General features: G+C 55.7%; 48 protein-coding genes and 2 pseudogenes (2 of these 50 cut by a window edge). 25 read left to right on the top strand and 25 right to left on the bottom strand.

Annotated features, from left to right (window positions below; genetic code table 11):
• The 10 genes and pseudogenes from TU76_RS12400 to bglX all read right to left on the bottom strand — a co-directional run.
• A protein-coding gene (locus tag TU76_RS12400; protein ID WP_048351745.1) for an HNH endonuclease crosses the window boundary here: on the bottom strand, window positions 1–441 show its beginning. It extends 453 nt beyond the left edge of the window; the window shows 441 of its 894 coding nt (coding positions 1–441); its start codon is at window positions 439–441; its stop codon lies beyond the left edge, outside the window.
• Window positions 438–2,153, bottom strand: a complete 1,716-nt coding sequence (locus TU76_RS12395; RefSeq protein ID WP_197678349.1) for an AAA family ATPase — start codon at window positions 2,151–2,153, stop codon at window positions 438–440. Before TU76_RS12395 ends, TU76_RS12400 begins: the two co-directional genes overlap by 4 nt.
• A gap of 438 nt (window positions 2,154–2,591) precedes the next feature.
• The gene (locus TU76_RS12390) at window positions 2,592–3,266 is read right to left on the bottom strand and encodes a COG5 family protein (RefSeq protein ID WP_048351744.1); all 675 of its coding nucleotides are present in this window, start codon (window positions 3,264–3,266) and stop codon (window positions 2,592–2,594) included.
• A 479-nt stretch (window positions 3,267–3,745) separates the two neighbouring features.
• Window positions 3,746–3,880 (bottom strand): annotated as a pseudogene (locus TU76_RS25865) (IS5/IS1182 family transposase); the annotation flags it as partial.
• Between the two features lie 3 nt (window positions 3,881–3,883).
• A complete protein-coding gene (locus tag TU76_RS12385; protein ID WP_047295392.1) occupies window positions 3,884–4,297 on the bottom strand; it encodes a hypothetical protein in 414 nt (137 codons plus the stop codon).
• Window positions 4,298–6,436 (bottom strand): hypothetical protein, encoded by a 2,139-nt coding sequence (locus TU76_RS12380; RefSeq protein ID WP_048351743.1) that lies wholly within the window; start codon window positions 6,434–6,436, stop codon window positions 4,298–4,300.
• Window positions 6,437–7,900, bottom strand: coding sequence for a tyrosine-type recombinase/integrase (locus TU76_RS12375; protein ID WP_048351742.1), 1,464 nt, complete (start codon window positions 7,898–7,900; stop codon window positions 6,437–6,439).
• Window positions 7,897–9,078, bottom strand: coding sequence for a tyrosine-type recombinase/integrase (locus TU76_RS12370; RefSeq protein WP_048654688.1), 1,182 nt, complete (start codon window positions 9,076–9,078; stop codon window positions 7,897–7,899). Before TU76_RS12370 ends, TU76_RS12375 begins: the two co-directional genes overlap by 4 nt.
• 191 nt (window positions 9,079–9,269) lie before the next feature.
• Window positions 9,270–12,143: a ribonucleoside-diphosphate reductase subunit alpha gene (locus tag TU76_RS12365; RefSeq protein ID WP_019823332.1), complete on the bottom strand. Its 2,874-nt coding sequence runs from the start codon at window positions 12,141–12,143 to the stop codon at window positions 9,270–9,272.
• Between the two features lie 693 nt (window positions 12,144–12,836).
• On the bottom strand, window positions 12,837–15,128 hold the full coding sequence (gene bglX / locus TU76_RS12360) for a beta-glucosidase BglX (protein WP_048351740.1): 2,292 nt from the start codon (window positions 15,126–15,128) through the stop codon (window positions 12,837–12,839).
• Window positions 15,129–15,371: 243 nt separating this feature from the next.
• On the opposite strand from bglX, the gene TU76_RS12355 reads away from it, so the two are divergent.
• The 6 genes from TU76_RS12355 (at window position 15,372) to TU76_RS12330 (ending at window position 19,847) form a co-directional block, all read left to right on the top strand.
• Entirely contained in the window at window positions 15,372–15,980 is a 609-nt protein-coding gene (locus TU76_RS12355; RefSeq protein WP_037031882.1) for a LemA family protein, read from the top strand.
• Window positions 15,981–16,106: 126 nt separating this feature from the next.
• Entirely contained in the window at window positions 16,107–16,847 is a 741-nt protein-coding gene (locus tag TU76_RS25770) for a TPM domain-containing protein (protein WP_048351739.1), read from the top strand.
• 27 nt (window positions 16,848–16,874) lie between these two features.
• Window positions 16,875–17,489: a TPM domain-containing protein gene (locus tag TU76_RS12345; RefSeq protein WP_046809014.1), complete on the top strand. Its 615-nt coding sequence runs from the start codon at window positions 16,875–16,877 to the stop codon at window positions 17,487–17,489.
• A 106-nt stretch (window positions 17,490–17,595) separates the two neighbouring features.
• A complete protein-coding gene (locus tag TU76_RS12340; RefSeq protein ID WP_046809013.1) occupies window positions 17,596–18,813 on the top strand; it encodes a class I SAM-dependent methyltransferase in 1,218 nt (405 codons plus the stop codon).
• Between the two features lie 116 nt (window positions 18,814–18,929).
• Complete coding sequence (locus TU76_RS12335) at window positions 18,930–19,511, top strand: DJ-1/PfpI family protein (protein WP_019823320.1); 582 nt, start codon at window positions 18,930–18,932, stop codon at window positions 19,509–19,511.
• Window positions 19,512–19,526: 15 nt separating this feature from the next.
• On the top strand, window positions 19,527–19,847 hold the full coding sequence (locus TU76_RS12330; RefSeq protein WP_019823318.1) for a ribbon-helix-helix domain-containing protein: 321 nt from the start codon (window positions 19,527–19,529) through the stop codon (window positions 19,845–19,847).
• A gap of 138 nt (window positions 19,848–19,985) precedes the next feature.
• Here the strand turns inward: TU76_RS12330 and TU76_RS12325 are convergent, their stop codons facing one another.
• From TU76_RS12325 to TU76_RS12315, 3 genes are all read right to left on the bottom strand, one after another.
• The gene (locus TU76_RS12325) at window positions 19,986–22,532 is read right to left on the bottom strand and encodes a TonB-dependent receptor (protein ID WP_048351738.1); all 2,547 of its coding nucleotides are present in this window, start codon (window positions 22,530–22,532) and stop codon (window positions 19,986–19,988) included.
• A gap of 120 nt (window positions 22,533–22,652) precedes the next feature.
• The gene (locus TU76_RS12320) at window positions 22,653–23,594 is read right to left on the bottom strand and encodes a FecR family protein (protein WP_048351737.1); all 942 of its coding nucleotides are present in this window, start codon (window positions 23,592–23,594) and stop codon (window positions 22,653–22,655) included.
• Entirely contained in the window at window positions 23,591–24,130 is a 540-nt protein-coding gene (locus TU76_RS12315; RefSeq protein WP_019823312.1) for an RNA polymerase sigma factor, read from the bottom strand. Before TU76_RS12315 ends, TU76_RS12320 begins: the two co-directional genes overlap by 4 nt.
• A 172-nt stretch (window positions 24,131–24,302) precedes the next feature.
• Between TU76_RS12315 and TU76_RS12310 the strand changes: the two genes are divergently transcribed.
• The gene (locus tag TU76_RS12310) at window positions 24,303–24,635 is read left to right on the top strand and encodes a YegP family protein (RefSeq protein ID WP_019823310.1); all 333 of its coding nucleotides are present in this window, start codon (window positions 24,303–24,305) and stop codon (window positions 24,633–24,635) included.
• Window positions 24,636–24,650: 15 nt separating this feature from the next.
• On the opposite strand, the gene TU76_RS12305 is transcribed toward TU76_RS12310, so the two are convergent.
• Window positions 24,651–25,676, bottom strand: a complete 1,026-nt coding sequence (locus TU76_RS12305) for a DUF4917 family protein (protein WP_019823309.1) — start codon at window positions 25,674–25,676, stop codon at window positions 24,651–24,653.
• A gap of 138 nt (window positions 25,677–25,814) precedes the next feature.
• On the opposite strand from TU76_RS12305, the gene yiaY reads away from it, so the two are divergent.
• Entirely contained in the window at window positions 25,815–26,963 is a 1,149-nt protein-coding gene (yiaY, locus tag TU76_RS12300; RefSeq protein WP_019823307.1) for an L-threonine dehydrogenase, read from the top strand.
• Window positions 26,964–27,038: 75 nt separating this feature from the next.
• On the opposite strand, the gene TU76_RS12295 is transcribed toward yiaY, so the two are convergent.
• Entirely contained in the window at window positions 27,039–28,562 is a 1,524-nt protein-coding gene (locus TU76_RS12295; protein ID WP_019823305.1) for a fumarate hydratase, read from the bottom strand.
• A 333-nt stretch (window positions 28,563–28,895) separates the two neighbouring features.
• On the opposite strand from TU76_RS12295, the gene TU76_RS12290 reads away from it, so the two are divergent.
• Window positions 28,896–29,834: an iron-sulfur-binding ferredoxin reductase gene (locus TU76_RS12290; protein WP_048351736.1), complete on the top strand. Its 939-nt coding sequence runs from the start codon at window positions 28,896–28,898 to the stop codon at window positions 29,832–29,834.
• Window positions 29,835–29,903: 69 nt separating this feature from the next.
• Here TU76_RS12290 and pyk read toward each other — a convergent pair whose 3' ends face one another.
• Window positions 29,904–31,355: a pyruvate kinase gene (gene pyk / locus TU76_RS12285; protein ID WP_019823302.1), complete on the bottom strand. Its 1,452-nt coding sequence runs from the start codon at window positions 31,353–31,355 to the stop codon at window positions 29,904–29,906.
• Between the two features lie 161 nt (window positions 31,356–31,516).
• On the opposite strand from pyk, the gene TU76_RS12280 reads away from it, so the two are divergent.
• The 3 genes from TU76_RS12280 (at window position 31,517) to sbcB (ending at window position 34,009) form a co-directional block, all read left to right on the top strand.
• Window positions 31,517–31,897, top strand: a complete 381-nt coding sequence (locus TU76_RS12280; protein WP_019823300.1) for a tetratricopeptide repeat protein — start codon at window positions 31,517–31,519, stop codon at window positions 31,895–31,897.
• Between the two features lie 239 nt (window positions 31,898–32,136).
• Window positions 32,137–32,496: a PilZ domain-containing protein gene (locus TU76_RS12275; RefSeq protein WP_019823297.1), complete on the top strand. Its 360-nt coding sequence runs from the start codon at window positions 32,137–32,139 to the stop codon at window positions 32,494–32,496.
• A gap of 61 nt (window positions 32,497–32,557) precedes the next feature.
• Window positions 32,558–34,009, top strand: a complete 1,452-nt coding sequence (sbcB, locus tag TU76_RS12270) for an exodeoxyribonuclease I (RefSeq protein WP_048351735.1) — start codon at window positions 32,558–32,560, stop codon at window positions 34,007–34,009.
• A 76-nt stretch (window positions 34,010–34,085) separates the two neighbouring features.
• Here sbcB and mvaT read toward each other — a convergent pair whose 3' ends face one another.
• Window positions 34,086–34,463: a histone-like nucleoid-structuring protein MvaT gene (gene mvaT / locus TU76_RS12265; protein WP_016782206.1), complete on the bottom strand. Its 378-nt coding sequence runs from the start codon at window positions 34,461–34,463 to the stop codon at window positions 34,086–34,088.
• A gap of 350 nt (window positions 34,464–34,813) precedes the next feature.
• Here mvaT and purU point away from each other — a divergent pair, with 350 nt between their 5' ends.
• Window positions 34,814–35,662 carry a formyltetrahydrofolate deformylase gene (gene purU / locus TU76_RS12260; protein WP_019823293.1) on the top strand — a complete coding sequence of 283 codons (849 nt, stop codon included), beginning with the start codon at window positions 34,814–34,816 and terminating at the stop codon, window positions 35,660–35,662.
• A gap of 307 nt (window positions 35,663–35,969) precedes the next feature.
• Here purU and TU76_RS25860 read toward each other — a convergent pair whose 3' ends face one another.
• Window positions 35,970–36,734, bottom strand: a complete 765-nt coding sequence (locus TU76_RS25860; RefSeq protein WP_401014841.1) for a methyl-accepting chemotaxis protein — start codon at window positions 36,732–36,734, stop codon at window positions 35,970–35,972.
• A gap of 93 nt (window positions 36,735–36,827) precedes the next feature.
• Window positions 36,828–37,859 (bottom strand): annotated as a pseudogene (locus TU76_RS25855) (HAMP domain-containing protein); the annotation flags it as partial.
• Window positions 37,860–38,054: 195 nt separating this feature from the next.
• Between TU76_RS25855 and TU76_RS12250 the strand changes: the two are divergent.
• The gene (locus TU76_RS12250; protein WP_048351734.1) at window positions 38,055–39,545 is read left to right on the top strand and encodes a helicase HerA-like domain-containing protein; all 1,491 of its coding nucleotides are present in this window, start codon (window positions 38,055–38,057) and stop codon (window positions 39,543–39,545) included.
• A gap of 20 nt (window positions 39,546–39,565) precedes the next feature.
• Here the strand turns inward: TU76_RS12250 and TU76_RS12245 are convergent, their stop codons facing one another.
• On the bottom strand, window positions 39,566–40,021 hold the full coding sequence (locus TU76_RS12245; protein WP_019823287.1) for a DUF721 domain-containing protein: 456 nt from the start codon (window positions 40,019–40,021) through the stop codon (window positions 39,566–39,568).
• Between the two features lie 308 nt (window positions 40,022–40,329).
• On the opposite strand from TU76_RS12245, the gene secA reads away from it, so the two are divergent.
• From secA to TU76_RS12225, 4 genes are all read left to right on the top strand, one after another.
• Complete coding sequence (gene secA / locus TU76_RS12240; protein WP_019823286.1) at window positions 40,330–43,077, top strand: preprotein translocase subunit SecA; 2,748 nt, start codon at window positions 40,330–40,332, stop codon at window positions 43,075–43,077.
• Window positions 43,078–43,193: 116 nt separating this feature from the next.
• Window positions 43,194–44,411 (top strand): bifunctional glutamate N-acetyltransferase/amino-acid acetyltransferase ArgJ, encoded by a 1,218-nt coding sequence (gene argJ / locus TU76_RS12235; protein ID WP_019823285.1) that lies wholly within the window; start codon window positions 43,194–43,196, stop codon window positions 44,409–44,411.
• Between the two features lie 96 nt (window positions 44,412–44,507).
• A complete protein-coding gene (locus TU76_RS12230) occupies window positions 44,508–45,140 on the top strand; it encodes a glutathione S-transferase (protein ID WP_046809004.1) in 633 nt (210 codons plus the stop codon).
• Window positions 45,137–46,081 carry a Nudix family hydrolase gene (locus TU76_RS12225; RefSeq protein ID WP_048351733.1) on the top strand — a complete coding sequence of 315 codons (945 nt, stop codon included), beginning with the start codon at window positions 45,137–45,139 and terminating at the stop codon, window positions 46,079–46,081. Before TU76_RS12230 ends, TU76_RS12225 begins: the two co-directional genes overlap by 4 nt.
• Before the next feature lie 54 nt (window positions 46,082–46,135).
• Here TU76_RS12225 and TU76_RS12220 read toward each other — a convergent pair whose 3' ends face one another.
• From TU76_RS12220 to TU76_RS12210, 3 genes are read right to left on the bottom strand one after another with little or no spacing between them, the layout of a single operon-like run.
• A complete protein-coding gene (locus TU76_RS12220) occupies window positions 46,136–46,717 on the bottom strand; it encodes a cob(I)yrinic acid a,c-diamide adenosyltransferase (protein ID WP_019823282.1) in 582 nt (193 codons plus the stop codon).
• A gap of 2 nt (window positions 46,718–46,719) precedes the next feature.
• Window positions 46,720–48,756 carry a sensor histidine kinase gene (locus TU76_RS12215; RefSeq protein ID WP_019823281.1) on the bottom strand — a complete coding sequence of 679 codons (2,037 nt, stop codon included), beginning with the start codon at window positions 48,754–48,756 and terminating at the stop codon, window positions 46,720–46,722.
• Window positions 48,757–48,802: 46 nt separating this feature from the next.
• Window positions 48,803–49,678: a putative 2-dehydropantoate 2-reductase gene (locus TU76_RS12210; protein WP_048351732.1), complete on the bottom strand. Its 876-nt coding sequence runs from the start codon at window positions 49,676–49,678 to the stop codon at window positions 48,803–48,805.
• A gap of 206 nt (window positions 49,679–49,884) precedes the next feature.
• Between TU76_RS12210 and TU76_RS12205 the strand changes: the two genes are divergently transcribed.
• On the top strand, window positions 49,885–50,370 hold the full coding sequence (locus tag TU76_RS12205; RefSeq protein ID WP_019823277.1) for a YajQ family cyclic di-GMP-binding protein: 486 nt from the start codon (window positions 49,885–49,887) through the stop codon (window positions 50,368–50,370).
• A 137-nt stretch (window positions 50,371–50,507) separates the two neighbouring features.
• Window positions 50,508–51,350 carry a mechanosensitive ion channel family protein gene (locus TU76_RS12200; RefSeq protein WP_019823275.1) on the top strand — a complete coding sequence of 281 codons (843 nt, stop codon included), beginning with the start codon at window positions 50,508–50,510 and terminating at the stop codon, window positions 51,348–51,350.
• Window positions 51,351–51,617: 267 nt separating this feature from the next.
• Here the strand turns inward: TU76_RS12200 and TU76_RS12195 are convergent, their stop codons facing one another.
• Window positions 51,618–52,901: an OprD family porin gene (locus TU76_RS12195; RefSeq protein ID WP_019823273.1), complete on the bottom strand. Its 1,284-nt coding sequence runs from the start codon at window positions 52,899–52,901 to the stop codon at window positions 51,618–51,620.
• 777 nt (window positions 52,902–53,678) lie between these two features.
• Here TU76_RS12195 and TU76_RS12190 point away from each other — a divergent pair.
• Together TU76_RS12190 and TU76_RS12185 are read left to right on the top strand one after the other, a co-directional pair.
• The gene (locus tag TU76_RS12190; RefSeq protein ID WP_048351731.1) at window positions 53,679–54,104 is read left to right on the top strand and encodes an HIT family protein; all 426 of its coding nucleotides are present in this window, start codon (window positions 53,679–53,681) and stop codon (window positions 54,102–54,104) included.
• Between the two features lie 2 nt (window positions 54,105–54,106).
• On the top strand, window positions 54,107–54,313 hold the full coding sequence (locus TU76_RS12185) for a SlyX family protein (RefSeq protein WP_003441212.1): 207 nt from the start codon (window positions 54,107–54,109) through the stop codon (window positions 54,311–54,313).
• A 68-nt stretch (window positions 54,314–54,381) separates the two neighbouring features.
• Here TU76_RS12185 and TU76_RS25765 read toward each other — a convergent pair whose 3' ends face one another.
• On the bottom strand, window positions 54,382–54,984 hold the full coding sequence (locus TU76_RS25765; protein ID WP_019823267.1) for a cold-shock protein: 603 nt from the start codon (window positions 54,982–54,984) through the stop codon (window positions 54,382–54,384).
• Between the two features lie 855 nt (window positions 54,985–55,839).
• Between TU76_RS25765 and TU76_RS12175 the strand changes: the two genes are divergently transcribed.
• From TU76_RS12175 to aspS, 3 genes are all read left to right on the top strand, one after another.
• Window positions 55,840–56,202: a ribbon-helix-helix domain-containing protein gene (locus TU76_RS12175; protein WP_046809001.1), complete on the top strand. Its 363-nt coding sequence runs from the start codon at window positions 55,840–55,842 to the stop codon at window positions 56,200–56,202.
• A 181-nt stretch (window positions 56,203–56,383) separates the two neighbouring features.
• Window positions 56,384–56,605 carry an FmdB family zinc ribbon protein gene (locus TU76_RS12170; RefSeq protein ID WP_048351730.1) on the top strand — a complete coding sequence of 74 codons (222 nt, stop codon included), beginning with the start codon at window positions 56,384–56,386 and terminating at the stop codon, window positions 56,603–56,605.
• Window positions 56,606–56,714: 109 nt separating this feature from the next.
• On the top strand, window positions 56,715–57,671 hold the 5' portion of the coding sequence (gene aspS, locus TU76_RS12165) for an aspartate--tRNA ligase (protein WP_019823262.1). Its footprint extends 819 nt past the window's final position; 957 of the gene's 1,776 nt are visible here — the first part of the coding sequence; the start codon lies at window positions 56,715–56,717; the stop codon falls past the right edge of the window.

The raw sequence follows: 57,671 nt of genomic DNA, 5'->3' as shown, positions 1-57,671 counted from the left end.
TTGCCCCCCGAAACCGGCGAGTTTGATGTGGTTGCAGTCGTGGCAACTCGGTACGAGGTTTCGAGCATAGATCGCGAGCGGTGCGAAATGAGAGCGAGGGAGAAAGTGATCGAGCTCGGCGACCGGATCAATTCCACAGATAGGGCATAAGCCTATTCCCTTGAAGAGTCGTTCGCGCAGCGGATATAGCGATCGAGTCTCGTAGGTTTTCTCATAGGCCGCGTCCAGTGCGTCAATCAGTGTTTGAGGGAAGTTGGAGCCTTTGAGCAACTGGCTCGCTGCCCCCCTGTCTTGATCGTATTGGTCGTACAGGGCAAGCAGGTCTGATATTTCGATTTCAGACAGCGCATGCCCTTGCGGGCCGCGATAGTTGTACTGGCGGATGGATGCAATCAGATCTGCCCTGGAGGTTTCGCGATGAGGGAGGGGAAGGTTTCTCATCGTGCCAACCTGCGTTTCGCCATCTTGGACAACACATAGGCACGAGCCTGAGCGCTGAGCCCGAACTCAAATATGGTGTCGATCTCTTTAAGTGTATCGTACTCCGCAGCCAGCAGATCTAGGGCAGCATGATAGTCAGTGCTGGCCGCCGTCAGGCCGAAGCTGTCGTATGTCAGGATGCCGATGTTCTCCCCGTAAGTTTCGAGCGTCGGTGGAGTAATCGTTAGAGTCGAACCATTTCGTTCGACGTAGCGGACATGGCGGGCCAGTGTCTCTTGCAGAAGAACAGGCGAATGCGTTGCAACCACGCAATACGCGTTCACCTCGGTCAAGATCAAACGTACGGAATGCATCAGAGCCGCCATCAATGGTGGATGTAGGTGCGTTTCCGGTTCGTCAAAGAGTACAAGTGATTGTGGGCGTGTATGAGCTACCAAGGATGCGATTACGTGCAACGCGATTTTGTGGCCGGTACTCCATTGCATGAAGTATTTGCGCGCCAGTCGGGTACTGCTTAGAAGCGCATCAAGTTCAACGGTGAAATCCCGGAATGACGGATCTGTCATTAGCGGCTCAATTGCTGCTTTGAACAGGTTTTCATCCTTGTTCTCTCTGATGGCCTTTAGGAGTTTGATGAATTCATCTGCAAGGGCGTCAATAGGCTTAAGCTCAGTGGAACTCCGGCGATCCATCGATACACTTGATCGGGCACTTTCTGGCTTACTCTCAGCTCTTGCCAAGTCTTTACTCACCTCTCGAACGATGTCTCGAAGCCCGCAGAACACGAAGCGGCTGTCACCGTTGTCGATGTCCTCAATGATCTGCTTCAAGTCCTTTTCGGCAAGTCCGGGTACGACGAAGCTATCAAACGCGCTGTAGGATATGGTGACCACTCGCATGAAACCAATACTCGCTGGCGTAATCTCACCCATTGCTAAAAGTTCTTTCTTATTCCGTTCTTGAGGAGAGGCGTAGGCCAGGTGAGCTAGCCTCGAAAGGATAGTGCTCTTGCCTGATCCATTGCGTCCGACCAATACAACAATGCGCTCTGGCAGCAGTACCTTAGTGCGACTAGGCCCGATTTTTCGATATGAACCACCGTAGTCAGGTGGGACGGGGGCTTCAAAGTTGAAATCAATGGACTCTGTGGCCCCTTTCGGGCGAAATGAAAAATCCTCCATTCCAACCAGGGCGCTGAAATTCCCCTCGTAGAGAACACGGGCGTCGGAGAGAAACTTATTCCAGTTGGACGTGTTTCGAAAGATCGACGTCTTCCATCCCGTTTCATTCTGGAACTCCTCGATCAGATCTGGGATCGCCACAGCGTCCTGCAAGGCAGACATGATCTTCTCGCGGTGCTTGATTGGTAGCTCATTCAGCCGTTTGTAATAATCAAGTGATGTGCCTACTGACACCCATCCGTGACCAAGACGGGAAAAAGGCTTCTGAATGAGCTGGGGGCCTGTTTCTTGGTCTCGCTTGAGAATTTTCACACCGCCGATGTATTTAACTTTGTCCGGTTTACTGGCGCTCGGGCGGTAGTAAAGGTGGTAGAGGGTTTTGTAACTGTAGTCGTTCCAATCGTCCTGCTGGAGAGCAAATTGGGTGTCTATGCTTTTGAGGTTTCTGCTCGAAGGTGGGTAGATACTGATAGGCATAACGATTGAGAGTCCGTTCAGGGCCAGTGGCAATCCATTGATTTGAATTGGCATTCAAGCTTTCGCAACCAAGTTTGCCAAGAGTCTGTTGATTTATGCGAGAGCATCCACGCATCAGGCTATGAACTTATAATTCTCCCTGGATAGAGAGGGCAAATTTGACGCAAGATACAACTTCATGTGGACGCAGCGTAAATCAAGGGTGTTGTCTTTTCATATACGACGAAAACCATGCGGGGGCATGGCCTTTGGCTGATGCTGTACTACTTGGTCAATTGCTGTTCGATGGTTTTCTTGAAGAGCTTTGGCTTTCCAAGGTCATGACCTAAATGCAGGATTTCAAACTGGCCGTTGAGTTCTAGGGCTAGTGTCGGAACACCCCTCGCTTGGATCAGGGCCACCCATGCGGCAGCTACTCAGGCTCCGACTAAGTCGGAAAGCTTTATACCCACGTTCGGCATGATTCGTACTTGATACCGCAGGCGCTAGTCGTCAAGCGGAAAAGTACGTCCCTAATCCATCTTTCAGGAATGACCAGTTACTGATTGCCAGCGAGATCGCTGTCGAAATTAGAATGCTGAAAATGGCCCATCTCACCGTGGCCCTGACGCCAGACTTACCTTCATCTTGAACAGGGCGAATGATGTTTTTGTAGATGTGCTCGTAGCCTTCGGACACGATGCTGATGCTGTCGAAGTGGCTCTGGATCTCGCGTAAAGGGCCCGCCATAGGCTTGAGGAGGTCGTTTGATGCCACGAGTTTTTTGACATCTTCAATCTGACGCTTAGTGTCGGTGATTCGATTAGTCAGCGCGCTGGGATTGAAGGTAAGGATATCGGTGATGCGCTTGTCTAAGTCAACGTAGTCCGACTCAGTTTTCTCAGCCAACCCGGCTACGTACTGATGCGTGTCATCGTTGACGAAGCAAAGAATGATTGGCTTGAAGCCGTCCTCACCGATTTCGGAATAATCGATCACACCAGCCTCATCGAGCTTATAGAGCAGATAATCCGCGGCGTTCCAGTTCCTCACCAGGCTACTAAGGGTGGCCGTGACGTCGGGGTTGTTGAAATCTACGCTTCCTTTTGCGTCTGCATGACGGATCAAACAGAGAAGGATTCTGAGCTCCTGAAGCGGTGAAATTTGATCGTCTATTGTAGTTTTCATGCTTAACCGTAACTCAGCTGTCCAAAAATAGTCATAAGCGCCCTAAATGCTGCGGCGAACGCTTCCCAGCACCGCGACAAACTTCCAGGTCAGCAAGCCTATCTCTCGCTTACGGTCTATGCTTGGGAGGTAAGACGGGTGACTGCTATGGCTATCGATACAGTGGCCAGTCGCTGTGCCGCGTTTATCGCACATCCCAATCGAAACGCCTAGATGGCTAAGCACTTTAGGTAGAGCTGCATCCGTTTGGACAGAACAGGATTATCAGTTGGCGCACCGAGGAGCACCTCTACATAGTTGTTTCCCACAGCATCCTGAAGCCCGAAACTATGGAGTAATGCCCCCGATGCGGAGCGTTAAGTCCCCTTTGGCCCGTTATGTGCCCAAATGGGGGGACTACAGGGCTCACAGTCCTGTTTCTAGAAGTGGGCGGTCGACATCACCGCCAGGCGTCAAAGAGACTTAGGCTGGCCGTCATACCTAGATGACTTGGCCAGACGCTTACTTTCAAGCAGTACTCGCGTTAGCTGATGGGTTTCTAGCAAGCGGCGAAATCGCAGCAAGATAGTGGCATCCGGTGCAGACTCACTGGCGAACACACCTTCCCGTCCACGAGGCTACCGGATTTCTTTTGGCTTGGCATATGGCAGAGGCCGGTCGAGGTCATCCAGGGTGAGGCCTCCCCGTACTGCGTTGTGGCTCCACCGCACAAATTGCTCCAAGAGAGCGTTGTTTTCACGAGTTAAGCGTTCGACCCGTGCCTCTAGGAGCTTGACGCGCTCCAAAGCCTTATCTGTCTCAACTGCTCTTCGAGAAACGCTTACTCCGTTGTCATCCTTTGCATGCTCCTTAGCGTGATCCCAGGCCGATTTGATGCGTGGGCGCCGGAGCATTGCCGCCTTGGTGTACTTGTGCCCAATCTCGACCTCTAGCATGGCGAGGTAGCGATCCCAAGTCAGTTTTCCGGCCCAGCCATCCAGCAGGCGGACTGCCTTTTCGATTCCGGTATCGTTTAGCTTTGGCGCGCCCATTTAGAAAAACCCCATGTCTAGTAGCAACTTCTCGTCGGCGTCCAAATCGTCATCGACTTTCGCCTTAGGTTTCTTCGGCACTTTTGCGTCTAGGTTAACGATTCTCACGGCTTGAGCTAGCCCAGCCTTTGACTGCGGGTTTTCAGGGGGGGGCAATGTGATAAGCGTTCCATCAGCAATTGTTGGATCGTTCAGCTTGGTGAGAACAAGCCGCCACCGTTCGAGTTTAGGCTGGTGAAGCTTCAGCCACCTTGATGCGCCTGGCTCACCACGTTCGTCAGCCGCTTCAGCATCCGCGACAGCTTTTTCATGGAGCTTGAATTGGAACTCGGCTTCGTCGTGATGGCGCTTGTCGCCCTTCACAAACGTGTGCTCTCCGCAGCTCACGCAGTCCTTGTCCTTAGGGCATGGTGTGAGTGCGTGATCATGGCGGCAAATGCCGTAACGGGTGCGATGAGTCGCCCCCAGCTCCAATTGTAGGGCCTGCTCTCGTGTGAGCCCGTGAGCAATCGCCATTGAGTTCACCTTGGCTTCCAGGTGCCCGTGTACGTGCAGTGGCCGTTGCTTGGCCCCAAGCTTGAGATAGGCCTCGATAAAGGCCTCTTGAGGCAGATGGTCATACCATTCGTTCTGCTTGACACTTTTGCGTCCAGACCAAAAAGCAATCAGCGACTCACTAAGGTTTTTGCTTTGAGCTAGCGTATTCAGCAGGTGGCGGAAATCATGCGTATTGATCGCGATAGGACTGCCATCAGGATTCACTTTGGCATTTCGGCTGAAAATAGTAACCCCGGCAGGATTTGCGCCTAGCTGATTATTGAATTGATATGTCGATAGTGGTGCGGGTACATGCAGCAAGGGCTCAGCGTTGGGCCTAAGGATATTTTCGGGGAGTACGAATAGCGCTTCGTGCCACTTGAGCCCTGTGTGTCCGTCCAAGATTGGAAAAGCATCTGGGAGCTTCGCCAGAATGAAGCTTTTCAGCGATTCAAACTCGTAAAGTGCTACCCAATGGGCCTTCTGCGACTTAGGCCCCATACGCTCCTTATTGGTGGTGCGATCCTCACGTTTTACCAAGCCATAACGGGTAGCGTGGCATCCGCTAATTGGTGCCGTCTTACCCAAAATGGTAGCGGCTTCATACAACGTAATCGGCTGGTCACGCAGATGCTCTGCCCCAGGAGGAAGATAGATTTTGTCGGGGTTGTTTGCATACCAAGCCGCAGCTTTTCTGGCGGGTGCACCAAGGTTAGTGAGGTATTTGACCGTCTCTTTCACCACTGTCTCAAATTCATCAGAGGCGGAAAATTTTGTCATCGCCTCCGCGCCTTTGGCAGGAGCCCATGCGATGCCCATGATTGGGCCTTCTTTGGTATCTGCGGTGCGGATACAGTCTACCGGAAGGCTCAAAATTTCAGATGACCGGCTTGGCGCATACATGGCAAGAGACACAAAAGCGGTTGTCAACCTATCTGACACATTGGTGCTGGTGTGATGAATTTCAGCGAGTGCAAAAATCGATTCAAGTGACGGAAGCCTTTCCACTGCTTTTTCGGATTCCTTGGTCGCAACCCTGTCATTTCTGACTGGGGCCTTGTATCGAATTGGGCTTCGCCACTCCAACACAATTGGCGTTAGGCGTGCAGGATTGACTACTTCTGTCACAATTCTTTCGAGAACCCTTGCTACTGACCAAGAGTCCGCGTATCTGGCTTTCAACAAATCAGCTGCTTTGTCGAGCACAAAAGGAGTCAGCTGTGTAATGCATGGTCTGGATTTGGAGTCAATTAATGCCTGCTCTATGGCTTGAAGTGCATATAGGTGTCGAGAGAACTCTGACAGTCGCAAACGGCGCATTACTTCGCTGAACGTAGCTTTTGCAAAGGTAAGAAAGTCTATTTCAAATGGGATTTGGACTGTTGATTTGCCTTTGGATTCGTCGCGCATTGATTTGAAACGCGCGATTTTTTTCTTTTTACCCTGAGCCCTGCCGATAACAAAGGTTGAGATGTCCCAGCTGTTACTCTCCCAATCGACGTTAACGAAAGGAAAGTTTGTCTTGGCATGGAAGATGAATAGCTCCAAATTCTCCTGAGCACTTAGCGCGTCTCTGCCAATGAAGTGTACGATTTCGCTCATTTAAAATGCTTCTTCTGATGTGTCGCGGATCGTGATGATCTGTTGAATAGCAGACATTGCACTGTGATTGATCTGACGGATTCTTAGCTCCGTTTCGATCTCTTGATCTGCTACCAGAAAAGCCATCAACGTCTCCCAGGGCGCGCTCAGCAATGGCTCGAAATGGGCGCACCCAGCTAGGCAGGCGACCGGAGCGTTCTGGTGGCATTCAGCACGGGTTCCGCAAGCGCCAACAGGCATCCCCATGAGCCTCATGAAGTCCGTGATAACGGCGTCAGGATCCCCAGCCCTAGTGGCTTCGTGCAGCCCAGAAATAGGCTTGCCTTGAAATGCCCGAGCGAAGTAGCCCATTTCTTTGCCCAGCGCCTCACGGATGGGCTTCTGGAGCTCTGGCATGGATGCCCGATAATATTGGATGCAGGAGGTGCTCCGGTGGGTAAGCAGTCGCGCCACTTCGTAATCCGAAGCCCCTTGGGCCAGAGCCCTGGTGGCGAGTGTGTATCTGAAGCGATATGGGGTGATTGGGATTTTCGCGCCCAGCCTGTCTGAATATGTATCGAGGGCTGAAAATGTCTCAACTACCTTTCTGCTGAGTTCTCTCGATGACTGGCCTAAAAACAAGTGATCGTGATCTTTGGCATCGCGCATTGCAGGCGTGTCGAGGTAACTTATCAAAGTTTCTGCGAGAACTGTTGGGGCACGCCGAAGCCAATACTCATCTGCTACTGTCTTCTCACCCTTTGCCAGTGGGATCCTCAAGGTAACGTCGAAACCTTGGCGGTCATGCACTACTACGTCACGCTTCCTCATTCGCCGGGCTTGAACTGGGCGAACGCCTGTACCAATGAAGAACCAACAGAGTGTGTATGTATCTTGGCTGATGAGGCCTAGAGCGAACGCGTTGTTCAACACCGAATTGGCATTGTGCAACTCTTCTTCCGTAAGGGCTCCTTTCTCAGGGTCATTGGTGATGAGGCCGTAATACGCGCCCTGGGATTTTTCTTCCCAGCTATGACTGTTCTCCAAAAAGTCACAAGCTTCATCACTAAGTACGGAAGTGTTTGAGTCCTTAATCCGACGAAGAAGCGGGATGATAAAAGGCCTGTAGCTTGCCTGGATTTCGGAGAGAGCGTTGATTTCCGGAATACCTATTAGATCTTTGCCCACCATAGTAGGTAGGCGCAGCCACTTCTCTGTGGCATGGCATACGGTGGAGTTATAACGAAGACTATGCGTAGAAAGAGTAGTCGCTAGGCAAGAAAAAACGCTTTGATGAAAGGGGTTTTTTTTGTCAAATAAACCAAATCTAATTGGCGTAGAAATACCATCCCTGTCAATCAGAGGTAGATTTACACCGAGTTCGGCTTCCACAATCCGACCATCAAGCAATACAACTCTTCTGGCCGTTCGGTAGGTTAATGAGCAGGCCTGGCTCAATAAAGTATGATCTTTGGTGCTGATCATTTTTTATCTCGCAAGCTATTGGCCAGTTCTTCCGCAATCTTGTCTGCCTTTTCACGAATGTGCCGACGGGCATAGCGCTCTTCCATCGATGAATTTTTCGACCAGCCGTTAAGTCTGTTTCGCATTTGCTTTTCTTTCTCGGGCTTCATTCGTTCTTCTGGAGGCAAAGCGTCAATTGCTCGGCTTAAGCGGTCATTCCATGTCCGTCGCATTGAGTGCGGAGCTATGCTGGCCGGCAAATAACTCTTGCGACGTAGCTCCCTGAAAACGAGGTTTATTGCCTCTAGGGATAAGTGGTCGCCCGTTTTCGTTGTGAACAAATAACCATGCTTTCTGCCCGTGACTGGGATGTTGCTCCAGTGCTTCATGACGAATTGGTGGAAGTCGTCTGCAGTCTGTTCGGATAAAGGCAGGGTTCTTGCTATGGTTTTCGACACCCGAATGCCGACTCGGCGGGTTGCGTGGTTTATGTCCTCCACTCGAATGTAACGAAGCTCGCTTCGCCGGATCGCCGTCTCCGTGAAAATCCGGTACATCAGATGATTACGATACTGATGAAAGTCCGATTGAAAAGGATTGGTCTCGGATCCTGGCTCGAATGCAGCATCCAATGCGTCCATTACCTCTTCAGATAGACCCTCAGGAGCATCTCCTTCATCGGACGGTGTTGCCCTTGGTTCTTGAGCTCGCAACGCGGCAATGGCCCTCTCTCGTGATTTGGAGAGGTCTTTCCGTGGCTTCTCGGATGCCTTTGGGTTGATACGCTCATGATTGAATTCCAGAAAGTTCGCTACTGTCCGGATCCGGTATCCACCTTCCACTGCTGAAATCAATGTTCTGGGCACGTTCGGGGCACCGCCACTGCGTACCTGTTCCAGTCGCACGATCTTTCGAGTTCGAATTTCCAGAGACTCTGCCACCAGTTGATCTTGGGCGCCTCGATCCATGCGAAGGAAGAACGCCAGATCTTCACATTGCTCAATCGAGAGAAAAGTTTCTGATCGTAAAGCCTGGTCAAGATCGATTTTTCGGGAGATCGCCCACAGATATGCCATGCCCAATGAACGGAGCACCTTTTCAGTGGTCGTTGCGGCAAAGCCCACGTCTCGGTATCGGAGGGTTGCATAGATATTGGGGAGGAAGGGAGGACGTCCTTCATGATCTACGAGCACAACCATAGGCAGGTCGTCTGATGCTGTAAAAGATCTTATGGAATAGTTGACCAAAGTATACGCTTCCGGCCTATAAGCTAGTTAGGGCGGCGAGTATAGGGAGGGGTATACGATAAGTAAATCCTCCAACCCCTTGTTTTTAAAGGGGTTAGAGGTTGTTGTCTTTTATAAAGTATACGCTTTAGAGTGCATACAGGTTATTGGCAAGCTTCGCAATCCGGCTCGTCAATCGCGCAAGCCTTTGGTACCGGTGCTGGACCGGCAGGGGCTGCGACGACGTCTTCGCTGTTGTTGCCGTTCGACACGGCGTTGAGCTTGCCCGTGTTGACGGTGGATTTCTCGGTGCTGGTCGCGGCCAGGGCACGGAGGTAGTAAGTGGTTTTCAGACCACGGTACCAGGCCATGCGGTAGGTCACGTCCAGCTTCTTGCCCGAAGCGCCAGCGATGTACAGGTTCAGCGACTGAGCCTGGTCGATCCACTTCTGACGGCGGCTGGCGGCGTCAACGATCCACTTGGTGTCGACTTCAAACGCGGTGGCATACAGCTCTTTGAGCTCTTGCGGGATACGTTCGATCTGCTGCACGGAACCGTCGTAGTACTTCAGGTCGTTGATCATGACCGAGTCCCACAGATCGCGCGCCTTGAGGTCGCGAACCAGGTACGGGTTGATCACGGTGAATTCGCCCGAGAGGTTCGATTTCACGTAGAGGTTCTGGTAGGTCGGTTCGATCGACTGCGATACGCCAGTGATGTTGGCGATGGTCGCGGTCGGTGCGATGGCCATGATGTTGGAGTTACGAATGCCTTTTTGTACGCGGGCACGAACCGGTGCCCAGTCCAGGGATTCGTTCAGGTCAACGTCGATGTACTTCTGGCCGCGCTGCTCGATCAGGATCTGTTGCGAATCCAGCGGCAGGATGCCTTTGGACCACAGGGAACCCGGGAACGTCTCGTAAGCGCCGCGCTCGTCTGCCAGGTCGCAAGAAGCCTGGATCGCGTAGTAGCTGACCGCTTCCATCGACTTGTCGGCAAACTCAACGGCAGCCTGGGAGGCGTACGGAATGTGCTGCAGGTACAGAGCGTCCTGGAAGCCCATGATCCCCAGACCCACTGGGCGGTGCTTGAAGTTCGAGTTGCGTGCTTGCGGCACCGAGTAGTAGTTGATGTCGATCACGTTATCGAGCATGCGAACGGCTACGTCGATGGTGCGCTTGAGCTTGTCGGTGTCCAGTTTGCCGTTGACGATGTGGTTCGGCAGGTTGATCGAGCCCAGGTTGCAAACAGCGATTTCGTCCTTGTTGGTGTTCAAGGTGATCTCGGTGCACAGGTTCGAGCTGTGGACCACGCCCACGTGCTGCTGCGGGCTGCGCAGGTTGCACGGGTCTTTGAACGTCAGCCATGGGTGGCCGGTTTCAAACAGCATGGACAGCATTTTGCGCCACAGGTCTTTTGCCTGAATGGTCTTGAACAGCTTGATCTTGCCCGGGTACTGGGACAGTGCTTCGTAGTACTCGTAACGCTCTTCGAAGGCCTTGCCGGTCAGGTCGTGCAGGTCCGGTACTTCGGATGGCGAGAACAGGGTCCACGGGCCGTCATCGAAGACGCGCTTCATGAACAGGTCAGGGATCCAGTTGGCGGTGTTCATGTCGTGGGTACGACGACGGTCATCACCGGTGTTCTTGCGCAGCTCGATGAACTCTTCGATGTCCATGTGCCAGGTTTCCAGGTAAGCGCACACAGCGCCTTTGCGCTTGCCACCCTGGTTAACGGCCACAGCGGTGTCGTTCACGACCTTGAGGAACGGAACCACGCCCTGGGATTTGCCGTTGGTGCCCTTGATCCACGAACCCAGTGCACGTACTGGCGTCCAGTCGTTGCCCAGGCCACCGGCGAATTTGGACAACATGGCGTTGTCGTGGATCGCGTGGTAAATGCCCGACAGGTCATCCGGCACGGTGGTCAGGTAGCAGCTGGACAGCTGCGGACGCTGAGTACCGGCGTTGAACAGGGTAGGGGTCGACGACATGTAGTCGAAGGACGACAGCAAGTTGTAGAACTCGATGGCGCGGTCTTCTTTTTGCTTCTCTTCGATCGCCAGGCCCATGGCCACGCGCATGAAGAAGATCTGCGGCAGTTCGAAACGCACGCCATCGTGGTGGATGAAGTAGCGGTCGTACAGGGTTTGCAGGCCCAGGTAGGTGAACTGCTGATCGCGCTCGTGGTTGATCGCCTTGCCCAGTTTTTCCAGGTCGAAGGTGGCCAGAACCGGGTTCAGCAAATCGAACTCGATACCCTTGGCGATATAGGCCGGCAGGGCCTTGGCGTACAGGTCAGCCATCTCGTGGTGGGTGGCGCTGTCAGCGACTTTCAGGAAGCTCAGGCCTTCGGCACGCAGGGTGTCCATCAACAGGCGAGCGGTCACGAACGAGTAGTTGGGCTCACGCTCTACCAGGGTGCGGGCGGTCATCACCAGGGCGGTGTTGACGTCGCTCAGCGCTACGCCGTCGTAGAGGTTTTTCAGGGTTTCGCGCTGGATCAGGTCGCCGTCAACTTCTTCCAGGCCTTCGCAGGCTTCGGTGACGATGGTGTTCAGGCGGCCCATGTCCAGCGGCGCGAACGTGCCGTCAGCGAGGGTGATGCGAATTGACGGGTGAGCTTGCACCGCGTCTTGGGCAGGAGCGCGGATGGCGCGTTCCTTGGAGCGTGCGTCACGGTAGATCACATAGTCGCGAGCCACTTTTTGCTCGCCGGCGCGCATCAGGGCCAGTTCAACCTGGTCCTGGATTTCTTCGATGTGGATGGTGCCACCCGATGGCATGCGACGCTTGAAGGTTGCAGTGACCTGTTCGGTCAGGCGCGCAACAGTGTCGTGAATGCGGGACGAGGCGGCAGCGTTGCCGCCCTCAACTGCGAGAAACGCCTTGGTGATGGCAACGGTGATCTTGTCATCGGTGTAAGGAACCACAGCCCCGTTACGTTTGATCACGCGCAGTTGGCCTGGCGCGGTCGCAGATAGATCCAGATTTGAATCAGAACCCTGCGAGTTCTCGCGAGTTGTATCGGTTTGCATGGGGGGTGTCTCCACATTCTCTATGTTTGTTTGGGCGCCTTTTGGGTGCCCACCGTTACGTCCTGAAGCACTACAACCGGTGATGAGCCGGGCATAACAACTTCGGGACGTACAGAAGGGGGGTTAAGCCGCTTCCGTGCCGAAGTCTTGATTCACGCAGACCGCGTGAAACCGTATTCCTGTTGGATGACAGTATTTTTACTGCAACACCCGGGCCGCTTTCCGACATTTACGTTGGAAAGCGGTTGCCATCCGCATGAGCGGTTTGGTCTTTAAAATCGTGTTTGGTTCACCAGGCAGGCGCGAGAAAAGGGCTTGAAATTCTCGTCTGAGTTGTGCTTGGTCTTTTTGCTTAAAACCCTACATATGGGGTTTTTTGGCTGGATAGATACAAGATATGCGTTTTGCCGAGTCTCTGCAACGTAGGATCTTGGCTTGAATCCATGCTCGATTTGTGTATGAAAGTATAAAAAACGGCGTAGGCCCCACAGGCTCTGCATCAGACCGTTTGTCACCAATTTTTACCGGATTAAACTGTGCGTGCTGAATTTTGAGGGCGCGAACCCTACCATAAAAAACAGCGCTGTCCGAACGCATTTTCAGGCGGGTGCAAAGATAGGAAAGGTCAAGGGGATATTGCTGCGAAGAAGCACCGGGAAGGTCAGGGCAGACCTTCCCGGTCATTGAGCGAAATTACAGCAATTGGAAGCTGTTTTGCTGGACGTTTTGCGAGTCGAGGCCGATCTGCACGTTGAATTCACCCGGTTCTGCGGCGTACTTCAATTGTGTGTTGTAGAACTTCAGGGCGTCCTCGTCGATGTTGAACTGCACGATCTTTTCCTCGTCGGGCTGGAGCATGATCTTCTGGAAGTTTTTCAGCTCCTTGACCGGACGGCTCATGGACGCTGTGACGTCCTGGATGTACAGCTGAACCACTGTTTCGCCAGCACGCTTGCCGGTGTTTTTGACGGTCACACTGGCCGTCAGGGTGGCACCCGGCTTCAAGGTTTTGCTCGACAGGCTGACATCCGACACGCTGAAGTCGGTGTAGCTCAGGCCATAACCAAACGGGTACAACGGGCTGTTGGACTCATCGAAATACTGCGAGGTGTAGTTGCCCGGTTTGCCCGGCGTGAACGGCCGGCCAATGCTCAGATGGCTGTAGTAAGTCGGGATCTGGCCAACAGAGCGTGGGAAGGTGATCGGCAATTTGCCAGACGGGTTGTAATCGCCGAACAGTACGTCAGCAATCGCATTGCCACCTTCAGTGCCGCTGAACCATGTTTCCAGCACTGCGTCTGCCTGTTGCTGTTGCACGTCGATCGACAGCGGCCGGCCGTTCATCAACACCAGCACCAACGGCTTGCCCGTAGCCTTGAGCGCTGTAATCAGGGCGCGCTGGCTGGCAGGAATGTCGAGGTTGGTGCGGCTTGATGATTCGTGGGACATGCCCCGCGATTCGCCCACCACGGCGACCACCACATCCGACTGCTGCGCCGCCTTGACCGCCTCGTCAATCATCACCTGTGCCGGACGCGGGTCATTGACCACTTCGGGCGCATCGAAGTTGAGGAAGTTGAGGTAATCGACGATTTTCTGGTCGTCAGTGATGTTGGCGCCACGGGCGTAGATCAAGTTGCCTTGCTTGCCGAGTGCATTGCGCATGCCGTCGTAGACGGTTACAGCTTGTGCCGGCAGACCGGCTGCCGCCCAACTGCCCAAAATATCGATGGGAGCCTTGGCCAGCGGGCCGACCAGAGCGATGCGCGCCTGCTTATTCAGCGGCAGGGTTTCAGACTGGTTTTTCAGCAGCACCAGGCTCTTGCGCGCCACTTCACGGGCCTCGCTGCGATGCAGGCGGCTGTCGGCCTTGGTGTCGACCGGATCATCTTCAGCCTTGCCAATACGCAGGTACGGGTCGGCAAACAGGCCCATGTCATATTTGGCGCCCAGCACTTCACGCACCGCGTTATCCAGATCGCTTTGCGGCACTTCGCCGGACTTGAGCAGGCCAGGCAGCTCTTCGCCGTAGGCCTTGTCGTTCATGCTCATGTCGATGCCGGCCTTGATCGCCAGTTTGGCGGCCTCCCGGCTGTCCTTGGCCACGCCGTGCTTGATCAGCTCGATGATCGCGCCGTGGTCACTGACGGCGACGCCTTTAAAGCCCCAGTCCTTGCGCAGCAAGTCCTGCATCAGCCACATGTTCGAGGTGGCCGGTATGCCATTGATCGAGTTCAGGGCCACCATGACGCTGCCTGCGCCAGCTTCAATCGCCGCGTGATAGGGCGGCAGATAGTCCTGGAACATGCGTGTAGGGCTCATATCCACAGTGTTGTAGTCACGCCCCCCTTCCACTGCGCCATACAGGGCGAAGTGTTTGACGCTGGCCATGATGTTGCCGGGCAGGGCCGGTGACGCGCCCTGATAGGCGTGGACCATTACCTTGGCGATGCGCGAGACCAGATAGGTATCTTCACCAAAACCCTCTGAGGTACGGCCCCAGCGCGGGTCACGAGCGATGTCCACCATGGGCGCGAACGTCAGGTCGATACTGTCGGCGCTGGCTTCCTTGGCGGCCACGCGACCGCTGAGGCCGATGGCATCCATGTCCCAGCTGGAGGCCAGAGCCAGGCTGATCGGGAAAATGGTGCGATGGCCATGGATCACGTCGTACGCAAAAAACATCGGGATCTTAAGACGGCTGCGCATGGCGGCGTCTTGCATAGGGCGGTTTTCGTCGCGGCTGATGGAGTTGAATGTGCCACCGATGTGGCCTGCGGCGATTTCCTTGCGGATCATCTCGCGGGTCATTTCCGGGCCGATGCTGATCAGGCGCAGTTGGCCGATTTTTTCATCGACGGTCATTTGTTTCAGCAGTTGGGCGACGAACTCGTCTTTGGGAGGGAGCGGGGCCGCCGGGGTTTGAGCCCACGCGGTGTGACTGGCCAGGCTGATGACGATGCCCAGCAAACACATTTTTCTCATTGGATTCTTCTGCGCAGCCGCTCACGTGAAGCGAGGGAAGCCCACGCTTGTGCAGCGATATTGTTCTGGGGAGGTATCAGGAGTACTCGGATTAAAGAATTGACCTACCTTTAGAACAGAGTATTCCTGACTGGTAGGCAGTCTTTTAGCTGATTCATCGCGCGCAATCCAGTATTGCCGGGAGTTTTTAGGCGTGGTGTGTGGTCAATAATCCTAATGTCGTTATTTCGGAGCGTCACAAGCATGGGAATACAAAGCGTTAGAGTCGTGGGCTGGAAAGTGATCGCACTGCTGGCCATGAGCAGTCTGCTGGCGGGGTGCGGGATCAACACCATTCCGACCCTCGACGAGCAGGTCAAGGCGGCCTGGTCGCAAGTACAAAACCAGTATCAGCGTCGCTCTGATCTGATACCCAATCTGGTCGAAACGGTCAAGGGGGCGGCCAAACAGGAGCAGGCAACCCTGACCGCAGTGATTGAAGCGCGGGCCAAGGCGACCTCGATCCAGGTCGACGCCAGCACCCTGAACAATCCTGAAAAACTCAAGCAGTTCCAGGAAGCGCAGAACCAGCTGACGGGAGCCTTGAGTCGATTGATGGTGGTGTCCGAGCGTTACCCGGACCTCAAGTCGAACCAGAACTTCCTCTCGCTGCAGTCACAACTTGAAGGCACGGAAAACCGCATCAGCGTGGCCCGCCGCGACTTTATCCTCGCTGTGGAGCGCTACAACACTGAAATTCGCACCTTCCCGGGGCGTTTGTGGCATGCGGTGATGTACAGCGACCTGCCGGTCCGCCCGACCTTTGAAGCCACCACCCCGGACGCTGACAAAGCGCCAGAAGTGAAGTTCTGAACATTGTGGGAGTGAGCCTGCTCGCGATGGCATCACCACGTTCGATCAGACACTCCGCGTGGACTGCATCGCGAGCAGGCTCGCTCCCACGCAGCTGGGGTATTTTCTTCAACTAACGAGGTGCCGATGCGCGTATTAAAACCGGTGTTGGGTCTGCTGCTCTGGCTATTTATAGCCACGGCCCAGGCGCTGACCTTTCCCGCACTGAGCGGGCGGGTGGTGGATGACGGGCAAATGCTTGATCCCGCTACGCGCGAGCAATTGACACAAACCCTGCAAGCCCACGAAAAAGCCACTGGCGAGCAAGTGGTTGTGGTCACCGTGCCCGACCTGCAAGGCACCCCGATTGAAGACTTCGGTTACCAATTGGGCCGGGCCTGGGGTATCGGCCAAAAGGACAAGAACAACGGGGCACTTCTGATCGTTGCCCGGGACGACCGCAAGTTGCGCATTGAGGTCGGCTATGGCCTGGAAGATCGGCTCACTGACGCCCAGTCCTCGGTGATCATCAATCAGGTCATCACTCCGGCCTTCAAGGCAGGGAACTACAACCAGGGGATCAGCGACGGTGTTGGCGCCATCTTGCAGGTACTGGGCGGCGCGCCCATGGCCGAACCGGCCTACGCCACCGGGCAGGGCGACGGCAGTGACTTCATGGCTGAGCACCTGGGCGTGGTTGTACTGCTATTTATACTGTTTGTGCTGATTGTCGCTGCCTGCCAGTTCCTGGGCATCTGCCACTCGGGCGGCGGTGGTGGTTCGCGCTCGGGCGGCTTTGGGGGTGGCGGGTTCGGAGGAGGCGGTGGCGGAGGTTTTCGCGGCGGTGGTGGCAGCTTTGGCGGCGGCGGGGCCTCAGGCGGCTGGTAATTCACTTTTCAACGAGTATCGATACTTATGGCTTTATTAACTACAGAGCAACAACAGCAGGTCGCAGAGGCCGTCACCCGCGCCGAACAGCGCACCGACGCCGAAATAGTTACCGTGCTGGCACCGCGGTCCGACGACTACAGTTATATCCCCTTGCTGTGGGCCAGCCTCATCGCCCTGGTGGTGCCTGCCGTGGTGCATTTTTTAAACAGCGGGCTGGCGACGTACACGCTGCTGATGCTGCAGTGGGCCAGTTTTGTATTCCTCAGTTTGATTTTTCGCATCCCTGCGATCACCACCCGCCTGATCCCGCCCCGTGTGCGGCATTGGCGCGCCAGCAACCTGGCCCGGCGCCAGTTTCTTGAACAAAAACTGCACCACACCGAAGGGCGCACCGGCGTACTGATTTTTGTCAGTGAGGCCGAGCGTTATGTCGAAATCCTGGTGGATGAAGGGATATCCCGTCATCTGGACGACAGCGATTGGGGCACTATCGTCAACGACTTCGTTCGCCGCGTGGCGCTGGGGCATACGGCTGAAGGCTTTATTACCTGCATCGATGCCTGTGCCGAAGTGCTTGCGCAGCACATACCTAAAACTCAGCCGCGTAACCAATTACCGAATCGGTTGGTGATGTTGTAATTGCCGCTGTCTGAAATAACTCCGTGCCCCCGGCGACCAACCCGCCTAAAATGGCCGCCATTCTTTTTTTGATTTCTCCTCCTGCACCCCCGAGGCACCTTTTTCAATGTCAGTGACTGCTACCACCGCCGCGTCTGTGCCGGATCATCGTGCGCAATTTTTGAGCCTGCTGGAGACCGGCCTGGCCCAGAACTCCTTTATCAAGCTGGTCCTGGCCAAGTACGTGGGTGCTGAAGCCGAGCTGCAGCGGATCATCATCAAGCAGGTCACGGTCAAGGATCAGGCCTGCCTCTCGTTTGTGTATCGCTACAAAACCCGTGACATCACCAAGAACTTCCCGCTGCAAGAGGGCGTGGCCAACATTGCCGAGCTGCTGCCGGACGCGTTCAAGAACGCACATTTGTTGACCCTGACCGACGAAGTGCAGCTGGAATACAGCAAAAAAGGCAAAAGCTCGCTGTTCAAAGGCAAAAGCCAGCAAGAGCGGGAAGTGCCGTCGGCCGAGCACAACCGTGAGAAAAATCGCTTTTTGGAACTGACGCGTCCATTTCTCGCGGATCTGGGGGTCACCAACAAGCAGCAAGAGCTGATCCCGGCAATGTCGCGCAAGTGGAAGCAGATCAACAAGTTTATCGAGGTGTTTTCTCACGCCCTGAGCAACTCGCCGCTCAAGCTCGACCAGCCGATCAAAGTGGTGGATTTCGGTTCGGGCAAGGGCTACCTGACCTTTGCGATCCACGATTACCTGCGCCACAGCCTGCAAGCCGAAGGCCTGGTGACCGGTGTTGAGTTGCGCGAAGACATGGTCACGCTGTGCAACAACGCCGCTCAGCGCCTCGAACATCCGGGCCTGACGTTCCAGCACGGTGATGTGCGCAGCTTCGCGCCGACCCCGATCGACGTGATGATCGCGCTGCATGCCTGCGACATTGCCACCGACTACGCCATCCATATGGGGATTCGTTCCGGGGCTGCGATCATCATGTGTTCGCCGTGCTGCCATAAGCAGATCCGCCTGCAAATCCAGAGCCCGGCATTGCTCAAGCCGATGCTGCAATACGGCCTGCATTTGGGCCAGCAGGCCGAAATGGTCACTGACAGCTTGCGCGCACTGTTCCTGGAAGCCTGCGGTTATGAAACCAAGGTGTTTGAGTTCATCTCCCTGGAACACACCAACAAAAACAAGATGATCCTCGCGGTCAAGCGCGCCGAGCCGCTTGATCCGGCTCAGCTGTTGGTGAAAATCCAGGCGCTCAAGGCGTTCTACAACATCCAGGAACACTGCCTTGAAACGCTGCTGCAGGCCGATGGCTTGCTGAAATAAGCCTGTGAGTTGCGTCTGGCGGGTACGTAGTACTTGGCTATTACCCGCTTGGGCGCTGAGGGGTTACTTTGGCTACTCTTACTGGCCCAAGGTCTTACCCCACAGGAGCGCGTACCATGGCAGCGAAAAAAATTCTGATGCTGGTCGGCGATTACGTCGAAGACTACGAGGTGATGGTGCCGTTTCAGGCGCTGTTGATGGTCGGTCATCAAGTGCACGCCGTGTGCCCGGGTAAGACCTCTGGCCAAACCGTGCGTACCGCCATTCACGACTTCGAGGGCGACCAGACCTACAGCGAAAAGCCCGGCCACCTGTTTGCCCTGAATTTCGATTTCGACAAGGTTAAAGCCAGCGATTACGACGCTCTGCTCGTGCCGGGTGGTCGTGCGCCGGAGTACCTGCGCTTGAACGAAAAGGTTCTTGAACTGGTGCGTGATTTCGACAAGGCGGGCAAGCCGATTGCGGCGGTGTGCCACGGCGCGCAACTGCTGGCGGCGGCGGGCACGCTTGAAGGACGTGAATGCAGCGCATATCCGGCGTGTGCACCGGAAGTGCGTCTGGCGGGCGGTACGTATATCGACATCGACGTGACCAAGGCCCATGTACAGGGCAACCTGGCTACCGCTCCTGCCTGGCCGGCACATCCTGCCTGGCTTGCGGCGTTTCTGGGCTTGCTGGGCACCAAGATCACTTTGTAGGAAGGAGGCGTGACCATGTGTGAACTGTATGTAAAAGCCGATCCGATTCTTTACGAGTCACGTTCGCGCTCATTGCGTATTTGCGGCGTGGTCACCACTTTGCGCCTGGAAAACCAGTTCTGGGACATTCTCAGCGACATCGCCGAAGCAGACGGCATGACCACCAACCAATTGGTGGCCAAGCTGTATGAAGAGGTCATGGATTATCGCGGCGAAGTGGTCAACTTTGCCTCGTTCCTGCGTGTGAGCTGCACCCGCTACCTGAGCCAGCGCCGGGTTCAGGCGCCGGAGTTGAGTGTGGTAGCTCGTCACAGTAGCCGCTCTCTCCCGCAATAGCGCTTGTGGGTGTGAGCGGCATACACCTGTGGGAGCCGGGCTTGCCCGCGATGGCGTCGGCGCGGTTGGCCAGATACACCGAGCAGGCCGAATCGCGAGCAAGCCCGCTCCCACAGAGGGTTTGCCGGATCAGCCAACTCAGAAGAACCGCGTTACGCTGACCTTGGCATTGCGGCCCTGGCTGTAGGCGTTATCGCCGCTGAGCATCGGTCGAAAGCTATTGTTGAAGAGGTTGTCCACGGTGAAATTGACCTCGGTGCCCTTGAGGTATGGCTGTTGTGGCTTCCAGTTGGCAAACAGGCCCTGCACGTTGTAGCCGTCGTTGTTGTAGTGATCCCAGTAACGGTCACCCAGGGCGCTGATCGGACTGCTGTAGTAGTCGTCGCTCGGTCTGCGGTCGGTTTTACGCACCCATTCTCCCTTCCAGCCAACGCGAGCATCCAGGCTCGGTATTTTGGTGCCCAGTACGGCAATCCATTTTGGTGCAGGCACATCTCGGGCCCAGACGTTGGGGCCCCACGGGTTGGTGTAGGCGCCTTCGTGTTTACCCGTCATCCATGCGTACGACAGTGAGCCGAACACGTAGGTGGACTCGTAGAAGCTTTCAACCTCAAAGCCCTTGATGGTCACGCTGCCAATATTGCGGTAGTTGGGCATGTTGGGGCCGCACGCTGTGCTCATGCTGACATCGACGGTTTGTGCGGCGCAGCCAACACCTGTGGCTTTGAAAATCTCATCGTCGACGGTGTTGTGAAACAGGGTGGTGCGCACCAGAGCGTGGTCACTGTCGCCGAAAATCTGATCGAACGTGGTGATGTTGCCCCCGCGCCAGCCGGTGATGCGCTCCGGATCCAGGCTCCGGCTGCTGGAGGTGCGGCTACCAGTGCCCTGGACTTCGTATTGCTCGTCGATCACCGGGGCGCGCCAGGTCTTGCTGTAGTTAAGGAATAAGGCGGTTTTCGGGGTAATTGTCCAGAAGGCCGACAGGCGAGGCGACCAGCCAGTGTAGGTTTTGTCGCTGTAGTCGTGACCCAGTTCCGGATGGTTGTAAAAGGGCGCGTCGTTTTCCTGGCCGCGATTGCGCACATGGTCGTAACGCATGGACGGGGTCAAGGTGAAGTCGCCCCAAGTGATGGCGTCCTGAATGTAGACGCTGTTGGTATTGACCTTGCCCCGTGGCATGAAGTTGGGCTGATAGTGGCCGTAGTTGTACTTCTCTGTTTCGTAATTACCGCCTGGCATCCACATGTCCACATCACGCTGATGTTTGCGAAATTGCACGCCGGTGGTCACCGCATGGTCCAGCGGGCCGGTGGCAAACAGGCTGATGTTTTCGATCTGGAGCATGTCATCGGTGTAGCCGGTTTCCATCTTGCGCCCGCCACTGGTGGGCTGGGTGAAGGCGTGTTCGCTACGCTTGTCGGTCTGTTCGGTGTTGGAGTGCGAGTACTTGACCTCAAGGTCTACCAGGGGGTTGTCCAGAGGCTCGTATTTGTATTTGGCCGACCAGGTGGTGTCGATGGTTGAGCGGTTGGACAGGTATCGTTGGGAGGCAATGTCATAACCATATTTGGCAATGTTGGCCTTGCTGGGCGGCTCCGGATAACTGACTGCCGAGAAGGGCACCCACAGGTAATTGTTCGCCCGCGAGTAAGACATCCCTACGCTGTGTTCATCGTCGAGGTGCAGGTTGAGTTTTAACAGTTGAGCGTCCAGGTCCTGGGCGGTGTTGGGCAGGCGCTTGGGGTTGACCGGGTACAGGTTTTTCGGATCGGGCATCGTGTCGGCCAGCTTCATGTCGTCGCCGTCGCGCTTGGTGTAATACACCAGTACATCGGCGCGGCCATCTTCGGTACGACCGTAGGCGGCACCGCTGTAAACCTGTTGATGGTCATTGCTGCTGTAGCCGTACTTGAGCATGGCGCCAACGTCTTTGCCGTCTTCGAGCAAGTCCGGGGCATCTTTGGTTTCCATGTGTACGACGCCGGCAAAACCACCATTGCCGGTGTGTATGTCATGGGGGCCTTTTTCAACTTCAAGGCGCTTGATCAGCTCGGGCTCGATAAAAATCGTGCCCTGCTTGTAGCGCTCAAAGCCACTTTTAGTCGCGCCATCAACTGTCATCTGAACGTCTTCGGCTTCGCCCATCCCCCAAATATTGATGGTCTGACCACCGGGCTTTAGCGATCCGCCGAGATTGATACCGGGCAGTGTGGCCAGCAGGCTGGGGATGTTGTTGGCTTGATATTGATTGATCTGGGTTTGCGTCATCGTCGATTTACCGACGTTGCTGGAGTCCACCTCGCCGCCATTGCCCACGACGCTGACTGCACCGAGTTCAAGGCTGTTGCTGGTGGTGGTGCCGTCTTCCCGAGGTCGCACAACGTAGGTGCGATCGACCTGGATCAGGCTGAAATCGGTGCCCTTGAGCAGTAACTGGATAGCCTGTTGGGGGGTGTAGTCGCCCTTGAGTGCGGGGACTTTTATGTTGCGCAACAGGGCTTCGTCGAACAGCAGCTGGATTTTTGCCTGCTGTGCCACCTCACTCAGCGAGCTGGCTAGCGATTGGGCCGGTAGCTGCAACTGGAACGACTCGGCGTGAGCTTGCAGGCTAATCGACAGGCAAGCCGCCATCAGTGTCGGGCGCGCGTAAACGTGCGAGAAGTGATGTGGTGTGCGAAACATGAAATCCCCCGGTGTGGCAACAAAGGCCAAAAAGACATGCGTTAGCAACGCAGACCGGAGGAAGACGCGACAGAATGAAAAATCCACATATGCGAATGTAAAATATTCGCATATGTTTTTTTAGCGGGGTTCGATGCGGATTGTTCCGTTGTCCAGCAGCACGTTTTTTACCGGGATCAACGCGGGAAGGGCCTTGACCAGTGCCAGTGGATCGCTGATGTTCAGATTACCCGAGACCTTGTAGCGAGCGAGGGGGCCATCGGCAAGCTGGATGACGCCGGGGCGGTACAGGTCAAGTTCATCCACCAGGCTGGCCAGTTCGCGATTGCGAAATGACAGGTGCCCGCTGCGCCAGTCCGCCACTTCACCAGATCCCAGGGTTTGCTCCTGTAACGAGCGCCTGACGTAGTCGTAAGTGGCACGTTGTTGCGCGCCCAGCAGGATTGAAGAGTGGGCGTCGGGGGTAAACGCGACCTGGCCGTGAGCGACACTGACCACCAATTGGCGTGGGCTGCGCCTCACATCAAACCCGGTGCCGACTACGCGGATGCGTGCATCGCCTGCATGCACCACCAATGGCTGTTCTTTATTGGCCGTTACGTCTATGTAGAGTTGGCCCTGATCCAGATAAATATCGCGCTGCTGTGCGCTGAATTCCAGGCGAACCCTTGTGTTGGCATTGACACTCAAGGTGCTGCCGTCGGGCAGTAACAGCGTGCGCCCGCTTTGGGCCAACGTGCTGACGTGTTGCTGGTGCAGTGCCACGGGAGCACCCAGGTTCAACGCAAATACGGCGCACAGCACGGCGGCAGCGGTGGCCAGTACAGGGTTGAAGCGCCGTCGGCGCACGGGGAGCGCGACGGGGCGGTTGATCTGCTCAAGCTCGCCCAGGTCAGCCCACAAAGACTCGAACTCGCTATAAGCCCGAGCATGGGCCGGGTTTGCGAACCAGATATTGAATTGCTCACGGCTGGACGGGTCGCGCCCGTTACGGTTGCGCGAAAACCAGTTGGCCGCCTGTTCATCGATGCTGCTGTGCCCGGCTTCATGAAAAGGGCTCATTCTGGCTGCTCCTTGCCGCTGTCCCGTTGTAGATGTTGCTTGCAGTGCAGCAAAGCCAGGGCAATGTGTTTTTCAACCATGCTGACGGAGATCCCCATGCGTTCGGCAATCTGTGCCTGACTCAAGCCTTCAAAACGGTGCAGCATAAGAGCTTCGCGGCGTCTGGGCGAGAGTTCTGCGAGGACATGTTTGAGTTGCTCAAGGCGCTGCTGGCGCTGGGCTGCAGCCATCGGGTCATCCCTTTCATCACTTAATGGTTCGGGGTCACTCGCGGCGTGATCGCCGTGCACGGCAAGTCGTACCTGCTGGCGACGCCAGTGATCGCGCAACAAATTGCGCGCCATCTGGAATAAAAACGCCCGAGGTTGTTCGACTTTGGCCCGGTCCTGATAGCCGAGCCATTGGGTGAAAACATCCTGGGTCATGTCCGCTGCATCGCTGGTGTTGTCGGTACGCTTGCGCAGAAAGTGCAAAATTTGCGTGTAGAACTCGCGAAAGTGATCGGCCGCAGGTGGGTCGGGTTTAAGGCCAGACATGAATATCCTTGAGAACACAGCGATGCAAATAGTTTGCGAATGGTATCGATAACCATTGCTATTTGTCTCGTTGAATATTCGCCTTTCGCTCATTGCTGCTGATAAATGGATAAATAGCCCACGGGGTCTTTACTGAATTAATGCAGGTACCCTAATTTTCAGGAGAAAGGCTATGTCGGGTTGGTATGAATTGAGCAAGACCAGCGGCGGTCAGTTTCGCTTTGTATTAAAAGCGGCGAATGCCGAAACGATATTGGTCAGTGAGCAGTACACCACGCTGCCGGCGGCCAAGGGCGGTATCGCCTCGGTCCAGGCCAACAGTCCGCTGGATGAGCGCTACGAGAAAAAAGTAGCCAAGGATGGCAAGCCGTACTTCAACCTTAAGGCCGCCAATCATCAGATCATTGGCACCAGCGAGTTGTACTCCGCCGAAGCCGCGCGAGACAAAGGCATTGCCAGTGTCAAACACAACGGCCCGACGACGGTGATCAAAGAAAAACTCTGAGGCGTGCGGTTTGGGTCAAGCCTCTACTGGCACTGAGTGTCGGCTGAGGCCCAGCGGGTGAGTTTTTGAATTGAAGAAGCGCAACGCAAGCTTCTTGTCAGCAAACAGCGCCGTGTAATGGTTTTTCTGAAAGCGGATAAACGCTTCACTACGCGGGTAGATGGCGATGCACAGGGTTTTGAGCGGTGCCTGGCGCAAGGCATCGATCAGGTGCTGATCCTGCTCGCCCAAGCTGTGGCCGAAGATGCACAGCGCGTCTTTATGAGCCATTAATTGTTCATGGCAAAAAGACAGGTAGTCGGACTGGCGGATGGATTTTCGTTTGTCGTCACTGCTGGTTTCGCTGACAAACAACGGTACATCGTCCAGTGCGCTGATCGAATGGTTAATGGCGAAGTTGCTTAACAAGGTGGGCTCGTTGGCTGTGACTCTGCGAGCTTTGCCTTCCTGGTTCCTGACCAGGTGCAAGGCGCCGTGCAGATAGAGCATGCGGGTGGTTTTACCCTTGGCCGCGCTGGCGCTCAAGTCAAAGGTTGCGCCTGGAGTGTTGAACAAATCGTTGAACTGTTTTGGCGCCTGCATGACAGCCCATGGCGCCAGCAGATCGTAATTGGAGCAATACACGGTGCTGTAGCGCGCCAGTTCTTCGTGCCAGCACGCCAGGGTCTCGGGCTGCATCAGGCGCCAGGGAATATGGATGTCCTGAGTGCAATTGATCAGCGCTTCCTTAATGGCGTAATAGCGTTTGCGCGGCGAGGCCGAGTTGATTGCCAGGGCTTTGTTGACCTTGCTCGCGGTTTTAAGGGCGCTCAGTACGTGTTCGAAATTGCGGGTGCCAAGGGCTTCGAACACGCTGAGTTCGGTCTGGCTCAGCGGCTTTTCGGCGACGCTCTTGGCTTTTTCAAACAACGAGTCGTAATAGAAGTCATGCCACACGGCCATGCTCGCGCCATTACCGATCAGTAGCCCGCTGCACGGTGTGCTGGTGCGTAACGTGTTCCAGTCTTCTAGTTCGGCATCAAATTCCTGGAAGGGGGTCATCGCAAATATCGTCTCAAGGCGTGGGCGGTAGCGGACTTTATCATGCTCAAGTGTTGAGCCAGATCAACATTGCTGCATTGTGATTGGGGGAAGCTGTAGAAAACCGACTTAGCCAATGACCCGCCAAGAGGACTCGACATGACCAGCACTTTCTTTATTCCCGCCGTCAACATTATGGGTAACGGTTGTCTGGACGAGGCCATGACTGCGATCCGCAATTATGGTTTTCGAAAGGCATTGATTGTGACCGATGCGGGGCTGGCCAAGGCGGGGGTTGCGACGTTGATCGCTGAAAAGCTCGCGCTGCAAGACATTGATTCGGTTATTTTTGACGGTGCCAAACCTAACCCCAGTATTGCTAACGTAGAGGCGGGTTTGCGGGTGCTCAAGGAGCATCACTGCGACTTTATCGTGTCGTTGGGCGGCGGCTCGCCCCATGACTGCGCCAAGGGTATTGCGCTGTGCGCCACCAATGGCGGGCATATCCGTGATTACGAAGGTGTCGATCGCTCCGCCAAGCCGCAAATGCCACTGGTGTCGATCAATACCACGGCCGGTACGGCCAGTGAGATGACGCGTTTTTGCATCATCACCGACGAAGAACGTCACGTAAAAATGGCCATTGTTGACCGCAACGTCACACCGCTGCTGTCGGTCAACGACCCTGAACTGATGGTGGCAATGCCCAAAGGGCTGACTGCAGCCACCGGTATGGACGCACTGACCCATGCCATTGAGGCTTATGTGTCGACCGCCGCCAACCCGATTACCGATGCGTGCGCGATCAAGGCGATGGAGCTGATCAGTCAGAACCTGCGCCAGGCGGTGAATGACGGCAAGGACCTGACGGCGCGCGAAAATATGGCTTATGCGCAGTTCATGGCGGGTATGGCCTTTAACAACGCATCCTTGGGTTTTGTGCATGCGATGGCCCACCAGTTGGGCGGTTTCTATGACTTGCCCCATGGTGTGTGTAACGCGGTATTGCTGCCTCATGTGCAAACCTTCAACGCCAGCGTGTGTGCGGCTCGTTTGACTGACGTGGCTCACGCACTCGGTGCCGATGTCCGCGGCTTGAGCCCGGAGGAGGGGGCTCAGGCAGCAATCGCGGCGATTCGTACGCTGGCCAGGGACGTCGAGATTCCGGCGGGGCTGCGTGATCTGGGGGCCAAGCTGGATGACATCCCGATCCTGGCCACGAATGCCTTGAAAGATGCGTGTGGTTTGACCAATCCGCGCAAGGCAGATCAGGGGCAGATTGAGGAAATCTTTCGTAACGCGTTTTAAGCTGGCTGGTTTGAGGGCATAAAAAAACGGCCGGGTTATTAACCCGGCCGTTTTTATGTCTGGCTTTAAAAGCGCTTATTGCACTTCAACGGCCAGGCTGTCGCTGATTTTTTTCTGCCAGATCGCCGGGCCGGTGATGTGGACCGACTCGCCGTTGCTGTCGACTGCCACGGTGACGGGCATGTCTTTGACGTCGAACTCGTAGATCGCTTCCATACCCAGTTCGGCAAATGCCACCACGCGCGATTTCTTGATCGCCTGGGCTACCAGGTACGCAGCACCGCCGACGGCCATCAGGTACACGGCTTTGTGTTCCTTGATGGCTTCGATGGCGGTCGGGCCGCGCTCGGATTTACCGATCATGCCCAGCAGGCCGGTTTGATCGAGGATCTGACGTGTGAACTTGTCCATCCGCGTGGCGGTGGTCGGGCCGGCAGGGCCAACCACTTCGTCGCGCACCGGATCAACCGGGCCCACGTAGTAGATGAAGCGACCCTTGAGGTCTACCGGCAAGGTTTCACCCTTGTTCAGCATTTCGACCATGCGCTTGTGCGCCGCGTCACGACCGGTCAGCATTTTGCCGTTCAGCAGGACGGTTTCACCCGGCTTCCAGCTCTGCACATCTTCCGGGGTCAGGGTGTCGAGGTTGACACGGCGAGCCGACGGGCCTGCTTCCCAAACGATTTCCGGGTAGGCGTCCAGCGGTGGCGCTTCGAGAGATGCAGGGCCTGAGCCGTCCAGTACGAAGTGGGCGTGACGGGTGGCAGCGCAGTTCGGGATCATGCACACCGGCAGGGACGCTGCGTGGGTCGGGTAGTCCATGATTTTAACGTCAAGAACGGTGGTCAGGCCGCCCAGGCCCTGGGCGCCGATGCCCAGTTGGTTGACCTTCTCGAACAGCTCGATGCGCATCTCTTCGATACGGTTGGACGGGCCGCGCTTGATCAGGTCGTGAATGTCGATGGACTCCATCAACACTTCCTTGGCCATCACTGCCGCTTTTTCAGCAGTGCCGCCAATGCCGATGCCGAGCATGCCCGGAGGGCACCAGCCCGCACCCATGGTTGGAACCGTCTTGAGCACCCAGTCAACGATCGAGTCGGACGGGTTGAGCATGGCCATTTTCGACTTGTTCTCGGAACCGCCGCCCTTGGCCGCTACATCCACTTCCACGGTGTTACCCGGAACGATGGAGTAGTGAATGACCGCAGGGGTGTTGTCCTTGGTGTTGCGACGAGCGCCTGCCGGGTCGGCCAGGATCGAAGCGCGCAGGACGTTTTCCGGCAGGTTGTAAGCGCGACGCACGCCTTCGTTGATCATGTCGTCCAGGCCCATGGTGGCGCCGGTCCAGCGCACATCCATGCCCACGCGCACGAAAACGGTGACGATGCCGGTGTCCTGGCAAATCGGGCGGTGGCCAGTGGCACACATGCGCGAGTTGATCAGGATTTGCGCCATCGAGTCACGGGCCGCTGGCGATTCTTCGCGCAGGTAGGCCTCGTGCATCGCCTGGATGAAGTCCACGGGGTGGTAGTAGGAAATGAATTGCAGGGCGTCAGCAACGCTCTGAATCAGGTCGTCTTGCTTGATCACGGTCATGGGTCGCGCTCCTCTATAAGACGGGAACATTCAATTAAGGTGTTTGCGACCTTGGTGTATCGGTCTGTCGAAAACATCTTTACTAGGCATACCGGGCACGCATGACCGGTACAAAAACGGCGCGGCAGTATAACCCGGTACACTCCTTGATACACCCGCACGGGCAAAACTTGTAGCCGCTGGCGAAGGCTGCGATAAAGATCTATCAATCAACCCATACCCCATGTGGGAGCGGGCTTGCTCGCGATGCAGGCTGCACGGTGAACCTGGTACACCGCGGTGATGCAATCGCGAGCAAGCCCGCTCCCACAGAATTACCCTGCGGAGGCCTGAGTGCCCGAATTACACGTTGCCGACCGGCATTGGTCGGTTGCCGATGGCACCAACCTGCTCGACGCCTTGAATCAGGCCGGTGTGGCTGTGCCCTACAGCTGCCGGGCGGGCAGTTGCCATGCGTGTCTGGTGCGCTGCGTGAGGGGTGAACCCGTGGATCTCAAGCCCGACGCGTTGGTCCGGGGGCAACTTGAGCAGGGCTGGCGCCTGGCGTGTCAGTGCCAGGTAGTCGAAGATCTGGAGGTTGAAGCGTTTGATCCCGTGCGCGACGGCTTGCCTGCCGAGGTGGCGGCGCTCGACTGGCTAAGCCCGACGGTATTGCGTCTGCGTCTTTTGCCGCAGCGCCCTTTGCGTTATCGCGCAGGCCAGCATGTGGTGCTGTGGACCGCCAGTGGTATCGCTCGTCCTTACTCGCTGGCCAGTCTGCCCGAAGAAGACCGCTTTCTGGAGTTTCACCTCGATTGCGCTCACCCCGGTGAGTTCGCCAGTGCTGCCCGCCTACTCAATATCGGCGATTGTGTACGACTGGGAGAGTTGCGCGGTGGCGCCCTGCGTTACGACCCGGACTGGCAGGAGCAGCCGCTCTGGCTGCTGGCCTCGGGCACGGGTTTGGGGCCGCTGTATGGCGTGTTGCGCGAGGCGTTGCGCCAGGACCATCAAGGGCCGATTTTGCTGGTGCATGTGGCGCGCGATGAAAGCGAGTATTACCTCAAGGACACATTGTCCGCCTTGACCGGTACTTGCCCCAACCTTGTGGTTGAACACCTTGAGCGCCATCTGTTGCCCGAGTATCTGCAGCAGATGCGCGTTGTTTCGCGTCAGACCCACGCCTTGGTCTGCGGGCATCCCGACAGTGTTGACGCGTTTGCCAAGCGTCTGTTTCTGGCCGGATTACCGCGCAATCAACTGCTGGCGGATGCCTTTTTGACTCGCAGTTAGGTGTTTGCGGTCATAAAAAAGCCCCGCCTGATCACTCAGGCGGGGCTTTGGGCTAGAGCCTTGTAGGGCTTAAACCATTTTGTCGCCGACATGCAGAATCTTCATGCCGTTGGTGCCACCGATAGTGTGGTAGCTGTCGCCCTTGGTCAGGATGACCCAATCGCCATTTTGAACCGCGCCCAGCTTGAGCAGTTCGTCGATGGCAGCCTGGCTGACCTGTTCTGGCGGCAGCGAAGCCGGGTCGAACGGTACGGTGTACACGCCACGGAACATCGCGGCGCGGGCCTGGGTTTCACGGTGCGGGGAGAACGCGTAAATCGGCACCGAAGAACGGATGCGCGACATGATCAACGGCGTATACCCGCTCTCGGTCAGGGCGATGATCGCTTTGACACCCGGGAAGTGGTTGGCGGTGTACATGGCCGCCAGCGCGATGCTCTGATCGCAGCTTTCGAAGGTTTTACCGATGCGGTGGCTGGAGGTTTTGCTGGTCGGGTGCTTTTCAGCGCCGACGCAAATACGCGCCATGGCTTGCACGGCTTCCAGTGGGTAGGCGCCAGCAGCACTTTCAGCCGAGAGCATCACGGCATCGGTGTAGTCGAGAACGGCGTTGGCAACGTCGGACACTTCGGCACGAGTTGGCATCGGGTTCTGGATCATCGACTCCATCATCTGGGTCGCTACGATCACCGCTTTGTTGTGGCGACGTGCGTGCAGAATGATTTTCTTCTGAATGCCCACCAGCTCGGCATCGCCGATTTCAACGCCCAGGTCGCCACGGGCAACCATTACCGCGTCGCTGGCCTTGATCAGGCCGTCGAGGGTTTCGTCGTCAGCCACGGCTTCAGCGCGTTCAATCTTGGCCACCAGCCAGGCAGTACCGCCGGCTTCGTCACGCAGTTGACGGGCGTACTCCATGTCCGCAGCGTCGCGCGGGAACGAAACGGCTAGGTAGTCGACTTCCATTTCGGCAGCCAGCTTGATGTCGGCCTTGTCTTTTTCAGTCAGGGCCGGAGCGGTCAGACCGCCGCCGCGACGGTTGATGCCTTTATGGTCGGACAGCGGGCCGCCGATCAGCACGGTGCAGTGCAGAGCGTCGTCGGTGGCGGTGTCTACACGCATGACGACACGGCCGTCGTCGAGCAGCAGCTCATCGCCAACGCCGCAGTCTTTGACCAGGTCCGGGTAGTCGATGCCGACCACTTGCTGGTTGCCTTCGGTCAACGGATGGCTGGTGGAGAAGGTGAATTGATCACCGATCTTCAGCTCGATCTTTTTGTTGGCGAATTTGGCGATACGGATTTTCGGGCCTTGCAGGTCACCCAGCAGGGCTACGAAGCGACCATGCTTGGCAGCGATCTCACGGACCAGCTTGGCGCGAGCCTTGTGCTCGTCGGGAGTGCCGTGGGAGAAGTTCAGACGGGCAACGTCCAGGCCCGCGAGGATCAGCTGCTCCAGCATTTCTGGTGAATTGCTGGCAGGGCCAAGTGTGGCAACAATTTTGGTTCGACGAACAGACATGCAAAGACTCCTGAGTTCAAGCGCTGCCAAAGGCTACTATGGTCTTTAGCTGTAGTCATTGTTCCTCTGCACTACTTTCTGCTTAAGTTGTGGTGCATCGGGTCTGTTGTCTGAAGAATTTGGCTGTGGGGTCGATACACTGTTGTGAACAGGAGATCCCCATGCGAATTGTGCTCGTTTTACTGTTGGTCGCCAGTGTGGCCGGCTGTACCCGTTGGTCGATGAATCACCATTTGAACAATGCCTACCGGGCTTATGACCGTGGCAACTGCGAAGCGGTGATGCTCGAGTTGTCCGAGGTTGACCGCGACAGTCGCAGTCGGCCCTACATCTGGCCACAAACAGCTATGCTTCGTGGGCTGTGCCTCGAACGTACGAAGTTTTACCTGGATGCAGCCCAGACCTATCAGTACATCATCAATGAGTTTCCCAAGAGCGAATATGCCTATCGGGCCAAGGCGCGGATTGAGACCCTGCGCATACTCAAGTTCATCCCCGGCCCCGGGGCAACAGGCCAGGCGCTGCCAGCGGTCATTCCATGATGGTCGGAATTTAAATTGGTCATTTGTAGTCGCTTGACTACTATTTAATTCGTTTGAGTTTGTTCTGTTTGTTGGCACATCCAAAAAGGTGTGGTGCTTGGAGGTGCGTTTTTGTGCCATGCCTCAGGTGGAACGCAGGGGGGCAGCTGTTGGCGGGGCTTTAAGATCAAGTGTGCAAGCAGAGTAATTCGAAGCGCTAGCGCGGCCATGCTGAATGGCCTTTTACAGTGATATTGATCATGGTTATCGAACGGCTTATCCAGCGGCATCAACTGACGTTTTACTTGAACGTGTTCAATCGGTTCACCGACAAGCCCATTGGTTATTTGGGCAATGTATCCGATGGCGGCCTGATGTTGATCAGTCAGCTGCCGATGCTGGTGGACGCCAACTTCGAGTTTCGGCTCAAGCTGCCTGATACCGATGGATGCCCGCAATTTATTGACCTGACGGCGCGTTGCATGTGGTGTCATGAGGATGTAACCCCTCATTATTATGACTCCGGCTTTATCCTGTACCAGCCGCCCGCCGAATACGCAGCATTGATCACCGCCTTGCAGCGTTACTTCAGTTTTCAACCCTTGCAGGCTTCTGCCTAGGGCTGGTCTTGCCCGGGCTTGAGCGCCTAGACTGTTGAGGTCTACTGCTCAGGAACACCCCGTGACCTCTATTTTTTGGTACGACTACGAAACGACCGGCATCAACCCGCGCTGCGATCGAGCCGTGCAAGTGGCCGGTATCCGCACCGACCTGGAGCTCAACGAGATTGATCAGCCGATCAATCTCTACTGCCAGCCCAGCGACGATATCCTTCCTCATCCGATGGCCTGTCTGATCACGGGTATTACCCCCAGTCGCCTTGAAGATAAAGGCTTGGGCGAAGCCGAGTTCATCACCCGTACTCATGCCCAGCTGGCGTTACCCGGCACATGTGGCGCGGGGTACAACTCGTTGCGTTTTGATGACGAGGTCACGCGCTACAGCCTGTATAGAAACTTCTTCGATCCTTATGCCCGTGAATGGCAGGGCGGCAACAGCCGCTGGGACTTGATTGATGTTGTGCGAACAGCCTATGCCCTTCGCCCGGAAGGGATCGTCTGGCCGCAAGAAGATGGGCGGGTGACGCTCAAGCTGGAGCGTTTGACGGCAGCCAACGGGATTGATCATGGTCAGGCCCATGATGCGTTGTCCGATGTGCGGGCAACCATCGCACTGGCCCGGCTGATCCGTGACAAACAACCCAAGTTATATGACTGGTTATTCCAGTTGCGCAGTAAGCAGCGCGTGCTTGATCAAGTTCGTCTGTTGCAACCGATGGTGCATATTTCGGGGCGCTTTTCTGCGGCCAGACATTATGTGGGCGTGGTATTGCCGCTGGCCTGGCATCCAAAGAATCGTAATGCGCTGATTGTGTGCGATCTGCACTTCGATCCTCAGCCATTATTGGACATGGATGCAGAAACTTTGCGCACACTGCTGTACACCCGTCGCGAAGATTTGCCCGAAGGACAATTGCCGGTTCCGCTAAAGCTGATTCAAATTAATCGTTGTCCGGTGGTCGCGCCCTTGAATGTAGTGCGTGCACAGGATCAAGAACGCTTGCAATTGGATATGCCACTCTATCAAGCGCGAGCCCACCGCCTTACCGAGGCGCAGGAAGTTTGGAAGGATAAGTTGTCGATCCTTTATGCGCGCGAAGACTTTACGCCCAGCGAAGATCCGGAGCAGCAACTGTATGACGGTTTTCTCGGTGATCGAGACCGTCGGTTGTGTGAGCAAGTCAGACTCAGTGATCCGGAGCAGTTGGCCAACGATACATGGGCTTTTGATGATGAGCGTTTACCGGAATTATTATTTCGCTACCGCGCCCGAAACTTTCCTCATACCTTGAGTGCGCATGAACTTGAACGTTGGCAAGCGTTCTGCCAACAGCGTTTGTCCGATCCGGCCATGGGAGCCCCCATGACCCTGGATAACTTCATGCGGGCAGCGGACGAAGTGTCCCGTAGCGCCACGACGGCCCAGCTAAAGCTGCTGGGGGAGTGGCAGCGTTATGCGCGGGAGTTGAGTCGTCGTATGGGGTTGAACAACCACGGCGACAGTGTGGATTAAAAAACAGACAATAAAAAACGCCAGCAAGCTGGCGTTTTTTATGAGCGGCGCAAAACGTGCGCGCGCCGGGTGTCACTTAGTCGAGCAAAGTAGCCCAGCCTTCAACCACGTCGCTGCCCCACTTGGCTTTCCACTCTTTCAGAGTTTTGTGGTTGCCACCTTTGGTTTCAATCACTTCGCCGTTGTGCGGGTTTTTGTATTGTTTAACCTTGCGGGCACGTTTGGTGCCGGTAGTTTTAACAACACCGCGTGGTGCTTTGCTAACTTTGGATTCTGGGTCCAGAAGCGCGATGATATCGCGTAGCGATTTCTGGTATTCGCCCATCAGCGTGCGCAGTTTGCCTTCAAATTCCAGCTCGGTTTGAAGTTTGTCGTCTTCGGACAGGTTCTTCAGGCGGGCTTGCAGTTCTTTGATGGCTTCTTCTGTTGCACGGTATTCGTTGATCAAGGACATGAGGATAACCTTATGTTGAAAAGGGGTAACAGGGAGACAGTGGCGCAATAGTAGTCAGACAGTTACTGCAAGTAAACCTGTAACAGGCGATTAATTTAAATTTTTATTCATTAACTTCGCGGTTGCCTATATGCGCACTATTAAATAATGACTGGTGCAATAGGCTTAACAACGGTGATTAATAAGGCCTGTCAGTTACGGGTCAATTGCAGTGCAGGCCACGGCAGTGCTGGCGTGTGGAACAGGCGGCGCGACCCCATGGCGCAGGCGGCAGGACGTAACGAATACTGTAGTTTTGCCGCGCACTCGCTAGAATGGCGGCCTTAGTAAAGTTTTGGAGTTTTTTCCTCATGCGCACTTTTCGGTTGGTGATTGCGTGCCCCGACGGCGTCGGCATTGTCGCCAAGGTCAGCAATTTCCTTGCCTCCCACAATGGCTGGATCACTGAAGCGAGCCATCACTCGGATGACCAGAGTGGTTGGTTCTTTATGCGTCACGAGATTCGTGCCGATTCTCTGCCCTTCGGACTTGAGGCATTTCGCGAGGCATTTGCCCCTATTGCCGAAGAGTTTTCGATGGAGTGGCGCATTACCGATACAGCGCAGAAAAAACGCGTGGTGTTGATGGCGAGTCGCGAATCTCACTGCCTGGCAGATTTGCTGCACCGCTGGCACAGCGATGAGTTGGACTGCGAGATCTCTTGCGTGATTTCCAACCACGATGACTTGCGCAGCATGGTCGAGTGGCATGGCATCCCGTTCTATCACGTACCCGTTGACCCGAAGAACAAAGAGCCGGCATTTGCCGAGGTCTCGCGTCTGGTCAAGCATCATGATGCTGAAGTGGTGGTGCTGGCGCGTTACATGCAAATCCTGCCACCAGATCTGTGCCGTGAATATGCGGGCCAGGTCATCAACATTCACCACAGTTTCCTGCCGTCGTTTGTGGGGGCCAAGCCTTATCACCAGGCATCCATGCGTGGGGTGAAACTGATCGGCGCAACGTGCCATTACGTGACTGAAGAGCTGGACGCAGGTCCTATCATCGAGCAGGACGTAGTACGTGTCAGCCACAGTGACAGCATCGAAGACATGGTTCGTTTCGGTCGTGATGTCGAGAAGATGGTGTTGGCCCGTGGCTTGCGCTATCACCTTGAAGACCGCGTGCTGGTCCATGGCAACAAAACGGTCGTGTTCTAAGCTGGTCGTGATAAACGCTGCAGGAGCGGGCTTGCTCGCGATGGTATCAACTTGGTTTGCCTGACTGACCACCGCGTCTGTACTGCAGGCAAGCCTGCTCCCACAGCATTTCGAGGGTGATGTCATGAGCGATCCACTCGACAAAGCCACATCTCGTGCGCCGGCAACCTTGGGCGAAGGCTGTTTGAGTCGTTATGACCCAGAGGCGCTGAGCGTCGAGGACGGTACGGACTTTCCTGACGCCGCCAGGCTTTGGGAGCAGTTGCAGCAAGCTTCAAGCAACAGGCTTGAAGCTGCTGACGGCCAATCAGATACGGAAGCTGCCCACCAGTTGCTTCAGGCGCGCAGCCTGCTGTTCCAGGTCGGAACAGGCGCGAAGCGTTGACTGAAGGTTTTCGACGCCTTCCTGGTTGAGCGTATTGATTTCGGTAATGTCCATATTGATCGATTCGACCACCGACGTTTGCTCTTCGGTTGCGGTGGCGACGGATTGGTTCATCCCGTCGATCTCACCAATGCGCTCGGTCACGCTGATCAGGCGCTCACCTGCGCGATTGGCAATTTCTACGCTGTCCTGGCTGTGACGCTGGCTTTCTTCCATGGTGCTCACTGATCCGCGGGCACTGACCTGCAACTCCTCGATCATTTTTTGTACTTGCTGCGCCGATTCCTGGGTGCGGTGCGCCAGGTTGCGAACTTCATCGGCCACCACGGCAAAGCCTCGCCCGGCCTCACCAGCACGGGCCGCTTCAATGGCTGCGTTCAGTGCCAGCAAGTTGGTTTGCTGAGAAATGCTGGTGATCACTTCCAGAATTTGACCGATGTTCACGGTCTTGTCGTTCAGCGACTCGATATGACCGCTGGATGTGCCGAGCATTTTCGACAGCTGCTGCATCGAGCTGATACTGCGCTCGACCACTTGCTGGCCTTCTTCGGCCAGGCCGCGTGCATCGCTGGCTTGGTGTGAGGCCTGGGCAGCATTGCGGGCGATCTCTTGCGCAGCAGCGCCCAGCTCGTTGATTGCAGCCGCGACGCTGTTGGTGCGACTCGCTTGCTCGTCAGAGTTGAGCATCGATGAGTTGGAGGCGCTGACCACACGCAGGGCCACTTCGTTGACCTGTTCGGTGGCCGAGGCCACTTCGCTGATCGAAGAGTGAATGCGCTCCACAAAGCGGTTGAACGCACTGCCCAGCATGCCGAACTCATCCTGGGATTCAACCACCAGACGGCGCGTCAGATCTCCTTCACCTTCAGCAATGTTCTGCATGGCGCGAGTCATCACGTGCAGTGGCTGCATCAGCAGGCGAATCAGCAAGCCGAGGAGGGCGATGATCGAAACCACCGCTATCACTGTGGCAATGATGGCTGAGGTGCGAAATTCGCTGAGTGCAGCGAAAGCCTGTTCTTTATCAACGGACAGGCCGATGTACCAGTTGACTGAACCCAGCCCTTTGACCGGGGCAAACGTCACAATGCGGGTTTTACCGTCGACCTGAATCTCGCTGAACCCGGCGTTGATCGAAGGCGTGTCCTGGGGATAAATATCCTTCAGGTTTTTGGTCACCAGCGTTTTGTCCGGATGGACCAGGATCTTGCCGTCGGCGCTGATCAGAAAGGCGTAGCCCATGCCATTGAAGTTCAGGGCATTGATACTGTCGGTAATGGTTTGCAGTGTCAGGTCGGCGCCGACCACGCCGAGGGTTTGCCCGGCTATTCTGACCGGGGCGCCGATAGAAATGACCATCTGACCGGTGGCTGCATCTATATAGGGTTCGGTCAGGCTTGAGGCTGCACTGTTCAGCGCATCGTTGTACCAGGGGCGGGTACGTGGGTCGTAACCGTCAGGCATTTTGCTGTTCGGGCGAATGGTGAAGCCACCTTGGCTATCACCAAAATAAACGGCCATAAATGTACTGCTGAGGGTTTTTTGCTCCAGCAGATTTGCCACCTGTGCGGGCTCTGGAGTCAGTGCGATGGATTCGGCGAGATTTTGCGCCAGTAGAATCCGGCCCCCCAGCCAAGTGTGTATGTTATTGGCTGTGACACTGCCCATTTCGTGAAGGTAGTTGTCCAGGTTGTGACGGATGGCGTTGCGTTGCAAGTAGTCGTTGTACAGCGTAAATAGCGAGAAGGCGGCTATTACGATCAGGGACGCGGCAAGCAAGATTTTATGGCTGAAACGCAGGTTTTTATTCATGACTTGAAGGGTCCGCTAAGGTCTAAAAGTGTGAGGCATACACTCTGGTAAAACGCGCGCTCTACACATCACTGCCATTAACGGGCAAGTTGAGTGTTCATCAAGGCGCTTTACGACGCTAAATCCGGTTTTTTCTGGTCTAGCATTCAGGGTGTATCGACCCGCGATCGCGAAAGATTAATCAAAGGTGGCAAAATGCCTGACTCTTCAGCTCTAGTACTCGGTGCCGACCTATCGGGTCAGCCTATCGCTCAGTCCTTGCGCCTTGCCAATCGGCACGGGCTGGTGGCGGGGGCCACGGGGACGGGTAAAACCGTCACGCTTCAGCGCCTGGCTGAACAGTTCAGCGATGCCGGGGTTGCAGTCTTTGCCGCAGACATAAAGGGCGATTTGTGCGGCTTGGGCGCGGCCGGCAATCCCAAGGGGAAAATCGCGGAACGGATTGCGGGGATGCCGTGGCTCAATTACGAGCCCAAGGCGTATCCGGTGACCTTATGGGATATCCAGGGCAAGACCGGTCATCCGCTGCGTACGACCTTGAGTGAAATGGGGCCGTTGCTGTTAGGCAGCTTGCTGGAACTGACCGACAGTCAGCAGTCGGCGCTCTATGCAGCTTTTAAGGTGGCAGATCGTGAAGGGCTGTTACTGCTCGATCTAAAGGACCTGAAAGCGCTGCTCAACCACTTGCGCGATAACCCCCAAGTGCTGGGTGATGACGCGGCCCTGATGACCACGGGATCCAGTCAGGCATTGTTGCGTCGCCTGGCAACCCTTGAGCAGCAGGGTGCCGAGGCCCTGTTCGGCGAGCCGGCACTGCAACTCGAAGATATTTTGCAGCCGGCCAGCGATGGTCGCGGGCAAATTCATCTGCTTGATGCCAGTCGTTTGGTGCATGAAGCGCCGAAGGTGTACGCAACTTTCCTGCTGTGGTTGTTGGCGGAGCTGTTCGAGCAGTTGCCCGAGCGCGGTGACGCGGACAAACCTCTGCTGGCGCTGTTTTTTGACGAAGCACATTTGCTGTTTGCCGACACGCCAAAAGCGTTGCAGGACCGCCTTGAGCAAGTCGTACGTCTGATCCGTTCCAAGGGCGTGGGGGTGTATTTCGTCACTCAATCGCCTGCGGACTTGCCGGATACGGTGCTCGCACAGCTGGGGTTACGTGTCCAGCACGGTTTGCGGGCCTTTACGGCCAAAGAGCAGAAGTCCTTGAAGGCCGTGGCTGACGGGTTTCGTCCGAACCCGGCGTTCAATGCGCTGGCGGTACTGACCGAGTTGGGTACGGGCGAAGCTCTGGTGGGCATGCTGGAGGAGAAAGGCACACCAGCCATGGTCCAGCGTGTACTGATTGCGCCACCACAATCGCGCATTGGCCCGCTGACTGAAGCCGAGCGGGCGGCGTTGATTCGCGGTTCTGCGTTGCAGGGGCGTTACGACAAGCCTGTCGATAGGGAGTCGGCTTACGAGATTCTGATGGCCCGTAAAGGGGGAGTGCCCCAAGAGCAGGGGCAGGCACAGCAAGAGGCGGCGCCCCATGAGCCTGGTTTTCTGGATCAGGCGGGTGATTTTCTGGGCTCGACTGCAGGCAAGGCGTTGCAGTCAATGGCGCGCCAGGCCGCAGGCCAGATGGGTCGTCAGTTGGTTCGGGGGTTATTGGGGTCGCTGTTGGGGGGCAGCAAGCGCAAGTAAAGCCCGCCCACAGTTTCAGGTCAGGGCTTTGGTCGTGCGTGGCTCGCCAGGCGCTCAAGGGCAGCGCGCAAGGCCGGGTCGGTAATGCCGTCGGCCGTTGCCTGAATGGTCTGGGCGGCATCCTCGGACAAATCCAGCGTGTGCCCCACAACTTTAGCCTGCACGGTGGGTGGTTGTACCTTGAAGAGAATTCGGGTCAGGCTGGCGAACTCGTCAAACGCCTGCAATTGGCGCAGCAGGCGTTTTTGCTGATAGCGCAGGCGAGTGGCCCAGTGGCCATCAGTCACGATGAGCAACAGGCTGCCTTCTCGCCATGACGCGACGTGGCAATGCTCGCGTGCGGCTGGCTGGAGCTGGCTTTCAAGCAAACGTTGCAGGTGCCCAAGGCGCTTTGCATGACCAAAAATGGCTTTTAGGGGCTTGGCCTCGCGGAGCAGAACGGAGGGTGCCCGTGCTGGGTGTGGGCGAAATGCCATGTTCAAACACCTGAGAAAACAGAGCCGCAATCTTAGCAGAAACCTCCGGTTTCACTCGTCCAGATCAAGTTTCATCAACATTTATTTATGAAATCAATGATTAACTTCTTATGCTTATGGCTTGAAGTTCAGCAAAAAGCCCTTATTTTAGGGAGGCCCCGTCACAACGCTGCACCAGTATCGTGGAATAACGCCACTTTCCTCACCGACGTTTCCGGGTAGAATGCTCGTTCGCATGCGGCCATCAGGGCTGCTCGGGCGACTCACGGGGCCGCCCTCCATCCCTATGTGTGGAAGATCCTGCCGATATGTTTGCGCCTTTGTTAAAGAAACTTTTTGGAAGCAAGAACGAGCGCGAAGTTAAACGCATGCTCAAGACGGTACAGGTGGTCAATTCCTTCGAAGAGCAAATGGTTGCTCTTACCGATGAGCAATTGCGCGCCAAGACCCAAGAGTTCAAGGCCCGCATAGCCAAAGGTGAGACCCTCGACCAACTGTTGCCAGAAGCTTTCGCGGTCTGCCGTGAGGCAGGCAAGCGTGTCATGGGCATGCGCCACTTCGACGTTCAGTTGATTGGCGGCATGACCTTGCATGAAGGCAAGATCGCTGAAATGCGTACTGGTGAAGGCAAGACCTTGGTAGCGACCCTTGGGGTTTACCTCAACGCGCTGTCGGGTAAAGGCGTTCACGTGATTACCGTGAACGACTATCTGGCTCGCCGTGATGCCAACTGGATGCGTCCGCTCTACGAATTCCTGGGCCTGACGGTCGGTGTTGTAACGCCGTTCCAGCCGCCTCAAGAAAAGCGTGAAGCCTACGCCGCCGACATCACTTACGGTACCAACAACGAGTTTGGCTTCGATTACCTGCGCGACAACATGGCTTTCAGCATGGAAGAAAAATTCCAGCGCGAGCTTAATTTCGCAGTGATCGACGAAGTCGACTCCATCCTGATCGATGAAGCCCGTACTCCGCTGATCATCTCCGGCCAGGCCGAAGACAGTTCCAAGCTGTACACCGAAATCAACAAACTGATCCCGCGCCTTGAGATGCACGTCGAGGAAGTCGAAGGTGAAGTTACCAAGGCCGGTCATTTCACCATTGATGAAAAGACTCGCCAGGTAGAACTGAACGAAGCCGGTCACCAGTTTGTTGAAGACATGCTGACCCAGATCGGTTTGCTCGCTGAAGGCGAGAGCCTGTACTCGGCACACAACCTGGGCCTGTTGACCCATGTGTACGCTGCACTACGCGCTCACAAGCTGTTCAACCGCAACATTGAATACATCGTTGAAGACGGTCAGGTATTGCTGGTCGACGAACACACTGGCCGTACCATGCCGGGTCGTCGTTTGTCCGAAGGCCTGCACCAGGCTATCGAAGCGAAGGAAGGCCTGAATATTCAGGCAGAGAGCCAGACCCTGGCCACGACCACCTTCCAGAACTACTTCCGTCTGTACAACAAGCTCTCGGGCATGACCGGTACTGCGGACACCGAAGCGTTTGAATTCCACCAGATCTATGGTCTGTCGGTGATGGTTATCCCGCCGAACAAGCCTCTGGCGCGTAAAGACTTCAACGACCTGGTGTTCCTCACCGCCGATGAGAAGTACGCGGCGATTGTGGCTGACATCAAGGACTGCATGGCCAAAGGCCGTCCAGTGCTGGTGGGTACTGCGACCATCGAAACCTCCGAGCACATGTCTAACCTGTTGAACAAGGAAGGCATTGAGCACAAGGTTCTGAACGCCAAGTTCCACGAAAAAGAAGCCGAAATTATTGCCCAGGCCGGTCGTCCGGGTGCGCTGACCATCGCTACCAACATGGCGGGTCGTGGTACTGACATCCTGTTGGGCGGCAACTGGGAAGTGGAAGTCGCTTCTCTTGAAGATCCGACGCCTGAGCAGATCGCACAGATCAAGGCCGATTGGCAAAAACGCCACCAGCAAGTGCTGGAGTCGGGCGGCCTGCATGTGATCGCTTCCGAGCGTCACGAGTCGCGCCGTATCGACAACCAGTTGCGTGGTCGTGCCGGTCGTCAGGGTGACGCGGGTTCCAGCCGTTTCTATCTGTCGCTTGAAGACAGCCTGATGCGCATCTTTGCCTCTGATCGGGTGAAGAACTTCATGAAAGCCCTGGGCATGCAATCTGGCGAAGCGATTGAGCACCGCATGGTGACCAACGCAATCGAAAAGGCTCAGCGCAAGGTTGAAGGCCGCAACTTCGACATTCGTAAGCAATTGCTGGAGTTCGATGACGTCAACAACGAACAGCGTAAAGTGATTTATCACATGCGTAACACGTTGCTGGCCGCCGACAACATCGGTGAAACCATTGCAGACTTCCGCAAGGACGTTCTGGACAGCACCATCAACGCTCACATTCCGCCACAATCGTTGCCGGAGCAGTGGGACGTCAAAGGGCTGGAAGCGGCCATCGAAAGCGGCTTTGGTGTGAAGTTGCCGATCCAGCAATGGCTTGACGAAGACGATCACCTGTACGAAGAAACCCTGCGCGACAAACTGCTGAGCGAGCTGATTGCGGCCTACAGCGAGAAAGAAGATCAGGCCGGCGCTGATGCGCTGCGCACCTTCGAGAAGCAGATTGTCCTGCGTGTACTGGATGACTTGTGGAAAGACCACCTGTCGACCATGGACCACCTGCGCCACGGTATCCACTTGCGCGGCTATGCGCAGAAGAACCCGAAGCAAGAGTACAAGCGCGAGTCGTTCAACCTGTTCTCCGAGCTGCTTGATTCGATCAAGCGCGATTCGATCCGTGTGTTGTCGCATGTACAGGTTCGTCGCGAAGACCCGGAAGCTGAAGAAGCACGTCTGCGTCAGGAAGCTGAAGATCTGGCCTCCCGCCTGCAATTCCAGCATGCCGAAGCGCCGGGCCTTGATCAGCCAGACGCATTGGCCAAGGTGCTGGAAGGTGCCGATGTGGCTGACGTGGTCGCCGAGCCTGCTCGTAACGAGCCAAAGCTGGGTCGCAACGAACTCTGCTACTGCGGCTCGGGTAAGAAATATAAGCACTGCCACGGGCAAATCAACTAAAGCCCGCTTCAACTGCTGAAACACCTGCGCCGCGACCGGCATTAGCCGTCGCGGCGTTTTACCATTGAATTCCCGTCCCTTTGCGGCGGTGCACATCACTTATTTAGGAGCGCGTCATGGCTGTTGGTCTTGGTCCTTTGCCTACTTTGCACCCGGTGGCCGGTTTTGAACTGGGTATAGCTTGCGCCGGTATCAAGCGTCCTGGACGCAAGGATGTGGTGGTTATGCGCTGCGCCGAAGGTTCCAGCGTGGCGGGTGTCTTCACCCTTAATGCGTTTTGCGCAGCCCCTGTGATCCTGGCCAAGCAGCGTGTGCAAGGTCCGGTTCGTTACTTGTTGACCAACACCGGCAATGCCAATGCGGGTACCGGTGAGCTGGGTCTGATTGCTGCAACCCGTACCTGCGCCAAGCTGGCGGAGCTGGCAGGCGTGCAAGCCAGTGCCGTGCTGCCGTACTCCACCGGTGTCATCGGTGAGCCACTACCGGTTGAGAAAATCGAAGGTGCATTGCAAGCCGCTCTGGACGATCTGTCCGAGAATAATTGGGCAGAGGCTGCCACCGGTATCATGACCACTGACACCCTGCCCAAAGGTGCCAGCCGTCAGTTTGAACACGAAGGTGTAACCATCACTGTAACGGGTATCAGCAAAGGCGCAGGGATGATTCGTCCCAACATGGCCACCATGCTGGGCTACATCGCGACCGACGCCAAAGTAGCCCGCGATGTGCTGCAAAACCTGCTGCTCGATGGCGCGAACAAGTCGTTCAACCGCATTACCATCGATGGTGATACCTCGACCAACGATTGCTGCATGTTGATTGCTACCGGTAAAGCGGCCTTGCCTGAAATTACCGAAGCCAGCGGTCCGCTGTTTGCTGCGTTGAAACAGGCCGTGCTGGAAGTCTGCATGGAAGTGGCGCAGGCCATCGTGCGTGACGGCGAAGGCGCAACCAAGTTCGTCACTGTCGAAGTAAACGGCGGTGGCAATCATCAAGAATGCCTGGACGTGGGTTACACCGTCGCCCACTCGCCGTTGATCAAGACCGCGCTGTTTGCCTCTGACCCGAACTGGGGTCGCATCCTGGCTGCTGTGGGCCGTGCTGGCGTGCCGGATCTGGACGTAAGCAAGATTGATGTGTTCTTGGGTGAGGTGTGTATTGCCAGCGGTGGCGCACGCTCGGCCACTTACACCGAAGAGCAGGGTTCGGCCGTGATGGCTCGTGAAGAAATCACCATTCGTATCGAGTTGGGTCGTGGTGCTTGCAGCGAGACTATCTGGACGACGGACTTGTCCCACGAGTACGTGAAAATCAACGCCGAATACCGCACCTGATTCGTTTCGACATCATGGGCCTGTCAGTCGACTCTGCACGGATGGGCCCCTGATACCCCCCGTTTCATCAGCGCTCCCTTCCCAAGGTGCCTATGTATGAACTTTCACCTGATCATTGGCGACAAGTTGCACTCATCGTGGTCCCTGCGCGCCGCGCTGGCGCTGGATCTGGCGAGTGCCCCGTATACCGAGACGCTGATCAAGCTGGGTCAGCCTGATACCCGGGCACTTATTCTCCAACATTCGGCAACAGGCAAAGTGCCGTTGCTGAAGACTGTACACGGCACCATCGCTGATTCGTTGGCTATCGCGGAATACCTGAATGAGTGTTTTCCGGCCGCTCAACTGTGGCCTGCCGATATTGCTGCGCGAGCTCAGGCTCGCTCGGCGTGCGCGCAAATGCACAGCGGCTTTTTTGGGTTGCGGGGCAATCTGCCTTTTGACTTGAGTCGTGATCAGGCGCTGATACCCATGCCGGCGGAGGCCCAGGCCGATATCGACAGGATAAGTGCGCTGTGGGCAGAGTGCCGGGCAGTGGCGACCGAAAACGGGCCCTATCTGTTTGGACGACTTAGTGTGGCTGATGCTTTTTTTGCACCGGTGGCTGTTCGTTTGCGTACGTACCGCGTTGCGCTGTCAGCCGAAGATGAAGCTTATATCGATGCCATTTACCAATGGCCTGCGTTCAAAGCCTGGCAACAGGCCGGATTAGAGGAAGTACAAGGGTGAAACGAGTTCATGTGGCTGCGGCCGTTATCCGAGGCACAGACGGCAAGATTCTGATCGCTCGTCGCGCTGATTCTCAGCATCAAGGCGGCCTGTGGGAGTTTCCCGGCGGCAAGGTTGAGGCAGGGGAGTCGGTCGAGGCTGCGCTGGGTCGCGAGTTGAAGGAGGAGTTGGGCATTTTGGTTCAGGCCGCTCGACCTTTGATCAAGGTTCAACATGACTACCCGGATAAGCATGTTCTGCTGGATGTGTGGGAGGTTTCGGCTTTCACCGGAGAGCCTCACGGTGCAGAAGGTCAGCCATTGGCGTGGGTAAGCCCCCGCGAATTGGCGGACTATGCATTTCCAGAGGCTAACCAGCCGATCGTGACGGCAGCCCGTTTGCCCGATCAATACCTGATTACTCCGGATGGCCTGGAGACCCCTGAATTGTTGCGTGGCATCCAGAAGGCAATCGCCGGTGGTATCAAGCTGGTTTCGCTGCGGGCGCCCAATGGCTATGACCCCAAGTACCGCGATTTGGCGGTAGATGCGACCGGTTTGTGTGCAGGCAAGGCACAACTGATGCTCAAGGGGCCGCTGGAATGGCTGGGTGACTTCCCTTCGGCTGGCTGGCACCTGACCGCTGCGCAATTGCGCAAGTACGCTGCCAAGGGCAGGCCGCTGCCGAAAGACCGCTGGTTGGCGGCGTCATGCCATAACGCCGAAGAGTTGGCATTGGCCGAACAGATGGATGTGGACTTCGTGACCCTGTCGCCGGTTCTGCCGACACAGACTCATCCTGATACGCAGCCTTTGGGTTGGGATCAGGCACAACGATTGATCGCCAACTTCAGTAAACCGGTGTTTTTACTGGGAGGCTTGGGCCCTGACGATCGTCAGCAGGTGTGGAGCATTGGTGGGCAGGGCGTTGCCGGAATCAGGGCGTTTTGGCCGCAGGCTTAAAAAATACGCACGACCCTGTGGGAGCGCCGCTCCCACAAGTGCTGTGCATGATGGTTATACCTCAGGCTTTGCTGCCGCCTGCCACAGAATTTCTGCTATGCCCTGGCGCTTGGCAATCAAGCGTGCCGCTACAAACAGCAAGTCAGACAAACGATTGATGTAAGCCAGCCCAACGCCAGCCAGGGGTTCCAGTGCATTGAGCTGTTGGCAGCGGCGTTCGGCGCTGCGCGCCAGGCTGCGGCAAACATGGGCTTGGGCGATCAGGCTCGAACCCCCGGGCAAGATGAAGTTCTCAAGCGGGCCCAGCTCTTCATTCCAGCGATCAATCGCGGCTTCAAGCCGCTCTATTTCGGCCGTGTTCAGGGCCTGATACTCCGGCATCGCCAATTCCCCTCCCAGGTCAAACAATCGATGCTGGCAGGGTTCAAGTACTTCAATCAACTCGTTGAGCCCCGGGGTCTGTTCGCTGTGCTCCATGAGCCCGGCCAGGAGCAGGCCGACCTGGCTGTTTAAGGTGTCGACCTCGCCAATGGCTTCGATGCGGGGGTGATCCTTGGGTACCCGGCGACCATCCCCGAGCCCGGTTTCGCCCTTGTCGCCAGTGCGAGTGTAAATTTTCGATAAGCGAAAGCCCATGTTTACAGTTCCACCTTGGTTGATTCGGGGGAGGTCATCGGGTTGCCGGCCAAAGGCAGGCGCAGGGTAAAGCAGGTACCTTGACCCTGGGTTGAATGCACTTCCATTTGACCCTTGTGGTTGTTGGTAATGATGAAATACGACACGGAAAGACCCAGCCCCGTGCCCTGGCCAACTTCCTTGGTAGTGAAAAACGGTTCGAAAATACGTTTGCGCACAGGCTCCGGCATGCCGATGCCATTGTCTTCAATCTGTATTTCGGCCCACGGCGGGTTCAGCCTGGTGCGCAGGATGATGCGTCCGGGCTCGCTCTTGTCGGTGCGTTGATGAATGGCCTGGGCGGCGTTTTTCAGCAAGTTGAGCAGCACCTGCTCCAGTTCGTTGGGGATGCCGGGCACCGGGCCCAGTTGCGGGTCGAACTGGCGGATGATGGCCTGGCCCTTGAAGTCAAAGCCAATGGCCAGATCAAAATCATTGCTGGCAATGTCCAGAGCCTGATCAATCAATGCCGATAAATCGCAGGGGCTCATTTGTCGATTGCTGCGTCGGCTGAAACTGAGCATGTGGGTGACGATTTTTGCTGCGCGCGCCCCGGCCTGCTGGATGCCGTCAAGCAACTGCGGGATCTCGCGTGCTTGCAGGTAGTGATTGACCACATCCAGGTCGATGCCGGTTTGTTCGGCTTGCTCGATATTCTTTGGCAGGTCGCTCGACAGGCGTCTGCGAATGTTCTGCACGTTATGCAGGATGGCGCCCAGGGGATTGTTGATCTCGTGGGCCATGCCGGCGGCCAGCCCGCCTACGGAGAGCATCTTCTCCGACTGCACCATCATGTCTTCCAGTGACAGTCGCTGCGTAATGTCATCAATGCGGATCACGACGCCACGACCGGCGCCGCCCATCAGCGGATAAAAGGTCAGGGCGTAGTGGCGGGCGTCCTCGCCCTGGCCCCAGGTAACGCGCTCAATTTTTGCCACCCTGTGATGCTCAATAGTGTCTTTGAGCTGAGGCAGGAAGGGCTTCAAAGGTTCGAAGGCCAGGTAGATGGGCTTGCTCATGGCATCGTCCAAGGGTGTGCCCGACAGGGCACTAGCCTCCTGGTTCCATTGGGTGACATACAGCTCTTCGTCCAGCGCGATCAGGGCCGAAGGCATGGAGTCGATGATGCAATTGAGGTAATTCTGAAAGCCGGTGAGTTTTTTTTCTATCTTGCTTCGAACTTGGACTTCGAGCTCCAACTTGCGATTGGCGTGACGGGTTTCTTCGGCCAGTGCCTGGGCCTGGTCGTAAGCTTCCCGGGCTTCGTCCCGGGCGCGCTTGAGTTCCTGGTCACGCACTTCAATGCGCGACAGCATGGTGTTGAAGGCTTTGGCCAAGCTGCCGATCTCGTCGTTGTTGCCGGGTGCTGCGCGTAATGCGTAATTTTCTTCGCGGCTGACCTGGCGAGACAGCTCTTCAAGGCGGTGAATGGGTTGGGTGATCAGGCGCTTGATCTGCCGTGCCACCACGAACCAGAGTAAAACGCTAAACACCAGAATACCCAGGCTGGCCGTCAGCGTGCCGGTGTAAAAGGCCATGGGCAGCTCGCTGCTGGCGATCAGCAGCAGGTGCCCGGGCGGCTGGTCGCCGTGGTGCAGGCGTGTGACTTGATGGCTGCGCAGTTCGGTCAGGCTCCAGGCTTCTATGTGGCGATAGTGCTCAGGGAGCGGAAGAGGTTCACCGTGTTGCAACTGCACCAGCAGATTGCCCGCGCTGTCATAGATCGCGGCGGCGCGAAGGGGTGCGTAGCTGCCGATTTCATTGAGTAGAGATTTCGCGTTCTCAGGCGAATCCAGCGCATGAGCGATCAGGTCAGGATTTGAGGTCAGCTGTCCTAGAGTCTGCAAGGCTTGTGGCGCCGTACTCTCGTGGGAAATCCAGTACGCCACACTGATAAACGTCAAATTGGCTACCAGCATTACGGTCGCCAGTAAGACGAGCAGGGCGGCTAATAACTTCTGGCCTACCGGGAGGTTTTCAAGGCGCTGGCGCAAGGGCATGGGGGGGCCGCATAGAGAGGAACATGCTGGCAGGGTAGCGCGGCCCTCAGTTACAGGGCAATCCGCGCCGCAGCAGGTGTTCAGTTAATCGCTGGTGCAGGCGCTGCAGATGTGGTGCGACGAAGTGTCGGCTGCGGGCTGCTTCGCAGGCATATCCCAGCAGGTAGCTGATTTCAGTGCGACGACCGTGGGCGACATCCTGGTGCATGGACGAGTAGTTGTTGGCGGTGGCCTGGATTACGCGATGAACCTCTGTGGCCAAATCGACCGCTGCACCTGCTTGCCCGCAACATTTCAGTAGTGCGCTGAGTTCTGTGCACAGGGTGTTCACTTCAGCGCTGTGTGCTTGCAGGCCGCCATTACGGCAGTCGTAGAGAACCGTCAGAGGGTTGATTGCACAGTTAAGTGCCAGTTTGCGCCACAGGCGGCTCAGGATATTCGGGCTCCATTCGTGAGCAATCCCGCTGCGCTGAAGCTCTCCAAGCCAGTGTGGGGGCGGGCCTTGATCGGCATCGCCCAGCCAGGTGTGACCAAGGCCGGCAAATACGACGCGCCAATCGCCAGCGCGAAAGGCGCCTTCGGTGCTGGAAGCGAATATGCAGCGAATGTGGGGCACAAGGGCGGCGACGGCCTGTTGGCTGCCTAGGCCGTTTTGCAGCAGGATCAGCTCTGCATCCGGGCTGAGCCGCCCGGCGATTTGCGCAACGGCCTGCTGTGCGTCATAGGCTTTGCACGCGACCAGCAGGCGCTGGATAGGCTCTTCGGTTTCAGGGGTTTGCGCACTGATGTCCCACTTTTGCGAATCTTCGCCTTCAATCAGAGTCAATCCTTGGGCTGCTTTGTACGCTTGCAGGCGGTCGCAGTTACGCACGATGAGTTTCACTGGCAAGCCTGCTCGCGCCAGGCGAGTTGCCCACAGCATGCCCATGCTTCCAGCACCAAGTACGTACCAGGTGGCCGAAGTCAGGGCTGGTGCATTGGAGTGGGGGTGGGACAGGGCCGAATTTCGCATGTGAGCTCGCAAGTGAATGAAGTCGAAGAACCGCTATAATGCCCGCGCATTTTAACTGTCAGGTCAGGCGTGCTCCATCTGTGTTGAGCGCGCCCTTTATTATTGGAGAAAATTACATGCCGTCGTTCGACGTGGTATCCGAACTGGACAAGCACGAAGTCACCAACGCCGTAGAGAACGCCGTCAAGGAACTGGACCGTCGTTATGACCTCAAGGGCAAAGGTACTTTTGAGTTCAAGGAGAAGGATCTGACGGTCAATCTGACCGCAGAAGCCGACTTCCAGCTGGAAGCAATGATCGAGATCCTCAAGCTGGCGCTGGTCAAGCGCAAGATCGACGTTCAGTGCCTTGAGGTCAAGGATGCATATGCTTCGGGCAAATTGATGAAGCAGGAAGCGGTGCTCAAGGAAGGCATTGATAAAGAGCTGGCGAAGAAAATCGTTGCTCACGTCAAGGATGCCAAGCTCAAGGTTCAGGCCGCCATTCAGGGCGAGCAAGTGCGCATCACCGGCAAGAAACGCGATGACCTGCAGGATGCAATTGCAGCGCTGCGCGCCAAGACGTTCGACATGCCACTGCAGTTCAATAACTTCCGCGACTAATTACGAGTCCAGGGAACCTATGGTGCTTATAGCCGTCCGACTTTTCCTGGAGTTGCATAAACAGTTTGGCGGCCACGGTCGCCTTATCGTGTTGCTGAAAAAATGACGGCGTCGGGTATTGTCGCGAGGAGATGTAAATGGATTTGAACACTGAAGTGGATCAATTGATCAAGGCCTCGCAGGCCTGGATCCCGATGATCATGGAGTACGGTAGCCGCGTGCTGCTGGCAGTGGTTACGCTGGCGGTGGGCTGGTGGCTGATCAACCGTCTGACTACTAAAATTGGTCAGTTGCTGGCGCTGAGAAAGGCTGATCTGGCGTTACAGGGCTTTATCAGCAACCTTGCCAACATCATTCTCAAGATATTGCTGGTCGTCAGTGTCGCGTCAATGATCGGTATCCAGACCACGTCGTTTGTCGCGGCCATTGGTGCGGCAGGTCTGGCCATTGGTCTGGCGTTGCAGGGCAGTCTGGCGAACTTTGCGGGCGGGGTACTGATTTTGTTGTTCCGTCCGTTCAAGATCGGTGACTGGATCGAAGCGCAAGGCGTGAGCGGAACGGTCGACAGCATTCAGATCTTCCACACCGTGTTGCGTACTGGTGACAATAAAACCGTCATCGTGCCAAACGGTAACCTGTCCAACGGCATCATCACCAACTACAACCGTCAACCGACGCGCAAGGTGGTGTTTGATGTAGGCGTGGACTATGAGGCTGACCTTCAAAAGGTCCGTGAAGTGCTGCTGGCTTTGGCCGATGACCCTCGTGTTCTGAAAGAACCGGCTCCAGTCGTCGTGGTCACTGCCTTGGGTGATAGTGCAATCACCATGTCGTTGCGTGTATGGGTCAACACCCCTGACTACTGGGATGTCCTGTTTATGCTCAACGAACATTCACGCGATCGCTTGAAGGCGCAGGGCGTTGATATTCCTTTCCCACAGCGAGTGGTTCGTGTGGTTCAGGAAGTAGCTGCGCAGTAAGACTAAAGGCGGCGTCTGATTCTTGAGTCGACCGTGTGTAAACATTAAAGGGGCTAAAGGCCCCTTTAATTGTTTTTGTACCTTGGGACAGGCAGTTGCAGATGTTTAGGCAAGCCAACTTTACTATTGATAATTAATTGCATTTATATTTATTAGTTAGCTTGCTATATAACGGCTCTTTTATTCAGGCAAATAAAAAGCCACGCCCTGAGACAGGAGCGTGGCTTTCACTAAACAGTGAGTGTAATTATCGCCCGGAGGCCATGATTACAAGATGTTCAGTGGGTATTCAGCAATCAGGCGGAAGTCGTTGACATCGTTGCCGTTGTTGCTGGTAGTGCGATAGATCGCGCTACGCAGACGGAAAGACAGGTCTTTGGCCGGGCCTTCCTGCAATACGTACTTGGTTTCGAAGTCGAATTCGTGCTCTTTGCCTTCGCCATCAGTCGTGGAGATGTTATCGCCTTTAACGTAGCGAGCCATGAAGCTCAGGCCAGGAACGCCGTAGCTGGTCATGTTCAGGTCGTAGCGACCCTGCCAGGAACGTTCGTCACGTTGGTTAAAGTCGGAGTACTGCACGGAGTTGGCGAGGAAGATACTGCCGCCGCCGTCGATGCCGTAGTTGTAACCACTGTCACCGGTAGAGCGCTGGTGAGCCACGGTGAACTTGTGAGCGCCGAGGCTGTAAGCAGCTGCCAAGCTCCAGATTTTGTTGTCCACGTCGCCCAGCAGTTCCTTGCCGTCGCTGGTGGTTCTGTAGCCGTTGAAGTCGAAGTTCAGGGCCTGAGACTCTGCGATAGGCAGGGTGTAGTTCAGGTTGATGTACTGCTTCTTGAAGTAGTCTTCAACGTCGGACGCTGCCACGCCACCAACAAAGTTGTCGGTGAACTGGTAGGTCGCGCCGGCAATGTTGGCGGAGGTCAGGCCTGGCTGGCCTTTACCATTGATGCTGTCGCGTGCCATGCCAGTCTGCGAGCTCAGTGCGGTGAAGCGACCTGCGCTCAGCTCCAGGCCTTTGATTTCCTTGCTGGTGATCAGGGTGCCGGTAGCAACCTCTGGCAGCAGACGGCTATCGTCGGTGGAGAAAACCGGGCTGGCTACGAACTGGTTGCCGTATTTCAGCTCAGTATCGGAAATGCGGAATTTAACAGCGCCGCCCATTTTCGACTGGGTATCTTCCGGAGAACCGTCGCTCTTGGTGGCGAACAGGCCGTTGCCTTGACGACCAGCGCCGCCGTCCAGGCGTGCTGTGCCCATGGCGAAAGCGTCAACACCGACACCGATGGTACCTTGGGTGAAGCCGGACTGGTAGTTAAGCAGTTCGCTCAGGCCCCAGTCTTCACGGTAGCCGCTCTTAAAGCCGCCGGTTGGCTTGGCAATGTTGCCAGCGCCGTTACGGAAATCACGGTTCATGTACAGCATGCGGGTTTTAGAAGTCAGAGTGCTGTCTTCGATGAAACCTTTGGCGTCGTCCTGGGAGGAGGCCATTGCGAACTGGGTAGTACCGGCTGAAACAGCCAGGGCGATTATGCTCCACTTCATCACGCGCATCGTGATTTGCTCCTTTGGTTTTTAGGAAGAGTACTGCCGTCCCACCTGAAATTATTATCTGGGCGGCTCTTTCTTTTTGTGTCGGCGCAAACTTATATCACGCCGACAATGTTGGCGATACTTGCTCTCATAAGCTTTCGGCTTCTTTACAGGCATGTCGCAAATAGCACCCTACATGTCGCAAACGCGCAGCCTAATGCCATGTTTAAGCATGTAGTTACTGCTGTTTTCAGCGTTTGGCATATGGGGGAGTCCGCACTGCCTACAATGAAAATTCCAAATTCCTACGATCCCGCTATTGTTATTTATCGTCAGGCCACTGCATTCCGGCTGCAGCCTGGCGACTATGTAAATGCTCTATGCAACAAGCATGCTCAAAAGGCAGTACGGATGGAAAATAATTTTTTTTGTGCGTTTTCGAGCGATCAGGCCTGATCTTGCTTGGGTCAAACGGCGATAACGCAGCCCTTGGCGTGTTCTTTTTCGTTGCAAGGAAGCATTTTTCTCAGAAAAGCGTGATTAAAGCGTTACCGGTTAACACCTTATGGGGTGGTTAGTGACGTTTTGGCGCACTAAAAGCATTCGTTTTGTGCAGTTTTGGTGCACAAGTGTCTGAGTACTGTTGATTGAGCGTGTCTTGCTGTCATTCACGTGTGCATCCGCGGTTGTCGGCGTGATGCAGCAGCCGATCAAGGGTATCCTTCACTTCTGTCACATGGCTGGCGCTGAGTCTCATCGCACGCTGAGTTTAAAGAACGGTAAAGAGGAGAGCTCCCAGTGTTCGCTTTGGATACACATCTTCAAGAGGATACCTGGCTCATAGGGGATTTCCCCTTGTGCCGCTTGCTGCTATCCAACGATTCGAATTACCCCTGGTTTATTCTGGTGCCACGGCGCGAGGGTATAACCGAATTGTTTCAATTGGATGACTCGGATCAGCAGTTGATGTGGGCTGAGACGACCGCTCTGGCGCGAGTGCTGAAAGGGTTGTTCGGTGCGGACAAAATGAATGTCGCCACATTGGGTAACGTGGTCAGCCAAATGCACATGCACGTGATTGTTCGTTATCAGACTGACGTGGCTTGGCCAGGGCCGGTGTGGGGCAAGCATCCAGCCAAACCTTACGCGCAGGCAGATGTAGATGCTGTCCGGGACAGGCTTGCGTCGGTTCTTGATGCGGGTTTTACTTTTTCGGAGGGTTAATTGTGACACTTGAAGCGCGAGTGATGGACCTTGAGAGTCGTTTGGCCTTTCAGGATGACACCATCCAGGCATTGAATGATGTGCTGGTAATGCAGCAGAACGCGGTGGATCGTTTGCAAATGCAAATGGCTGCCTTGCTCAAGCGCCAGGAAGAAATGGGCGGACAGTTCGAATCGTTTGAAGAGGAAGCTCCGCCGCCGCACTATTAAGTCTTTTTTGCGCAGGCAAAAAAAACCGCGATACAGCTTGGCTGATCGCGGTTTTTTTTAAGTTTGAATCAGCGACGCGGCAGCGCTGCGATCACATCTTCAGCTTGAAGGCCTTTGTCACGGTTCATGACCGAGAACTCAACGCGCTGGCCTTCCACCAGTACACGGTGGCCTTCGCCGCGAATGGCGCGAAAGTGCACAAAAATATCATCGCCGGAATCTCGGGAGATAAAGCCGAAACCCTTAGAGGTATTGAACCACTTGACCGTCCCGGTATCGCGGTTGGTCATGTCATAGCTTTGTGAGGAGGGTGAAGGTGATGATTTATAGAAGCTGACGATCAAATGAAGCAGTACGGCAATGACTGCAGGAGTAAGGCCGAGCAGTACCGCAGGTTGATCACCGATCGGCAGCAGAAGGCCGAACAGGGTCAGTGTTTGTAGAACAACGGAAAGCACCAGCAGGGCGCTGACCAGATTTTGCAGTTGATGACGCGGGCCTTTGTTCCAGAATGGAATGACTGGAGCCAGTGTCAGGTTTAGCAGGCCAAGAAAAGCCAGGTAAAGGGCATCGGGGTGTTGGAGGTAAGGTAACGCTTCGGATTGCAGGCTGGGAATAAAGGACAGCAGCAAAGCCGCTGCACCCGTTAGCAGGTGGACGATTTTCAACATTTCAATGACTCACATTAAGATGGATCGCAAGGAAGAGCTGATTGCACACGGTTCGCTTCAGAAAAAAGAGGAGGCGCTGGACACGTGCACATATCAGCCTATGCGCCCTCGATAGAGGCTGGAAGAGGGCGACACGCTGCCAATTTAACAGCAAAGCTTGGGCCTACTCAAATTAAGCGTATGGCGCTATCTACGAGCGAGGCTACCTGAGGATGTCTCGGCCAAATCTGTTTGTAGTGAAAACCTTGTCCTAGACACACGTAGTCTTCTTTCCAGTAGGGGGCTGATGTGGTGCCCTATGATGCGTGATAGGCCCGAAATTGTTCAGGTCAGCTGTGCTGATGACCGTTGGTCGTTAATTTTTATGTTCTTTGGAGTAGGCAATGTGCATGGCATCGGTATTCCTGCTTGCGTGCAGTTCAAGGGGGGGCGTGTAGTCTTGGGCCGTATATGCGGTCGGTTTATTTGCCGGGCCGGAAATACTCCAGTTTAATGGCGATCAAACTAGAGTCTGAATAAGTACAGGCAATACTTAATCACGATAATGCATGTTTTTGTACGCATGTATAACTGTTCGTTAGGGCAGGAATGTCGGGAGCTTAATGAGTCTCTAAGTTAAACGCTCTCACTGGATTAAGTCGCTTGGCTGTTCGCGTTCCTGTCCGTTTAACCTAATAGCCTCGCGGTCATGGTTCAAGGTGCGAAGGCCACCGTATTCGCCGCTCGGACCGAGAGGGCTCCTACAGGCTTGAGGGTTTGGTCCGCTGGATAAGAATTTTTACATATCGTTTGATGGGGTGTGTTTTTTAAAAATCATTCATTAATTCTAGTGTTACGCAATGGAGTGCTTTGGACATGAGGCGATTGATTCGGCAAGAAAGCGCCAGAGGAAAATTACTGCAAAGAGTTGGGGTTGATCCCGATATTCTTGATTTTGGCATGACGTTGGCTCAACCACTTTCGCGGTCAGTCAGGTTGAATGGTTTTGCCACCTGCTTGCGACTTGAGGAAGTGTACTGGGAAGTGTTGTCTGATATTTCGCGACTTAATAACTGCTCAATAAATACGCTGTTGTCTTATGTCGATCGTGAGGTGCATTTGCGTTATGGGGGGGTAAGAAATTTCAGCGGGCTCATCCGGGTTGTCTGTGTGATGCATTTATTGAGGATGGCACGCGATTCCGCGGAGGGAGTGCAAAAGCAGGTGTTCATGGGGTGATACGGTGCGGTTGGCTGGAGGAGGGCGTTCGGTGTCTTGTAATCGCTCGAAATTTATGATGCATTTAGGGGCTTCTGGCTGCTCATGCGGCTGCAATGGCTCGATTTACCAGATATAATCTCGCCCTTTGCTGTGTGGCCCTCTTTAAGGGTTGCCGCTAACGGATTGTCGAGACACGCCAATGCCCATGTACGATTACCAGTGCGCTTCCTGTGGTCATCAGTTGGAAGCCATTCAAAAGATCAGCGCCTCGCCGTTGGTTGATTGTCCAGCCTGTCAGGCCCCTGAACTGAAAAAAATGCTGTCCATGCCAGGTTTCCGCCCCAGCGGTACAGGCTGGTATGAAACAGACTTCAAGACAGGCTCGAAAAAGAATCTGGCAGGCGGCGATAAATCCGACTGAGGCTGAGCGAAAGCAGTCAGAACACTAGCGGGCTCTTGCATGGTTACCAGCACCGACGGTGCGCAAGACCTCCACCGAATTTCGAATTACGAGAAGTGAAACCACTACCATGATGCGCAGCCATTATTGCGGCCAACTGAACGAAAGCCTGGAAGGCCAGGAAATTACCCTTTGCGGATGGGTCCATCGTCGCCGTGACCACGGTGGGGTGATTTTCCTCGATATCCGTGATCGTGATGGTCTGGCCCAGGTGGTGTTTGACCCGGATCGCGCCGAGACTTTTGCAGCCGCCGATCGCGTGCGCAGTGAATATGTGGTCAAGGTCACCGGCAAGGTACGTCTGCGTCCAGCCGGTGCAGGCAACGCCAACATGGCGTCGGGCATGATCGAAGTACTGGGGTACGAGCTCGAGGTTCTGAACGAAGCCGAAACCCCGCCGTTCCCGCTCAACGAGTTCTCTGACGTCGGCGAAGAAACGCGTCTGCGCTATCGTTTTATCGATCTGCGTCGTCCTGAAATGCTTGAGAAGCTGCGTCTGCGTTCGCGCATGACCACCAGCATCCGTCGCTTCCTGGACGAAAACGGCTTCCTGGACGTTGAAACTCCAATCCTGACCCGTGCCACGCCAGAAGGCGCACGTGACTATCTGGTGCCAAGCCGTACTCACGCAGGTTCCTTCTTTGCCTTGCCGCAATCGCCACAGCTGTTCAAACAGCTGCTGATGGTTGCCGGTTTTGACCGTTACTACCAGATCGCCAAGTGCTTCCGTGACGAAGACCTGCGTGCCGATCGTCAGCCTGAGTTCACTCAGATCGACATCGAAACCAGCTTCATGAACGAAGCCGAGATCATGGGTCTGACTGAAGAAATGATCCGCAACCTGTTCAAGGAAGTGCTGGGTCTGGAATTCGGTGAGTTCCCGCACATGACCTGGGAAGAGGCCATGCGCCGTTACGGGTCCGACAAGCCTGACCTGCGTAACCCGCTGGAACTGGTTGACGTTGCCGATCAGCTCAAGGAAGTCGAATTCAAGGTGTTCAGCGGCCCGGCCAATGACCCTAAAAGC

The sequence above is a fragment of the Pseudomonas psychrophila genome, from assembly GCF_001043005.1.
Lineage (GTDB): Bacteria > Pseudomonadota > Gammaproteobacteria > Pseudomonadales > Pseudomonadaceae > Aquipseudomonas > Aquipseudomonas psychrophila.
Note: the sequence above shows the minus strand (reverse complement) of the source record. Positions and strands in the feature narration are given on the sequence as shown.

Bases quoted from the DNA above. Each gene is read 5' to 3' on its own strand.
- TU76_RS25765 (WP_019823267.1), bottom strand. From the start codon at position 54,984: ATGTTGAAAATCGTCCACCTGCTAACGGGTGCAGCGGCTTTGCTGCTG.
- TU76_RS12200 (WP_019823275.1), top strand. From the start codon at position 50,508: ATGGATTTGAACACTGAAGTGGATCAATTGATCAAGGCCTCGCAGGCC.
- TU76_RS12175 (WP_046809001.1), top strand. From the start codon at position 55,840: ATGAGGCGATTGATTCGGCAAGAAAGCGCCAGAGGAAAATTACTGCAA.
- TU76_RS12340 (WP_046809013.1), top strand. From the start codon at position 17,596: ATGTCAGTGACTGCTACCACCGCCGCGTCTGTGCCGGATCATCGTGCG.
- TU76_RS12245 (WP_019823287.1), bottom strand. From the start codon at position 40,021: ATGGCATTTCGCCCACACCCAGCACGGGCACCCTCCGTTCTGCTCCGC.
- TU76_RS12275 (WP_019823297.1), top strand. From the start codon at position 32,137: ATGGTTATCGAACGGCTTATCCAGCGGCATCAACTGACGTTTTACTTG.
- TU76_RS12295 (WP_019823305.1), bottom strand. From the start codon at position 28,562: ATGACCGTGATCAAGCAAGACGACCTGATTCAGAGCGTTGCTGACGCC.
- TU76_RS12195 (WP_019823273.1), bottom strand. From the start codon at position 52,901: ATGCGCGTGATGAAGTGGAGCATAATCGCCCTGGCTGTTTCAGCCGGT.
- secA (WP_019823286.1), top strand. From the start codon at position 40,330: ATGTTTGCGCCTTTGTTAAAGAAACTTTTTGGAAGCAAGAACGAGCGC.
- TU76_RS12355 (WP_037031882.1), top strand. From the start codon at position 15,372: ATGGGAATACAAAGCGTTAGAGTCGTGGGCTGGAAAGTGATCGCACTG.
- TU76_RS12385 (WP_047295392.1), bottom strand. From the start codon at position 4,297: ATGGGCGCGCCAAAGCTAAACGATACCGGAATCGAAAAGGCAGTCCGC.
- TU76_RS12310 (WP_019823310.1), top strand. From the start codon at position 24,303: ATGTCGGGTTGGTATGAATTGAGCAAGACCAGCGGCGGTCAGTTTCGC.
- TU76_RS12345 (WP_046809014.1), top strand. From the start codon at position 16,875: ATGGCTTTATTAACTACAGAGCAACAACAGCAGGTCGCAGAGGCCGTC.
- pyk (WP_019823302.1), bottom strand. From the start codon at position 31,355: ATGTCTGTTCGTCGAACCAAAATTGTTGCCACACTTGGCCCTGCCAGC.
- yiaY (WP_019823307.1), top strand. From the start codon at position 25,815: ATGACCAGCACTTTCTTTATTCCCGCCGTCAACATTATGGGTAACGGT.
- TU76_RS12280 (WP_019823300.1), top strand. From the start codon at position 31,517: ATGCGAATTGTGCTCGTTTTACTGTTGGTCGCCAGTGTGGCCGGCTGT.
- TU76_RS25860 (WP_401014841.1), bottom strand. From the start codon at position 36,734: ATGCTCAACTCTGACGAGCAAGCGAGTCGCACCAACAGCGTCGCGGCT.
- TU76_RS12250 (WP_048351734.1), top strand. From the start codon at position 38,055: ATGCCTGACTCTTCAGCTCTAGTACTCGGTGCCGACCTATCGGGTCAG.
- TU76_RS12215 (WP_019823281.1), bottom strand. From the start codon at position 48,756: ATGCCCTTGCGCCAGCGCCTTGAAAACCTCCCGGTAGGCCAGAAGTTA.
- TU76_RS12380 (WP_048351743.1), bottom strand. From the start codon at position 6,436: ATGAGCGAAATCGTACACTTCATTGGCAGAGACGCGCTAAGTGCTCAG.
- TU76_RS12330 (WP_019823318.1), top strand. From the start codon at position 19,527: ATGTGTGAACTGTATGTAAAAGCCGATCCGATTCTTTACGAGTCACGT.
- argJ (WP_019823285.1), top strand. From the start codon at position 43,194: ATGGCTGTTGGTCTTGGTCCTTTGCCTACTTTGCACCCGGTGGCCGGT.
- bglX (WP_048351740.1), bottom strand. From the start codon at position 15,128: ATGAGAAAAATGTGTTTGCTGGGCATCGTCATCAGCCTGGCCAGTCAC.
- TU76_RS12335 (WP_019823320.1), top strand. From the start codon at position 18,930: ATGGCAGCGAAAAAAATTCTGATGCTGGTCGGCGATTACGTCGAAGAC.
- TU76_RS12305 (WP_019823309.1), bottom strand. From the start codon at position 25,676: ATGACCCCCTTCCAGGAATTTGATGCCGAACTAGAAGACTGGAACACG.
- mvaT (WP_016782206.1), bottom strand. From the start codon at position 34,463: ATGTCCTTGATCAACGAATACCGTGCAACAGAAGAAGCCATCAAAGAA.
- TU76_RS25770 (WP_048351739.1), top strand. From the start codon at position 16,107: ATGCGCGTATTAAAACCGGTGTTGGGTCTGCTGCTCTGGCTATTTATA.
- TU76_RS12230 (WP_046809004.1), top strand. From the start codon at position 44,508: ATGAACTTTCACCTGATCATTGGCGACAAGTTGCACTCATCGTGGTCC.
- TU76_RS12210 (WP_048351732.1), bottom strand. From the start codon at position 49,678: ATGCTGTGGGCAACTCGCCTGGCGCGAGCAGGCTTGCCAGTGAAACTC.
- purU (WP_019823293.1), top strand. From the start codon at position 34,814: ATGCGCACTTTTCGGTTGGTGATTGCGTGCCCCGACGGCGTCGGCATT.
- TU76_RS12220 (WP_019823282.1), bottom strand. From the start codon at position 46,717: ATGGGCTTTCGCTTATCGAAAATTTACACTCGCACTGGCGACAAGGGC.
- TU76_RS12205 (WP_019823277.1), top strand. From the start codon at position 49,885: ATGCCGTCGTTCGACGTGGTATCCGAACTGGACAAGCACGAAGTCACC.
- TU76_RS12370 (WP_048654688.1), bottom strand. From the start codon at position 9,078: ATGGTTGTGCTCGTAGATCATGAAGGACGTCCTCCCTTCCTCCCCAAT.
- TU76_RS12325 (WP_048351738.1), bottom strand. From the start codon at position 22,532: ATGTTTCGCACACCACATCACTTCTCGCACGTTTACGCGCGCCCGACA.
- TU76_RS12390 (WP_048351744.1), bottom strand. From the start codon at position 3,266: ATGAAAACTACAATAGACGATCAAATTTCACCGCTTCAGGAGCTCAGA.
- TU76_RS12365 (WP_019823332.1), bottom strand. From the start codon at position 12,143: ATGCAAACCGATACAACTCGCGAGAACTCGCAGGGTTCTGATTCAAAT.
- TU76_RS12375 (WP_048351742.1), bottom strand. From the start codon at position 7,900: ATGATCAGCACCAAAGATCATACTTTATTGAGCCAGGCCTGCTCATTA.
- TU76_RS12320 (WP_048351737.1), bottom strand. From the start codon at position 23,594: ATGAGCCCTTTTCATGAAGCCGGGCACAGCAGCATCGATGAACAGGCG.
- TU76_RS12170 (WP_048351730.1), top strand. From the start codon at position 56,384: ATGCCCATGTACGATTACCAGTGCGCTTCCTGTGGTCATCAGTTGGAA.
- TU76_RS12315 (WP_019823312.1), bottom strand. From the start codon at position 24,130: ATGTCTGGCCTTAAACCCGACCCACCTGCGGCCGATCACTTTCGCGAG.
- TU76_RS12395 (WP_197678349.1), bottom strand. From the start codon at position 2,153: ATGCCAATTCAAATCAATGGATTGCCACTGGCCCTGAACGGACTCTCA.